The sequence below is a fragment of the Rothia sp. HMSC069C04 genome (assembly GCF_001812895.1).
Lineage (GTDB): Bacteria > Actinomycetota > Actinomycetes > Actinomycetales > Micrococcaceae > Rothia.
Window position 1 is genome coordinate 1 of the sequence record NZ_KV810714.1, and the last position, 57,671, is coordinate 57,671.

Sequence of the window (57,671 nt, forward strand, 5' to 3'; positions counted from 1 at the left end):
TATTTTCGATGTCCAAGAAACGGGAGGCAGTTCATCCAGCGCTGGCGGGGCCTTCATTATGACCGGGCACAACTCATGGCAAGTAGCTTTACCCTATGCTGGAAGGTGAACGTTCCTATCAGAGAGGACAGGAGAACCTAGTGCCCCGCAATAACGCATCATCCGCTCCAGATAACCAAGTAACCCCGAAAGCTCAGGAGAATCCTTGGTATATCCGGCACTTTATTAAGCTCCTCATTGGCTTTGGTCTGGGCGGCGGCGCGATTGCGATTCTGCTGCCTTGGATGCTGTGGTTGCGCTGCGGCATGAGCTCTGGCAGTTCGGATCAGCTGCGTCTGCATCTTCTGTACGTCACTGGCGGTATTATTGCGGTTCTGACTCTTCTGCAAACAAACTGGAAGAACCAGGGTGACCGCCTCAAAATTGATGCCGACATCAAGAAGAATGAGCAGGATGCGGAGAAGAACGAGCGCGACCATATCCGCCAGGTTCATGCAGAGCGCCGTAGCCGCTATACCAAGGCTGTCGAGCAGCTAGCTAACGAGAAAGCGGCTGTCCGTCTGGGCAGTATCTATACCCTCGTGGGTTTGGTCGATGAGTGGCTTGCTGATGAGAGTCTTCAGGATGAAAGCGACCGGCTCAAGGAAGGGCAAGTTATTGTCAATAGCCTCTGTTCCTATATTCGTTCACCCTTCACCCTGGCACTAAAAGCAGAGATGTTTGAGAGCGATTCAGAGCCTGATAACTATGAAGGAGACTTCTCCAAAGACCAGGCAGCATTTCGCGAAGAGCAGGATGTGCGCCGCACTGTCTTTGTTGAGATGAGCAAGCGCAGCAGTGCCTTTACTAGGGATGGGATTGGCACGGTAATCGACACTTTCCCAGGAAAGTGGAGTGATTTTGAGTTTGATTTCAGCCGGGCGCCCATTTTCTATCCCTTAAAAAATCTCACCATTGAACAAGGTAATTTTGCCTCCACCCGCTTCTACGGAAAGGCAGATTTCTGGGGTGCAAAGTTCATCAGAAACGCAGACTTCAGGAACGCGAAGTTCACCAAAGACGCAGACTTCTGGGGTGCGGAGTTCACCGGAAACGCTGACTTCCAGTACGCGGAGTTCCTCGAAGACGCTGGCTTCAGGAAGGCGAAGTTCACCTGCAACATAAGTTTCGGCGGCGCGGAGCTCACCGGTAACACATACTTCGGCGGCGCGGAGTTCACCGGCAATATAAGCTTCAGGGGTGCGGAGTTCACCGGCAACGCACACTTCGGAGACGTATACCTCGGGAACGTGAAGTTCGTCGGAGACGCAGACTTCGGGAAGGCGAAGTTCGCCAGAAATGCAGCCTTCCAGTACGCGAAGTTCACCAGAAATGCAGACTTCTGGGAAGCGGAGTTCACCGGAGACACAGACTTCTGGGAAGCGGAGTTCACCGGAAACGCGAATTTCCTGGGGGCGAAGTTCACCGGAAACGCGCATTTCCTGGGTGCAAAGTTCACCGGAAACGCAGACTACGGGAACACGAAGTTCACCGGAAACGCAGGATTCGGGAACGCGAAGTTCACCGGAAACGCGAATTTCCTGGGGGCGAAATTCACCGGAAACGCAGACTACGGGAACACGAAGTTCACCGGAAACACATACTTCATGGGTGCAAAGTTCACCGGAAACGCAGACTTCGAGAACGCAAAGTTCACCGGATACGTAGACTTCAATGGCTCATATTTCGGACAGTATGCACCCACATTTGCAGGCATCTCCGGCACTGCCAGGTTCTCTGCACAGGTAGATCCGCAGGACTACATTTTCACAGTCCATGAAGGTAGCAAAGCTATCAAATGTGGAACGGCTACACTTCTCGGCAAGTCATTCATAATCCCCCTTGGAACGGTACTCTTCAACCCCAATCCGAGAGATAAGAACAGCAGAACCAGCGAGCCAGCAAAACCATTAGATGAATCCAACAACGGCGAAGATGACAACCCCGAATAGGAATCATCTCCAGAAGGCTCTGCCAGCCTTATGTTGGCGGGGTCTTCGGTTTTGACCAGACACAACCCATGGCAAGCAGATTTACTTTATGCTGAAAACTGAGTAGCCCTATCAGCGAAGGCTGGAGATAGAAACATGAATAAATCGAACGAGGCTCCCGGTGGGCCTTCCCTGCGTCACAGCTGGTGGAGCAGAAACTGGTTTTACACAGCTCTTATCTCGATAGCTGTTATCGGGTCTTTCTGCGCTTTCTGCCTTCCCCTGCTCATCTCAGAACCATTCAGCGCTGGCGATAGCGTAGCGGCGCTCCGCCATGCCATCCTGGCAGCTACCGGCGGCGTCCTAGCGATGCTTACCCTCTGGGAAAACCGACGCAAAAATTTGCAAGAAAAAGACAAAAACGACATTGACCACACCCGACAAGTTAAAGCTGAACGTCGTAGCCGCTACGCCAAAGCAATTGAACAGCTAGCTGATGATAAATCTACTGTCCGACTTGGAGGCATCTATACTCTAGCAAAGCTCGCAGATGAGTGGTTGTCCGATGATAAAACTGTCCCTAGCGAAGATAGCAGAACAGAAGAAGCACAGATTATCATCAACACCCTATGCTCATACATTCGTTTACCCTTCCCTCTTGCAGGAAAACAAGATCTATTGGAGAAACTGACAGATACAAACAAATACAAAGGCGACTTAATAGCAGATCAATTCAAGCTTCGTGAGGAGAAGGAAGTCCGCCGAACCATATTCTCAGAGATGAGCAAGCGCCTCAGTAAAATCGATGAAAATCTCAAAGTAACTCCCGGATTTTGGAGTCACCTAAAGTATGATTTCAATAAATCACAGATTTTCTATTCCTTAGATAATTTATCCTTTGACGCACCTGACTTCAGGGATTCAGTATTTTATGAAGGGTCAAGTTTTACTTCTTCTACGTTTTCAGGGATTGCAAAATTCAACAAAACATACTTTGGAGAAAATATAAATTTTTCAGAAACAAGATTTAGTCAGGAAGCAGAATTTTCTGACTCACGTTTCCATGAAAAAGCAGAATTCTATAAAGCACGCTTCAAAAGAGCGTCTTTTTGGGACACGATATTTGAAAATGAAGCACTGTTTCAAGAAACAAAGTTCTATGAAAGCCCATCCTTCTTCAGGACAAAATTTTGCAATACAGCAGACTTTTTAAAAGCCTATTTTGAGAGCGGAGCCTACTTCGAGCTATCTGAATTTGGATTTATTCTGAGCAACAAAGAAAATGAACGTAAGTTAAAGATTATAAATAACGAAAAGTCCCTAAAGTTCAAATTTGATGATTCATATTTTATGGGAGACTCAACATTTTCAGGTGTCAATTTCCGTGGTAGCACATACTTCAACGGAACAACATTCGCAGACAATATTTCTTTCGAAAAATCACATTTCTTCAATGAAGCTGAATTTGAAAATGCAAAATCTATACAAAAAAGTAACCCAGAAACCGAAGAAAAAACCGAAGGAAAGCTAATATTTTCAGAAGCTTCTTTCCGGCACCCTGCCATGCATGACTTCAGGGTATCTAAGGACAGTCAAACTCTAATTAACATGGGAGTTGTAGACTTCACTCTCTTTGATGGCACAATTATTCGTCGTTCTATTCCAGTGGATTCTTACCTTTTCGAACTCAGCCCACCGGATAAAGAGAACAAGAGAGACATCAATATGAGTGGCGCTTCAGAATCAATTGAAGATTCTGAATAAGATATGCCGAATGCCCCGCCGGCCCTTCGTCGGCGGGGCCTTTTCGCGCCCGGTTCTGGTAGCGACAGCCCCGGCGGCGAGCGCATCCGCCCGTCACCGCGCCGCACAAAGCACCACCCCGAGCCCCCACTGCGTCCGCCCACCCGCCACCCCACCGATACACTAGAACCATGTACCGAATCATGACTGTCTGCACCGGCAACATCTGCCGCTCCCCCGTCGGCGAATACCTCATCCGCCAGCACGCCCAAGAAGCCGGCGTGCCCGTCACCGTCACCTCCAGCGGCATCAGCAACGAAGAAGAAGGCAACCGCATCGACCCGCGCGCCGCCGCGCAGCTCACCACCCGCGGTATCGACCCGTCCGCGCACCGCGCCAGCGTCTTCACCGTCGAGGACTTCGACCGCAACGACCTCATCCTCGCCATGGACGCACCCCACTACCTGCGCCTCAAAGCCCTCGCCCGCAACGACGACGACAAAGCCAAGATCCGCATGATGCGTAGCTTCGACCCGAAGGTCACCACCACCCACCTGGACCAGCTCGGCATCTACGACCCCTGGTACGGTAGCGAACGCGACTTCGTGTACACCACCGACCTCATTGACGCCGCCGCACGCGGCCTCATCAACCACCTCAAGCAGGAAGGCGACGCGCAGTGAGCCAGCGTATTCCCCTGAACCAGAACCGCCGCGTCACCGGCACCACCGAAATCCTGGAACTCTGCAAAGACATGCTGCGCCTGGAGCACGGCATCGGCAACGACTTCGACATGGACACCGCCGAATTCACCGAATTCCGTGCCCAGTTCCTCGCCGACTTCGCGCAGATTCCGCTGATCATCGGCATTGACGGTCGCAGCGGCACCGGCAAAACCAGCCTCGCCGCGCAGCTTGAGCAGGAGCTCACCGCCGCCGGCCACAGCGTGCACGTGCTGCACCTGGACGACTTCTACCCCGGCTGGGACGGCCTCTTCGACGGCGTGGAGGCGTGGGACGCGCTATCCGTGCAGCTGACCGAAGGTATTGCCGGGACCTACACCCCGTGGGATTGGGAGGCGGGCGCCCCCGGTGAGGTGCGCACCGTCGACCCGGCGGCTACGCAGGTCATTATCTGTGAGGGTGTCGGCGCGATTGCGGGCGCTTGCGAGGTGCGTATTCTCGCCACCGCCCCGGACGAGGTGCGCCGCGAACGCGCCATGACTCGTGACGGTGACACGTTCCGCCCGCACTGGGAACGCTGGGCGGAGCAGGAGGAGGCGCTGCTCGCCGAAATCCCGGAGGACTACGCGACCGTAGACTTCATCTACGACAGCGCGGCGCAGTAACAGCCGCCTACAAGGCAGTAGGGCCCAATGCTTCGTGCATCTCGAAGCATTGGGCCCTACGGCTATTCAGAGGCAGTTTTATTCAGGCGCTGTTTTATTCGGGCATGGGAGCCGGGCTAGCGGATTCCATGCGGTCTTTATCCCAGTAGGTTGAGGTATTGCTCGGCGCGTGCGTGGAGGCTGTACCGTCTTTTTCGTTACCCGGGTTGTTGTTAGAAAGCACAGCAAGGATTACGAGCAAGACACAAACTATAAGCAGCAGGATGCATAGCAAATATTTGTAATAGTGATTGCGCATCTGAGGTTGCCCCTCCGGTCGTATCGCGTGGTATGACCAACGTAAGTTATGCGGTTGGGCCTAGCAATGCTTCTCAAGAATATTTCTCAAATATTTCTTCAGCGCCGGGGCTGAGCGGCAGGCTAAAACAAACCGCGAAAGGGGCGGTGTTATCTCTCCAACGGAGCGTGGATAACACCGCCCTTTTGCTCCAGTATGCGTAAGGGTATAGCCACGTTTTCCGGAAGCGCCCTCAGGGTGTCGTACAGACGCTCTCCGCAGCGAAGCAAGGAGAGGCGGAGCGTCTGTGCGACGGGTGCCCCTGCGTAGGCGCGGAGGAAATATGTGGCGTACCCTCCCCTAACCCCTGTAGGAGCGTGGATAACACCGTCCCTTCTGCGTACCCTCTGCAATCCTGTCTCTCCCAGCTCAAAAAATATCAAACATTTAACTTACGAAGCCACGCCCAATTCTGCTACCGTGAAAAAGTTGTGCTTCCAGCCTGCGCAAGCTCATCCCCGGATCCGGTACCGCCGCATCCACGTCTTGTAGAGCCGCAGGCGCCGTTGCACGCGCATCACACAGAAAGAAAAACTAAGACACATGTCTTCGAAGTCGGCTAAGACCTCATTCGGGCTCTCGCCCCTTTTCATTGTTGTTTTGGCGCTGCTGACCGCTATCGCGCCGCTTGCTACGGACATGTACCTGGCGGCGCTGCCTGCAGTCGCTGAGAATCTGAACACCACCAGCACGAACGCATCGCTGACGTTGAGCGGGTTCATGGTGGGTATGGCGCTCGGTCAGCTGGTCGTGGGTCCCCTGTCGGATAAGACGGGTCGCCGCAAGCCGCTGCTGATTGGTGCGGTGGTTTGTTTTATTGCGACGGTGGCGTGTGGTTTCGCGCCGAATATTGAGCTGCTGATTTTTGCGCGTTTCATGATGGGCTTCACCGGTTCGATTGGTGCGGTGTTGGCGCGTTCTATCGTGGCTGATACGACTGAGGGTCTGGCGACCGCTAAGCTCATGGGCGTCATGATGATGATTAACGGCTTCGCGCCGGTGCTTGCGCCGCTGTTTGGTGGCTGGGTGCTGTCGTGGGGTAGCTGGCGCGATATTTTCCATGTGCTCGGCGTGGTGACCGCGATGATGATGCTCGGCGTGATCTTCGTGATTAAGGAGACCCTGCCGGTGGAGGAACGCTACCAGGGCACCGCCCTGAGCGTGTACTCGGAGCTGCCGAAGGTCTTCAAGATTCGCCGCTACATGGGTTTCATGCTGACGATGTGCTTCGCGTTTGGTGCGCTGTTCTCGTATATTTCCGGTTCGACGTTTGTGTTGCAGAAGATTCTGGGTCTATCCGAAACCCAGTTCACGATCGTGTTCGGTGTGAACTCGATTGGCATTGTGCTGTTCAGCGCGATTGCGACGAAGCTGGTTGGTCGTGTGGCGCAGCGCCGCATTGTGAATGTCGGCGTGATTAGCATGCTGGTGGTGTCTTCGCTGCTGTTGGTTAGCTTCCTTGTCGGTATTTCGCTGGTGCCGACGCTGGTTCTGCTGTTCCTGCTAACCAGCTCGTGCGGCCTGATTTTTGGTAATGCTTCGGCGTTGGCGTTGAACGAGGCGCGCCACATGGCGGGTAGTGCTTCGGCGGTGATGGGTACGGTTCAGGCGATGCTGGGTGCGTTGGCGGCGCCGTTGGTGTCGTTTGCGGGTGAGCATGAGTACCTGCCGATGGGCTTCTCCATTTTTGGTTTCGCGGTCCTGACGGCGCTGGTGCTGTGGACTACGCCGCGTAAGGATTCGGACTACTCGGCTGACGGTTTGAGCCACGGCGCTGGTGAAGGTCAGGGCGCGCCGGCGGGCCACTAGCCTGTTGTTTTTGTGTAGCTAAAGCCCCGGATGGGCGACCTGCTAAGGGTTGCGCGTCCGGGGCTTTGCTGTGTTTGTACATGAGCGTAGGGGCTGCCGCGTTTTCCGCCAAGCGCCCTCAGGGTGTCAGCCCGGACGCTCTCCGTAGCGAAGCGAGGAGGGGCGGAGCGTCCGGGTGACGGGTGCCCCTGCGTAGGCGCGGAGGAAATATGCGGCAGTCCCTTTTGTATGCGTTTAGCTCTGCTTGGGAGACAGTATTCGCCCTCGTTCCTACAGGGGCACCCGCCCTCGTTCCTACAGGGGCACCCGCCCTCGCTTCGCTTCGGGCACCCTGATGTCACTACGGGCGATACCGTCTTCCCTCGCCGGTTAGCGACGCGAACGTACAATAAGACTATGTCTAGTACCGTAATTCTTCTGAACGAGCAGAACCCGCAGGGCATCTTCGTTGACCCGTCCGTGCCCCTCATCAGCGTTGATGATCAGGGCTTCACCCGCGGCGACGGCGTCTTTGAGACCATGCTGTCCGTCAACCGTCGCGTGCGTAAGCTCGGCATGCACCTATCCCGCCTCGAGTCGTCGGCGCGCATGCTGGATTTGCCCGACCCGGAACCCGAGATCCTGCGTTCGGCGGTGGAACGCCTCATGCGCGAGGCGACCGCCGGTGCCGAAACGGCGCTGGGTGAAGAGCACATCGTGAAGATTATTATTTCGCGCGGCCCCACCCAGGCGGTCACTTCCATGCAGCCGGGCCCGTACACGCTGCTGATTGCCTCGCCGGTGCCCGCATCCATCGTGAAGCGCCGCACCGAGGGCGTGAAGGCGATGCTGCTGCCGCGCGGTCACGAGCCGATGGACAACAGCGCCTACCCGTGGCTTCTGGCGGGCGCGAAGACCCTCTCCTATGCCGTGAACATGGCGGTTCTGCGGTACGTGCAGGAGCGCGGCGCGGATGACGCAATCTTCATCACCGACGAGCGTCGCGTGCTCGAGGGCGCCACCTCCTCGGTGCTGGTCGCCAAGATTGAGGACGGCAAGAAGGTGCTGTACACGCCCGAGCCGAGCCACGGCATCCTTCCCGGCACCACGCAGGGCGCGGTGTTCGAGGCGGCACGCCAGGCCGGTTGGGAGCTGGGCTTCGGCCCGCTCTACCCGCAGGATTTGTTTGAGTCGGACGGCGTGTGGTTGGCGTCGTCGGTGCGTCTGATTGCGCCGGTGACCCACCTGAACGGCACGGCGCTGGCGCATGACCCGGAGCTGACCGCCACGCTGTTGAGCTACCTAGCGCAGCAGAGCTAACCGCGTACACAAAGGGACGGCGTCATCCGTAGCGAGGATGGTGCCGTCCCTTTGTGCTGTCTATGGTCAAGGGCAGGAGGCGCCGTACCTTCCTGTTCGGTAGTAGCGGGTGTAGCCGCATTTTCCGCCAAGCGCCCTCAGGGTGTCAGCCCGGACGCTCTCCGTAGCGAAGCAAGGAGGGGCGGAGCGTCCGGGTGACGGGTGCCCCTGCGTAGGCGCGGAGGAAATATGCGGCACCCGCGACGTATCCCAGCGCGGGAGGACGGTATCGCCCGTAGTGACATCAGGGTGTCCGAAGCGAAGCGAGGACGGGTTCCCTGTAGGAGCGAAGGAAGAGTACAAGCGCCTCCGTACCCATATCCCAAACAGAGCTAGGCGCGGAGGAAATATGCGGCACCCGCGACGTATCCCAGCGCGGGAGGACGGTATCGCCCGTAGTGACATCAGGGTGTCCGAAGCGAAGCGAGGACGGGTTCCCTGTAGGAACGAGGGCGAATACCGTCTCCCGAGCGGAGCCACGAAAGCGGAACCAGAAGCGGAACGGTCTAGCCCCAGAGGAACTGAATCGTACCCGCCGCAATAGATGCACCGTAAGCAACCGCAATGATGACGGCGGCGGCAATACTCACGTGCACGTCACGGCGCGAATAGGACGGCACACGAGCCCAGGTGCGTTCGCCCGCGCCGAAGCCGCGCGCCTCCATGGTGATGGCCAGGCGGGAGCCACGGCGGATGGCCTGCACGAGCAGGGCGAAGCTTTGTCCGCCGAAGGTTTGGGCTCGTCCGGCGAGGGATTGGCCTGCGCCGAGTCCGCGGGCGCGTCGTGCCTGGCCGAGGGCGTTCCACTCGGCGAAGAGGATGCCGACCAGGCGTAGCGCGGCGATGGTGGCGAGCACGAATCGTGCCGGCAGTTTGAAGGTCTGTGCGAGGGAGTCGCCGAGGTCGGTCGGGTCGGTGGTGAGCACGAACGCGAGGGTGGGCAGGACCATGGCGAGGGAACGGATCATCATGGCTGCGCCGACGGCTGCGGAGTCGGTGGTGATGGTGTTGAAGCCGAGGTTGAGGATCACGTCGCCGGTTTTGGCGCTGAGCATGGCGACGGACCAGCCGGTGGTGATTACGGCGATGAGGATGGGCCAGAATCGGGTGAGGACGTTGACGGGCCGGAACCCGACGAGGATGAACCCGAGTAGTTCGAGGGCGAAGAGGATTCCGGAGGTCAGCGGGTCGCGCACGATGAGCGCGGCGATGATGAGGGCGAAGGAGACGATGAGCTTGACGCCGGCGTTGAGGCTGCTGAAGTAGCTGGTTCGGTCGATGGTGCCGAAGAAGTCGGTGTTCATGCGTTCTCCTTTCCGGAGGCTGCCTGGGGTCCGGAGGCTTCGAGCGCTTCGAGGGTGATGGATTTGCCGCCGAGCGCCGCAGTGTAGTCTTCGTCGTGGGTGATGGAGATGACGGCGGTACCGTCGGCGAGGAGTTCGCGGATGAGGTCGACGAGTTCGGCCCAGGTGCGGGCGTCCTGCCCGAAGGTGGGCTCATCGAGAATGAGTATTCTCGGTGCGGTGGCGAGCGCGGAGGCGACCGAGAGTCGTCGTTTTTCGCCGCCGGAGAGGGTAAAGGGGTTGGCGTCGAGCAGGTGGTTGAGGCGCAGGCGGGCCGCCAGGTCGTCGGTGCGAGCGGCGAGCTCGTCTTCGTCGAGGGGAACGCGGTTGAGCGCGGCGAGTCGGCGGGGGCCCAGCTCGAGCTCTTCGCGTACGGTTCCGCGGATGAACTGGTATTCGGGTTCTTGGAAGACGTAGCCGATGCGGCTGAGCATTTGGGCGGGGGTCCAGGTGGGCACGTCCCAGTGGGCGCGCTGGCCGTTCTGACCGTTCTGACCGGCGCCGTGGTCGCGGAGCGTGTCGGTGGCGGCGAGGGTGCCGTCGGGCGCGGGGAGTAGCCCGGCGAGGGTGAGCGCGAGGGTTGATTTGCCGGCGCCGTTGGGGCCGAGCACGCTGAGGTGTTCGCCGGCGCGCAGGGTGAGGTTGATGCCGGCGCGCAGCACGGGCAGGTCGACGGGTACGGGTGCGGGGGTGTCGCCGAGGCGTTTGATGGTGCGTCGGCGGGCGCGTCGCTGCTTGGGGGGGGGTTGCGCGCGGGTAATGCTGAGGTTTTCGGCGCGGAGAAGCACCTCACCGGTTGCAGTATCGCCGCCCGCCGTCTCGCCGATAGCGTTCTGCGGTGCACGCGGCACGTAGTCGGGCACCCACACACCGGCGTCGATAAGGTCCTGACGGGCTTCGGCGAGCACGGTTCCGGGCGCGCCGTCGTGGGTGATGGTTCCGCCCGCGCCGAGCACGATAATGCGGTCCATGTACGGCGCCCAGATGCTCACGCGGTGTTCCACGACGAGCAGGGTCGCACCGGTCGCCTCCGCGGCAGCGAGGATGCTGTCGCGCACCTCCCGCACGCCGGCGGGGTCGAGGTTGGCGGTGGGTTCGTCGAGAATCATGGCGCCGGGGTGCATCGAGAGGATGCCTGCCAGGCCGAGGCGCTGCTTCTGTCCGCCGGACAGGGCGCTGCTGGGGTGGTCGAGGGGCAGGTGGCTGAGCCCGACCGCGGTGAGCGCCTCGGTGACGCGTCCCCAGATTTCCTCGCGGGGTACGCGCAGGTTTTCGGGGCCGAAGGCGGTGTCGTTCCCGATGGTGGCCATGACGATGGAGGATTCGGGGTCCTGCTGCATCATGCCCGCGGTGCCGCGCGCTTCTACGGGGTCTTGGCCGTTGAGGGTGATGGTCCCGCCTGCGGAGAGGCCGTCGTCATCGTGGAGCACACCGGCGATGGCGTGCAGGAGCGTCGATTTGCCGGCGCCGGAGGTGCCCAGTAGCAGGACTTTTTCACCGGGGTTGATGGTGAGGTTGAGTCCGTTGATGACCGGTTCTGGGCGGCCGGGGTGGTGCCAGCTGAAGTTGTTGAGCTCGATGCGCGCCCCGCGCGGTGTTGCTTCCATAATGCTTTCTTAGCCTAGTGTGCGGCTGCTGTAGTGTGCCGAGTGGTGACTCGTGGTGAGTGATTAGCTGGTGGCTAGTGGCTGACGATTAGCGGCGGGTGTTGCCGGAAGCCAGCGAGGAGAGCACGCCGGTCTTGGCGAGGTTCTGCACGAGAATCCAGGCCAGGAAGCCCGCGATGACTGCGCCGGAGACGACCGAGCAGACCACGTAGGTGACGGCCTTGACGGGCTCCATGTCGGGGTAGTAAATCAGGATTTCGCTGCCACCCATGAACAGGCCGCTGAGAGCACCGGCCAGAACGGCGATGGCGGCGTTCCAGCGACGGTAGCCGAAGGCGGCGAAGACGATTTCAGCGCCGATGCCCTGGATAATACCGGAGATCAGAATCTCGCCGCTCCACGCACCGCCGGTGAACAGCACCGAGATGAGCGCCGCAACGAGCTCGCAGAAGAGGGCAGCGCCGGGCTTGCGGATGAGCAGGCCGCCGAGGGTACCACCGAGCAGCCAGGCCCCGGCGATGAGCGGGCGCAGTTCGGGGGCCGCGACGAGCGCGGTCTTGGCGGCGGGGCTCACGGCGATATCCCAGATCCAGAAGATGATAGCGCAGGCCACGGCGATGACTGCGGCGATAACGATTTCGTTGACTCGCCAGCTCAGGCTGCTGCGGGGGGCCGGACGCTTGGGCGCGGTGGTGTGTGACATGCGGTTTTTCCTTCCGTCGTTGGAAGGGGAATGTCCTCGCCCTCTGCATGGGCGAGGGCACCGAGAAGATTCGACTCCCTACACCGGTACTAACCGGATCAGGTTCGAGGGTCTGCTGTGCACTCTCAGCGCCGCGGTGGCGCTCCCCTGTCGTTTGGGGTTCCTTGTCCGTACCGTTGTGGTGCGGGTGGGAACCCAGGTTCGATTGTAGACTTGTCTGGATGTTCGTGCCAATTTGCCGCTTTTTGTTTCGTTCTTCTGCCCACATTACAGAATTGCACGGTGTACAATTTTGGGACGGAGAGGCTCCAAGGCGGCACGAACGCCTTAAACCCTATACGCTAGGGAGTGGCGCTCTTTTCTCACCCAACCCCGAGGGGGTTCGGGGGTGAGGCGCCGCATCATTAACACCAAAGGAGATACATATGAATCCCGTCGCAAAGCTTGCTCTCGCGGGCCTGAACATGGGCGCTGCTGCCCTGGTTGGTAAGGGCCTGGGCGCAGCCTGGACCAAGGCTACCGGTAACCAGCCTCCCGCCATTTCCCACGACTCTGAAGATACTCTGCGTCAGGTCATCCTCTGGACCGTCCTGACCTCCGTCGTGGGCGCCGTTGTCAGCTTCGGTATCGCCCGCGCGCAGCGCCGTTTCTTCAAGTAAAGACCATCCCTGAATGCTTCGTTCAGTGATGCGGGGCGGTGCGTACCCTCGCGGTGCGTACCGCCCGCGCTTTTCTAACGCGTACCAGCTTCCCGCAGTACCGGCCGATGCGACACCGCTCGGCCATTTGAAAGCCCCCTCATGATGATTCGTTCCTCCCGCCAGCAGAAGCCTGCCCGTCCCGCCGTGGACCACGCTACGAGTCGCCGTTCGGTGACCGCGTGGGTCCTGTGGGATGTCGGTTCGTCGAGTTTCGACTCGATTATGATGACCTTCATCTTCACGGTCTACCTGACCAGCGGTTACTTCGGCACGCCCGAGCAGACCTCTTCGGCACTGTCGCTGGGTCTGACGGTTGCGGGTTTCCTCATCGCGTTTCTCGCCCCGGTCACGGGCCAGCGTAACGACAAGTCCGGCCGCGGCATCTTCTGGCTGGGTGTGAACACGGTCCTGCTCGTGGCGTTTATGGCGGCGTGCTTCTTCGTCGCCCCCGACCCGGGCTACCTGTGGTTGGGTGTGTTCCTGGTGTCTGCCGCGAGCGTGTTCAGCGAGTTCGCGTACGTGAACTACAACGCGGTGCTGCCGCGCGTTTCGAACCCGAATAATATCGGTAAGATTTCGGGCACCGGCTGGGCCGCCGGTTACATTGGCGGCATCCTCGCCCTGGCCGTGGTGCTGTGGGGCTTCGTGCTGTCCCCCTCGTCCCTGGGCTTGAGCGAGGAGGGGGCCCTCAACATCCGCGCGGTGACCCTGTTCGCCGCGGCCTGGTGCCTCATCTTCTGCGTGCCGCTGCTGATTCGGATGCGCACCCGCGAGCGCTTCCTGCCGGAGGTGTTGCCCACCCGCGAGCTGCGTTTCCTGGAGCTGGGCATGGAGCGTCTCTCCCCCGCCCGCCAGGGTAGCCTGCTCGCCTCCTACAAGGCGCTGTGGCGCACCATTAAGCGGCTGAAGATGACGTCCCCGCAGACCCTGTGGTTCCTGATTGCTTCGGCGGTGTTCCGTGATGGTCTGTCCGGTATTTTTACGTTCGGCGGTATTCTTGCGGCGGGCACGTTCGGTTTCAGCACTTCCGAGGTGATTCTGTTCGGTATTGCCGGTAGCGCTGTCGCGGCGGCTGGCGCGATCCTGGGCGGCTACCTGGATGACTACCTGGGCCCGAAGGCAATTATTGTTATCTCGCTGGTCGGCATTATCTTGGCGGCTACCCCGCTGATGTTCTTCCCCGAACCGGGCGTGTTCTGGGTATGCGCCCTGCTGCTGTGCCTGTTTGTGGGTCCGGCGCAGTCGGCCTCCCGCACGTTCCTGGCTCGCCTGGCCGAGCCCGGCACCGAGGGTGAGCTGTTCGGACTGTACTCGACGACCGGCCGCGCCACGAGCTTCCTGGCGCCGATGCTTTTCGGCCTGTTCGTGAGTATTCTGGGCGCCCAGATTTGGGGTGTTGTCGGCATCCTCGTGGTTGTGGTTGCGGGTCTGCTGATGCTGCTTCCGGTAGAGGCTCCCGGGCCCCCGCGGGTGCGGGCCAACCGCCGCGAGAAGGTGAAGTCTTAGCCGCGGGCGGGACCTACCCGGGGATCCCCGCGGTCCCTCAGCGGGTATAGCGAAGGGGCGGGCAGAGTTTATCTGCCCGCCCCTTCGCTATGCGCCATCGGCGCTAGGGTACGCTCATCGAGCTACTCGGTCACCACGTCGTCGTCTGCCTCGTCAGCCGTTTCGGTGGAGCCTTCCGAGGTCACCTCGCGGTTTTCCTCCGCCTCGTCCAGGACCTCTTCGCTACCGGTTATCTGAGCCCAGGTCGCGTCGTCAATCAGCGGATCGTCAATCACGCGGACCCACAGCATCGAACCAGCCGCCAGAGCGCTCAAATTCTCGTCGTACGCCTCCGCAGGCAGACCCTCAAAGATCTCAGCCAGACGCGCAAACAGGTCATCGTACGAAATGTCGCCCTCAGCCTGCAGCCAGCACTCAGCCGCAAATTCAGACAGCTCGTTCAACGCGGTGTCCTGCAGCAGCAGGAACGGGCCGTCCTCGCCCACACGCACACCCGAAGTGCCCGGCATACGAGACACCGCAATCGTACCGTTCAAGAACACACCCGGCAGGTGATCCTCAACCGTGTACTTCTCCAGGCTCTCAACCTCATCAGCGCCCGGCAGCTCACCACCATTCAGCAGATCCTGAACCAGCGGCAGGGTGTCCTCAACCTCCGAGTACACCAGGCGCCACACGCCGCCGCAACGCTCTACCAGCTTGGCCAGCGACACGACGCCCTCGGGGTGCTTCGCCAGGCCCGAGCTCTGCTCGCTCAGGAACACCAGCGCCTCGTGCAGCGGCACGCGTTCCAGGCGCGGCTCCTTGGCCTGCTCGTCACGCGAAATCAGCACGATACGGGTCAGCTTGTAGCCGCGGTCCTCGGGGTCGACCACGTTCAGACCGGCCTCAACCGGGTTCTGCTGTTCCTTCGGTGCATTCGGGTCGACAATCACCGACAACGGCTTCGGGTAGGGGGTCACGAAACCCTCATCCGAGATGACGGCGGTCTCGTCCGTCAGGTACGCCAGCTTCGAGCCCAAGAAACGCGAGGCCGTGGTCTTGCCGCTACCCGAAACACCCACCAGGGCCAGGGCGCGCTTCGACTCGGGGTCACCGATAACCGCCGAATGAAGCATCACGCCGCTACCCACCAGCTGCTCAATCATCGCAACGGTGATGCGGCTCGTCAGGTCCTGCAGGCCCTGCTCCACGCTATCCACGCGCAGCGTGCCAACCTTCATGAACGGGCCCATCAGGGGCTGGGCTATGTCCAGAATCGGGGTGTCAGATACGGGGTGCACCAGCAGCACCTGGTCGTGGTTCGAAACCGCCTCATACGCCTCGTCCGGGGTCTCAAAAAATTCGGGGTTCAGCGGCTCCCAGGCACGCTTAAAACCCTCGATAAAAGCCTCAGACTGGTCAATCAGGTAGACGGAAACCTCCGCGCCCGCCAGGCGCAGAACAACAGGAAGCAGATTCATAACAATCCTTCAAATGAGTGAGAGAATAGCCCCGCACGCGAGTGAACGCACGAGACGCCGGGCGTACGCCCATATGAGGAGGCGCGGGCGACCCAGCCAAGCAGGCCACCCGCGCCCCAACCCCGAACGGGAATAGACTACGACTCCGTCGGAATCATCGTCTGATGAAAATTCAAATAACTACGCGATGCCGTCGGACCACGCTGACCCTGGTAACGGTTACCATACGCACCAGAACCGTACGGGTGCTCGGTCGGGCTGCTCAGACGGAAGAAGCACAGCTGACCCACCTTCGAACCCGGCCACAGCATAATCGGCAAAGTCGCCATATTCGACAGTTCCAGCGTCACGTGGCCCGAAAAACCGGGGTCGATAAAACCGGCCGTCGAATGGGTCAGCAGGCCCAGACGACCCAGCGAGGACTTGCCCTCCAGGCGGGCGGCCACGTCATCGGGCAGGGTCACCTTCTCATACGTCGAGCCCAGCACGAACTCACCCGGATGCAGGATGAACGGCTCGTCGGGAGCCACCTCCACCAGGCGCGTCAAATCCTCCTGCGGCTGCGCGGGGTCGATATGCGGGTACTTGTGGTTATCGAACAGACGGAAGAAACGATCAATCCTCACGTCCACACTTGCAGGCTGAATCATCGACTCATCGTACGGATCAAGAACGATGCGTCCATCAGCAATCTCTTGACGAATATCGCGATCTGAAATAAGCACGTTTAAAGGATACCTGGCAGAGCCCGCAGACCGCAGGCTCGAGCCCGGCACGACCCGGGTGGTGCGTCACATTGGGCGGGGTGAAACATTTCACGAACCGGCACGGTACACGCTAGACTGGAGGGGATGCGGCTGTAGCTCAATGGTAGAGCGCACGCTTCCCAAGCCTGATACGCGGGTTCGATTCCCGTCAGCCGCTCTTCCAGAACCTCTCACTGAACGGTGAGGGGTTCTTCTTAAACCACGACGGGAATCGCTTCCAGGCGGAAATACATTCCCTCGCGCGCTCGGGATTTCCGCCTTCCAGCCCGTCAGCCGCTCCAATAGAACGTCACTCTGGATACAAAGGTTTCCGGCCCTGCCGGGAAGTGTCCGGAGTGGCGTTATCAACTTACCTGTCGTAGTTCCGCCGTGAGTCTATTGCTTCCTGTGCTGCGAAAGTAGCGTTCAGTGCTCGTGGAAAGCCGCAGTACACTGAGGCGTGCAGGATAGCTTCCTGAATTTCCTCTTCGGAAATCCCGACATTGAGTGCCGCTCCAACATGAACTTTAAGTTGAGGTTCGCATCCGCCTAATGCAGTCAATACGCCAATGGTTACTAGCTGGCGACTGCGTGCATCCAGACCGGGCCTATCGTAAATATCACCGAAAGCAAATGCGGCGATGTGGTGTCCTAAAGCAGGGTTTGACGTGGAAAGTGATTCGATAACACTCTGACCAGCGTCTCCGTCGATACGGGAGAGAACCTGCAATCCAAGATCACGACGTCGCTGGTTATCGACGGAATCAATATCGTACTGATCACTCATTATGGATGGGAACCTTTCTGATACATTGCTATCTTGAATTCGGTAGCTGCCAGCGATAACTGAAGATCCTCTATTCGTTGTCGAAGGATGTCGCGATGCTCCAGCATCAAATCAAGACGCTCCTGTACTGTTTCTGCACCTTGTTCAACCAAGGAGATGTAATGCTGGAGTTGGGCAATCGACATTCCAGAGACCCGCATTCGGGTAATAAAAACCAAACGCCGTACAGCCGCAGCATCGTAAAGCCGATAGCCGGATGCGTCGCGTCCTACTTTCACCAGCTCTGCGCGTTCGTAATAGCGCAGCGTATGTGCGCTGATTCCCAAATACTCGGCAGTGGTAGCGATATCCCACTGAGTGTTCTCGTCATCTCTGATCAGGTCGCGCAACGCCGCAGTATTTAGCCCTCCGGGTGGATCGATAGCGAGCCTAAGGGCTTGCTCTAACCGTTCTTCCAACATGTCAATTACACTAAACCTTTGAGTGCGCTCGAAGGCAAACTGCTATGGTGCTTCACGTTCTGTGACCAGGGATAGGTGTGGCTGATGTTGGCAAGGTAGCCGTTCAGGAACGGTACGGTAGCGGTTGGTCAAGTCCTGTGGAGTGGTGTAATCGTTTTGTGTCCTTCGGAGTGGGTTATGCGCTGAGTTGGAGTGGGGGTTCCTCCTGTTGGGTGGGTTGGGGTGTGAGTCGTGATTTGGTGAGGATGTCGAGGCTGAGGTAGCGTCGGCCTTCGGCCCATTCGTCGTTTTGTTCGGCTAGGACGGCTCCGACTAGGCGGATGATTGCGTGGCGGTTGGGGAAGATTCCCACGGTGTCGGTGCGGCGGCGGATTTCGCGGTTGAGGCGTTCGTTGGGGTTGTTGGACCAGATCTGGGTCCACACCCCGGTGGGGAAGGACGCGAACGCGAGGACGTCTGCCCTGGCTTGATCGAGGTGATCACACACGGCGGGGAGCTTGTCGTGGACGTAGTCCAAGAGCCGGTCGTATTGAGCGTTGACCGATGCTGCGTCGGGTTGGTCGTACACCGAGTGCAGCATCGCTTTGACGGCGGGCCATAGTGCTTTGGGGGTGACCGACATGAGATTAGCGGCGTAGTGGGTGCGGCATCGTTGCCAAGTGGCTCCGGGCAGGTTGGCGGCGATGGCTTCAACCAGGCCCAGATGGGCGTCACTGGTGACCAGGCGCACGCCGGTCAGGCCTCGGGCGACCAGGTCGGCGAAGAACTCCTTCCAGGCTGGAGCGGTCTCACTGGTAGATACGCGCACCCCAGCACTTCGCGGTGTCCGTCATTGTTGACTCCGGTGGCAACCAGAACCGCGCACGAGACGACGCGTCCTCCTTCGCGCACTTTCATGGTGAGCGCATCAGCGGCGACGAACGTGAAAGGCCCGGCATCGTGGAGGGGCCGGTTGCGGAACTGGTCCACGTGTTCGTCGAGGTCTGTTGCCATCCGTGAGACCTGGGACTTGGACAGTCCTGTGATCCCCAGGGTTTTGACGAGCTTGTCCATACGGCGCGTGGATACTCCTGCCAGGTAGCAGTCAGCGACCACTGTGATCAACGCGGTTTCACAGCGTTTGCGCCGTTGCAGTAACCATTCTGGGAAGTAGGTGCCTGAGCGCAGCTTGGGGATCGCCACGTCAATGGTGCCGACCCTGGTGTCCAAGGGCCGGTGGCGATACCCGTTGCGCTGGGTGTGACGCTGCGGATCTTGTTGACCCCACTGGGCCCCGCACACCGCATCAGCGTCCGCTGATAGCAACGCGTTGATCACGTGCTGGAGCAAGGAACGCATCAAATCTGGGGATGCCTGGGACAACGCCTCGCCAAGCATGCCAGCAGGGTCGATAATATGAGGAGCGGTCATCGTTGTGCCTCCAAATCGTTTCGAGTCAGAAGTAGAGAGCTTTCTCGAAGGATCACACGGTGACCGCACCCATATCAAACGGGCCGACCACCCACGGTTACACCACTATGCGGGACGCTACTTACTATGATATACTGCTATTATCCTGATTTGAGGAGTCTACCAAATATGCGGCAAGGTATTCTTAAATAAAATTTGATAATGGGCGCAAAAATGATTGCCCCTTGCAGGGGCTTAGTTTTTGTACCCAATTTAAGAATACTTTTGCCTTTTTAGTAAATATCGTGACGGACAGCGGCTCATGTAAGCCGTCATACTTCTGTTTGTCCGAAGTCATGATCCCCAGCGGTAAAAGTATTAGCCGCTGGGGATTTTTGCGCCCATTTGGGCCTTGTATGGAGGATAGACATGAACATTATCAATATCGGGATTCTTGCCCATGTAGACGCTGGAAAGACAACCTTGACGGAGAGCCTGCTATATGCCAGCGGAGCCATTTCAGAACCGGGGAGCGTCGAAAAAGGGACAACGAGGACGGACACCATGCTTTTGGAGCGGCAGCGTGGGATTACCATTCAAGCGGCAGTCACTTCCTTCCAGTGGCACAGATGTAAAGTCAACATTGTGGATACGCCCGGCCACATGGATTTTTTGGCGGAGGTGTACCGCTCTTTGGCTGTTTTAGATGGGGCCATCTTGGTGATCTCCGCTAAAGATGGTGTGCAGGCCCAGACCCGTATTCTGTTCCATGCCCTGCGGAAAATGGACATTCCCACCGTTATCTTTATCAATAAGATCGACCAGGCTGGCGTTGATTTGCAGGGCGTGTATCAGTCTGTTCGGGATAAGCTCTCCGCCGATATTATCATCAAGCAGACGGTGTCGCTGTCCCCGGAAATAGTCCTGGAGGAAAATACCGACATAGAAGCATGGGATGCGGTCATCGAAAATAACGATGAATTATTGGAAAAGTATATCGCAGGAGAACCAATCAGCCGGGAAGAACTTGCGCAGGAGGAACAGCGGCGGGTTCAAGACGCCTCCCTGTTCCCGGTCTATCATGGCAGCGCCAAAAAGGGCCTTGGCATTCAACCGTTGATGGATGCGGTGACAGGGCTGTTCCAACCGATTGGGGAACAGGGGAGCGACGCCCTATGCGGCAGCGTTTTCAAGGTGGAGTATACAGATTGTGGCCAGCGGCTCATCTATTTGCGGCTATACAGCGGAACGCTGCGCCTGCGGGATACGGTGGCTCTGGCTGGGAGAGAAAAGCTGAAAATCACAGAGATGCGTATTCCATCCAAAGGGGAAATTGTTCGGACAGACACCGCTTATCCGGGTGAAATTGTTATCCTTCCCAGCGACAGCGTGAGGTTAAACGATGTATTAGGGGACCCAACCCGGCTCCCTCGTAAAAGGTGGCGTGAGGACCCCCTCCCCATGCTGCGGACGTCGATTGCGCCGAAAACGGCAGCGCAAAGAGAACGGCTGCTGGACGCTCTTACGCAACTTGCGGATACTGACCCGCTTTTGCGCTGCGAGGTGGATTCCATCACCCATGAGATCATTCTTTCTTTTTTGGGCCGGGTGCAGTTGGAGGTTGTTTCCGCTTTGCTGTCGGAAAAATACAAGCTTGAAACAGTGGTAAAGGAACCCACCGTCATTTATATGGAGCGGCCGCTCAAAGCAGCCAGCCACACCATCCATATCGAGGTGCCGCCCAACCCGTTTTGGGCATCCATCGGACTGTCTGTTACACCACTCCCGCTTGGCTCCGGTGTACAATACGAGAGCCGGGTTTCGCTGGGATACTTGAACCAGAGTTTTCAAAACGCTGTCAGGGATGGTATCCGTTACGGGCTGGAGCAGGGCTTGTTCGGCTGGAACGTAACGGACTGTAAGATTTGCTTTGAATACGGGCTTTATTACAGTCCGGTCAGCACGCCGGCGGACTTCCGCTCATTGGCCCCGATTGTATTGGAACAGGCATTGAAGGAATCAGGGACGCAACTGCTGGAACCTTATCTCTCCTTCACCCTCTATGCGCCCCGGGAATATCTTTCCAGGGCTTATCATGATGCACCGAAATACTGTGCCACCATCGAAACGGTCCAGGTAAAAAAGGATGAAGTTGTCTTTACTGGCGAGATTCCCGCCCGCTGTATACAGGCATACCGTACTGATCTGGCCTTTTACACCAACGGGCAGAGCGTATGCCTTACAGAACTGAAAGGGTATCAGGCCGCTGTCGGCAAGCCAGTCATCCAGCCCCGCCGTCCAAACAGCCGCCTGGACAAGGTGCGCCATATGTTCAGTAAGATCACTGGTTGATTTCCGATCCCAACCGAACACATTGAGCTGACGGCACGCTCCCGCAGTTAACCGAACGCCCCCGAGGTCCTATCCGGGCCCCGGGGGCGGCATTTTCCCAGTTGAAGGAATGGTGGAGATGTGTTTCGATGGGTCCGGTGGCCATGCTCCGCCCGCCGCCCGGCACCTCTTCCCAGACTCAGCCGGACGGTCGGTCCGTCTATTCCGTTTTTCTCCTAGGCTAGGCCAGCGGGGCATCGCCCCTCTCTGCGCGCGCCCTCTCGATGAGCCCCGGCGTCAGGTCGAGATCGCCGAGCGGCACGTCCTCCACGCCGTAGGCGTCCAGCAGCGCCGCCGCGTCCTCCCCGAGCATCGCCCTGAAGGCGCGCGCGGGCGTCGCGAAGCCGAGCGCGCCGCGGGGCTCGGAGTTCACGTGCGACATGGCCAGCGCCAGGTCGGCCGGGGCGAGCCGGTCGAACCTGATTCCGGCGCCCTTGGGCAGCAGCTTCCTGATCTCGACGTGGTTGCGCTCGCAGGCGCCCTTCTGGTCGCTGCGCCTGGGGTCGCAGTAGAACAGCCTCGTCTCGCCCGGCCCCTCGCCGAGCAGCGCCGCGATCGCCGCCTCGTCGGAGAACTCGGCGCCGTTGTCGGTGAGGACGGCGCGGAACACGCGGCGCGTCCCGTCGGCGCCGAGGATGGCCCGGACGCCCTCCAGGGCGTCCGCGACGCACCCGGCGGTCTTCTCCTCCAGCGGCAGCGCGAGCTGGAGCCTGCTGGGGCGGTGCAGCAGCGTGAGCAGGCAGGCGGAGTCCTCCCGGGCCCCCTCGACGGTGTCCATCTCCCAGGCCGCGGCGCACGCGTCCTCCCCGAGGGCGAGGAACGCGGCATGCGACCTGCGGGCGGAGTGGCGGGTCGCCGCCCGGCCCGCGGCGCGCTTCCTCGGCCTGTAGCCGACCTTGCGCCTGAGCTCCATGTTGGTCATGCCGTCGTAGCCCGCCGAGACCCAGCGGTAGATGGTCGACGGCGACAGGTCCACCGGGCCGCCGTTGCGCGCCGCCATCTGCTCGGGCGACAGCCCCCGGCGCAGGCAGTCCCTTATCGCCTCCAGCCTGGCCGCCGCGGCGGGCTCGTCGGCGTCTATCCCGCGCCTGGACGAGACGAGGACCGAGTCGGCGCACAGCTGCGCGGCCCGGGCCTCGTAGAAGACGTGGGGGCGGCGCTTGCAGCCGATCGCGCGGTACCGGCCGCACCCGTTGCAGCAGCGCGGCCACGCCGCCAGGCGCGGGCAGGCCGCCGACAGGTCGGCGGAGGCGTCCACGCGCTCGCCGCGCCTGGCCTTCGGCGCCGTCACGAACCTGTGCGACGCCACCTCGGCGCTCACCGTCGAGGGCGACCTGCCCAGCTCCCTCGCGATCTCCCTGCACGACGCCCTGCGCTCCAGCATCCTCTGGACCGTGTCCCGCTCGTGCCTCGTGAGCCTTCCGTAGGCCCTCGGGACCGCCCTTGCGGAGCCGCTCTTCTTCTTTCCGGACATGCCGTCCTCCGATCTCCCGGGGCCGGCCGATCCGGCCCTCAGGGTATCGGGTTCCCACATTCATCCGCACATGTGCGGATGAATGTGGGAGGTGTTCGGATAAAGTTGATAATCAAGGTGAAGTCTCCAGCTCCAGCTACATGGATGTGTTCTATCCGAAGTACCAGGTGACCTGGGATATGATGAACGTTGCCGGTCCGAACAGCATGTTCATGCACTGCCTGCCCGCCAACCGTGGCGAGGAAGTCGTCGACGAGGTCATGGACGATCCCGAGCGCTCCCTGTGCTGGGTCGAGGCCGAGAACCGCAAGCACTCCATTCGCGCCATCCTGGCCACTCTGTGCCCCCAGAGCGAGCCCGACGAGCAGAAGGCTGCGGCATACCGCGCCACCATCAATGAGCGCATGGCCGCTCTCGGTAAGCACGGTCTGTAAGACGTACCAGGTCGGGCGAGCTACGGCTCGCCCGCCTTCGCAGGAGATGGGCGACCTCATGGCCATCGGCGAGGAGAACTGCAAGGTCTCCGACGACAACCGAGTGCATCAAGGGCGCCGACTTCATCTACACCGACGTGTGGTATGGCCTGTACGATGCTTTCTGATGGGCGGCAGCAGATGCTTGTCTCTTGCTGCCCATCATCTGCGCCACTGCGCGTAGGCACTGGCGCCCTGTCTGAAGTTAAACAGACCTTTCGAGTGTGCACGAAGTGATTGCGCCAACAACGAAGCCCCAACCTGCTCGCTAACTCATGGGCAAGCCACCTGAGACTACTCATTTCCCCTACTAGCAATGAAGGCCTGCAACCTGCAGTTTTGCAAACTGCTTGAAAGGCGCCTGCGTTGATTCACTTCCTATTGCAGCTGGCGGCTCGCACACGAAAAGGCACTTGAGTTTCAAAGCGGGCGTTTTCGTCGATATCGAGCCTCCAAAGGCGGCTCTCCGTGCCCCTTGGGACAAAAATAAAAACTCAATACTCTGAGTTTGAAAATGGTTTTTGAAGTTGTCCCAGCTTTTGTCCCCGAAGCCGATGAAACACGACATAGTGTTACTTGGCGGCACTCGGTTTGAGACGGCATCGAAAACTGAGGACAACTGGAATGTCGGGACAGTAAAACTGAAGCCATCGAGTGGGAGTAGGCCGATAGGGTTCTGACCTGCGATTTTGAGTGCCGCACTGTGCCGCTGAGTTTCGTTTCGTACGAGAGTCATGACAAAGCCACCAGCGACGGAGATGAGTAAAAGCGATTAAAGAGCCTCCGTTCCCTGCGTTGGGACGGAGGCTCTTTCTTTGCCGTTTTACTCCCTTGTCTCCGTTCGGGGATTATTTCTTGCTCATTTAGGGCTATTCGCGCTGAAAGATTTTGACTAGCTTGGTGTCCTTTATTTCGTAGACAATGTCTGCGACGTTCTCGACCAGCCTCTTATCGTGGGAGACGAACACTATCGTTCCGGCATAGGCGCTCATCATCTGCTCGAGGGCTTCGGCGCTCTTGATGTCCAGGTAATTTCCAGGCTCGTCCATGAGCAAGATGTTGTATCTGCCCAGCAGCATCTTCGCGAGTAGCAGCTTGATGACTTCGCCTCCCGAGAGAACGCCAACGTCCTTTGTCAGGTCGCGCGGTCCGATTCCCATAGAGGCGAGGATGCCTCGAATTTCGGTCATGCTGTACTCGCAACCATCCTGCATGAACGAGATCGCAGACTGACGGGCGTCGAACTTGTAGCCTGTTTGCTCGAAGTAACCGATCTCTGCCTTGGGAGAGATGTTGATACCGTCGGCGCGTCGAGCGATTGCCTTCAGCAGGCTGGTCTTTCCTGTACCGTTGCCACCGGTGATGGCCACTTTGGCACCGAGCGGTATCTCGAATTTCGCGTGGTCATAGAGCATGCAGTTGCCGAAGCTCAAGCTGAAATCGTCTGCCGAGATGGGAAATTTACTATGCAGTTCCAGGGCCTTGCTCTGGCGGAACCGCACGGCGCGAATGCTATCTGGGGCCTCAATCCCTTCGAGCGCTTCGAGGCGCTTCTCCATGTCCTTAGCCGCCTGGTACATCCTCTTCTGTTTGGTGCCGGTTGCTTTCTGATGCCCCAATCGACCTGCATACTCGTTGCTTTTTTTCGCAGCCTTCCGCTTGGCGTCGACCTGCCGTGCTTTTTTCCGTTGTTTTTCGATGGCGGCTTCGAGGCGATCGCGCTCGCGCATCGCCTCTTCGTATCGAGTCGCCTGAGCTTTGCGCTCTTCTTCTTTCTGTCGCAGATAGTCGGAGTAGTCACCCCAGAATTCGGAAATACCGCCGTCTTTGAGCTCCCAGATCTTGTCTACCACCTGGTCGAGAAAATGACGGTCATGGCTCACGATGAGCAGAGCCCCATCAAATGCCTTGAGTTGTCCGACGAGAAGGCGGATGCCGTCTTGGTCGAGGTGGCTCGTAGGCTCGTCGGCGAAGATCGCGCTTGCATGCTGGGAGAGTGCAGAGGCAATCTTGGCGCGTGTTTCCTCCCCGCCGCTCATCGTCTCCTGCGCCACTCCGGCGACGTTGAGACGGGAGAGCATCTCACCACTGTCCTGAGCCGCATCAAGGTCGAGTTCATCGAGTTGGCCGATGAGGGCAATGCTGCCGAAGCGCCTGACGTCGGCGTCCGCAATGGTAAGATTGCCGCTCAGAATTTTAAGCAGGCTGGTTTTGCCTGCGCCATTGTCTCCCACCAAGCCGATGCGATCGTAGGAGTAGATTTCCAACTCTTCGATATCTAGGATATCGCGGCCGGCATATTCCAAAAAGATGTCTTTAGCTTTGACTATGAGTTCCATAGGTTGAACCGCCTTTTGTGTATTAGCGTTTTACTGGAAGCGCAGCCATGCCAAAAAAGATTGCTCACGTCGATTTTTCGCCTTTGCCCAATTGCCGGCGCGAGCGTTTTGACCTTGCGCAAGCCGGCAAATCCGAAAATGATAGTTGGCGACGAATAAGGAGCGCGATGCGGAATGTCGGTGCAATACCTCGTCGTCGCAAGGGCTTGAAGGCTGACGCTTGAACCGATGGCTGCTGCCTCTTTTTTTCGAATACTTGGGCTATTGAATCTGCCCGGTATCTCTTTTCCCCGCGTTTCGGACGCTCGGAGCAAGCAGCATAGCCATCGCAAGCAGTACCATGGTCGCTCCAGAGCCGACGAACCATAACGGAGCTCCAAGCAGATCCGCAAAAACGGAGGGGGCTGCGAGGCCCATGGGCATGGCCCACGCCATGATGGTTCCGTAGAGGCCGAAAACGCGGCCTAGGTACTCAGGAGGTATCTGCTCCTGCATAAGGGCAGTCTGGGTTCCCGCGTACAACGGGGAGCATGCGCCCATAAGAAAGCTCACCGGCAGGAAAGCAGCGAACAATGACGGGCCGAGCGATCCGGATACGATTGCGGCAATGCCGAAGCCGGCAATCGCGGCGACCATGGTGAACGACCTATTGCGGAACCCTCCCGTGGCCGCCAAAATGCCGGACCCAGCCAGCATGCCTGCAGAAAAAAGGATTTCCACCAAAGCGGCATCCCCCGTGCTACCGCCAAAATGCCCCAAGGTCATTATTGGGAACAATGCCGCGAGCGGAGAGAACGCGAAAGCGAAGACGAACCCGCACCAAAGAAGGGCGAACAGCCCCCTGTACTCCCTAATCAGCTTGTAGCCGTCCGAAATCTCAGAGAAGAGCTCTCGAACCTTATTGGAAAAGGACAAGCTGCGGTCGGCTTCATCGAGGCCCCCTGCGTCTATCTGTGCGGCGAGGACGGCTAAAGAAGCGAAAAGCGCTCCCAGCACGTCGAGGACAATCATAGCGGTAATGCCCGCCACGGGATAAATCACTGCTGCAAGCGCGGCGCCAAGAATGTATCCGCCGGACTGAATCGCCTGAGTCACCCCCGATAGGCGAACGAGATGCTCTGGCGGGGCGAGATGGGGCGTGAGAGATTGGGAGGCTGGCGTGTAGAACGAAGTACCAACTGCACGGAGAAACAGGGCGATGAGAATTAGCCATGCAGGTAAGCTGCCGGCCAACGAGGCAATCGCCAAGGCGGCACCCACCGCGGCAATGAAGAGGTCGGCGCCGATGAGGACACGTTTCAAAGGCAGTCTGTCGACAACGGCGCCCGCAAGGATTCCGAACAAAGCAATCGGCAGAAAGCCTGCCAGCGATGCTAAGGAGAGGAGAGAAGACGACCCTGTCGTGAGGGCGAGATGCCAAATAAGACCCATTTGGAGAATCGAACTCGTCAATGTCGAAACGAGCTCCCCGCCCCATACGAAACAAAGCTTGAATTGCCATGAATGGCACAGCAGAACAGACCTGCCCCGAGAGGTTTCAAATATCATGGTTATGTCCAATCGTGAAATGGCGTGCAGAAAAACAGCGCGACGCCACAACAGCGCCGCTTTCTAGGCGCTCATCCACGTGCGGAAAAGACCAACCACGACACCCCTCCTTTGTTAATTCGGTCTGGCAAACCATGTAATATGTAATATTAACGAGGCTTGAGTTTGCCTGTCAAGAATCGAGCATCGGTAAGGGCAATCCTCTCTGGCCATTCGATTCCTTTTGTATCTTTGGTTGCATAGGTGACCCGCCAGGGCTATTACGCGTGGAAGAGGCGCCTGCCGAGCTGGCCGATGAGGCGCTGAAGATGGCCCTGGTCAGGCGAAACGATCCCAAGGGATGCGTACATCATTCGGATAGTAAGAATGTTGCCAGCAGGTTTTGCGGCAACCGCAAAGGAGCCGTATCCTGCAGCTGGAATCACGTTGCAGCATCCTGACCCGCATTCCGATTGGCGGACGGCCCGCTTCGGCATCCTGACCAGCACAGCGATCGAGCCTTGTCATTCCTTGGATATGCCGGTTGCTCGGGGCGGTCCCGACGGAGGCCCTCGCCTCCCCGGTCCGTGACCCAAGAAGGGCAAGCATGCTGATCTGCATGGCTGGTTCCTCCTTTATGTAGACGACCATGCAAAGAAGGGACAACCGAGGAGGCAGGTTACTGATGCGGGCTCCCGCACGCCCATGACTACCCGACGGGCTGTTTTTCATCTCCGATGCCCGCATTGCAGCATGAACGAATGTGCCTCGACATCTCTGCTGGCATGGTACGACTGGGATCGCACCTCGACGCATCCTTGCGCATACTGCCTTCCAAGTTTCGAAACCGGGAAGGAAAGTGTATGTGAGCGACGATATCGGCGCCGATTCGACGCTCGAGAGGGAGATTGCGCCGATTCTATCCATCGGGGATGCATTCCCGAAGATTCTCATCACTCGCACGAGGCATGAGCCCCATACCCGGGAGGGCGTGCTCGTGCTGAATTTCGCGAGGTGGCTGCTTGGCGGGTCAAGTCCTGTGGAGTGGTGTAATCGTTTTGTGTCCTTCGGAGTGGGTTATGCGCTGAGTTGGAGTGGGGGTTCCTCCTGTTGGGTGGGTTGGGGTGTGAGTCGTGATTTGGTGAGGATGTCGAGGCTGAGGTAGCGTCGGCCTTCGGCCCATTCGTCGTTTTGTTCGGCGAGGACGGCTCCGACCAGGCGGATGATGGCCTGGCGGTTGGGGAAGAAGACCTGGTCCGTGTCCACCATCAACTCGATTCTGTGCAACGAAAAATACAAGGGCGACGCCCTGCTACAGAAAACCTTCACCGTGGACTTCCTATCCAAAACCACCAAAAGCAACGAAGGAGAAATACCCCAGTACTACGTGACCGGCAACCACGAGCCCATCATCGCCCCAGCCGTATGGGACCAAGTCCAGCACGAACTAGCCAGGCGCTCTGGCAGGTCACGCTCCTTTAGCCACCCGTTCGCCTCGAAAATCGAGTGCGGGTGCTGTGGGGGATGGTACGGGCCGAAAACCTGGCACGCTGGCAGCCGCTACGAGCGGCGCATCTGGCGGTGCAACCGCAAATACGATCCCGCCCGGCGACCAGCCATGCGCAACCAAGCACGTAACCGAAGACGAGCTGATTGCCGCGTTCGAGCAGGCCCCCAGTCAGCTCGCACCACCGCCCAGCCCCGAGGTACTCGAAGCTGCCCTCGACCAGCTCGGTAATCCTCACGCACTCGAGGCCAAGCTCGCCCAGGCGATCACCGCACGCGACGCAGTGGTGGACGAAATCAACGCCCTCATCCGCTCTGCAGCCAACACCGACTTCAACCCTGACGCCTTCGAGGCTGACCATGCCAGGCTTGAAGCCGACTACCAGCACCACCTCGACACAGTCGAGTCCCTCGAAAAACAACTACACGAACTCGAGGCCAAACGCGCGGCCATCACCGCGTTCCACCAATACCGCAGTGAGAACCCCGCAATTAGCTACACGCCCGAAGCCTGGCGAGCCCTCGTTGACCATGCCACCATCCACCCTGACGGAACAATCGCTATCGCGTTCAACGACGGATGAGTCTGTAGTTCGGCTGCACCCCCTTGGCCCCAGGTGTATATGACCTCGGGCTTCCCTATCTTCGCAGTCAATCTGCCTTAACGCCCATCATCATGTATGCCATCCAGGTCTACCGTCGATATCCTCCTCACAATTGGAACCAGTGACATTTCTGCAGGGTTGACAAACAGAGAAAGTATGAGTATGTTTATAAACATGCCCACAAAGAATATTTACGTCTCAGAAGCAGATATGGAACTATTTGAACGAGCTGCGCAGCATGCGGAAAGTGTTTCAGCGGCTGTCGTCCAAGCGCTTCAGGACTATTTGACCAACCGACATAACACTGAAAAAGGTTACGGAAGAATAGAACTAGCACTCTACGAAAACGGCTCGCGGAGGAAGGTGATGTTTTACGGCCGAGAGATAGTCCGTGTTGAACGCCCGGCGGATGGCGGCGTCCAAATTAATACAATTTACGAAACAGCAAAAGGGCAGCTCGCTGTTGCAACAAAAATCCGCAGGCTTTTACCTGATGAGGCTAAAGGGAACTACCGAATCTGGGATCATCCTGAGACCTGGTCGCGAGAGTTCTGGTTAATAGGTGACAAAACGCTAGAGGTATATCCAGATATTGCACAGCTGGAGTTGGCGGATGCGTACTTGGCTGAGCAATGTAAATCCGCGCTTTCAGCAAAACCCTACGAGGTATTGGATATTTAACATGCAAGGAATTGAAAATGGCGGCCCCCTCCTTTTGAAACTGGACACGCGGTCACCTGACAGGGCATCGCTTAGTCAGTCGGCTGCGCGGCTCGGCCAGCGACAGGACTTGCTCGGCCGCTGACGGCGAACCGAGTGAGGCACTTGAGGGAGGGCGCCGTGAGGTTGCTCGTCACCTCGGTACATCGGACAAAGTGCGTCATTACTTCCGGGTTATCGGGGAAAATCACCAAAGCATCCCCCATTCAGACGTACTTTGTCCGCGAAAGCCGCGGACACACGGAGGCCAATATAGAACCCGGGTAGACCAGACACAGAAATGCCCGCGAGCGCGGGGCTCGCGGGCATAAAGCGTCCGAAGCCTGGCGAGCCCTCGTTGACCATGCCACCATCCACCCTGACGGAACAATCGCTATCGCGTTCAACGACGGCACGAGCCTGTAGAACGAACGTATCTACAGCCTCAGGTACATGTGACCTGAGGCTTCGTCGTTCTCGCTAATGTCTTGCACCCACCCGCCCTCAGCCTGCACCCACCCCGGGTTTTGTATCCATCGTGACCACCTTTGGTCCACAAGCCTTCTACCCTACGGTAGGAGGCTTTTTATTTTGAGTTAGGTTGAGCGGGTAGAGGCGGTATGTTCCTTGCTCCTGCAGGGAACCCGTCCTCGCTCCGCTTCGGACACCCTGATGTCGCGACGGAACATACCGGCCTCTCCCCATGCCCTTTCTCTTCTCCCTTCCCTGTGGTGCGAGGTAGGGTGCGGATTGTGCGGCCGGGAATGAACCGCGGGCTGCTCGGCTTGGGAAGAGTGTACGCGGAAGCGGGGGGGGGGAATACTGGAGTGAGGTACCGCAGACAGCTCGCCGGAATATGCGGGTTAATAGCCGGGTGCGGTGGAGGTTCCGTAGGGGCGTCTGGGTGCCTACCCGTGGGCTTGCAATGAAAGGATTCTTTGTAGCGCATGCGAGCGCGGTGCCGCTACACCTTCCTGAAGCGACATCAGGGTGCCCGAGCCCTGCGAGGACGGGTCCCCTGCAGGAGCGAAGGAAGTGTATAGCGTGCCAAGCGCACACACCTCACAACGCTTGAAGGATGTTCAACTCACCACACAGTTGTGCTAACCTAACCACAGAAATTCAATGAGAGAATTGCTCAAAAACATCTACTCGACGACGAATCGTAGACCCGCATGACCCGCGAAACGCACCCCTACACCACCCCCGCACGCCCCCTCGACCTGAACCTCTACCTCGTCACAGGCGACAACCCCCTCGAAACCGTCCGGGCAGCCAAACACGCCACCTGCATCCAAGTCAGGTCCAAACCCATCAGTGCGCGCGAGCTCTACCAGCTCACCGAAGCTATCGCCGGCATCATCCAGCCGCACCAGACGCTCCTCGTCGACGACCGTGTAGACGTCGCCCTCGCGTTGCGTGCCCGCGGCGTGCGCGTTGACGGCGTGCACATCGGTCAAGATGATTTGCCCGTAGCCGACGCCCGCGCCCTCCTCGGCGCCGACGCGGTCATCGGTCTGACCACCGGCACCCGGCAGCTCGTTGAAGAGTCCAACAAAATCGCGCACCTGATCGACTACATTGGCACCGGACCGTTCCGCCCCAGCCCCACCAAGCAGTCCAACCGCCCGCCCCTCGGCATTGATGGGCTCCGCGAACTTGCCGAGCTGTCCGCCGTGCCCACCGTAGCTATCGGCGACATCACCCCCGAAGACTGCCCCGCCATCCGCACCACCGGAGTTGCCGGAATCGCCATGGTCCGCGCCTTCGTCGACAACCCCGCGTTGCAGGCATAGCCATGACCATCACGATTATTGGCGGCGGAATCATTGGCCTCACTACCGCGTTTGAGCTCACCGAACGCGGCGAGAACGTGCACCTCATCGATGCAGAAACCAGCGACTACGGCACCGCCGCCGACGGCACCGCGATCTACCCCGCCGCCAGCCACTACGCCGGCGGTATGCTCGCACCCATCGCAGAAGTGCAATTCCAGCAGGACGCGCTCTTCCCGCTCATGACCGCCAGCGCCGACGCCTACCCCTCCCTCATGGGCAGGCTCAGCCGCGCCACCGACCTGCCCACCGGCTACGACACCACCGGCACGCTCATCATCGCAGCCGACCGTGCCGACGCCGAGCACCTGCAACGCACCCGCACCTACTACCGGGACATGAACCGCCCCGCAGACCCCGTCACCCCCACGCAGGCACGCACCCTCGAACCGCTCCTGGCGCCGCGTATCGCCGGCGCCGTGAGCATCCCCAGTGACCACCAGTTGCACCCGCGGCTCATGAGGCGCGCCCTCAAAGACGCCCTCACCCGCCGCGGCGTCACCTTCAGCGCCGAACGGGTCACCGACCCGGACGCGGGCGACATTATCTGCACCGGACTAGGGGCAACACTGCACGGGGACTACCCGCTACGCCCCGTCTACGGGGACATTCTGCGTCTGCGCGCCCCGCGGCCCATCCTCAAGCACGTGGTGCGCGGCTACGTGAACTCCCGCCCCGTCTACCTCATCCCCCGCCCCGACGGGGAGCTGTGCATCGGCGCAACCAGCCGCGAAGACCACCGCACGCTACCCGCCATTGACGGCGTACACCAGCTGCTACGTGACGCAATCCGGCTCGTGCCCGCCGTTGAAGAGTGCGAGCTTCTGGAGGCGAACGTCGGCGCCCGCCCCGGCACCCCGGACGACCTGCCCATCTTCGGGCACCGCACTCGCGCTGACGGCACCCGCCAGCTCGTGTCCACGGGCTATTTCCGCCACGGTATTCTGCTTGCCGCACTCGCCGGCAAGGTTGGTGCAGAGGTCGCCTGCGGGGCTGAGATTCCGCCCATCATGCAGGCATGCGACCCGGCACGATTCACCCACTAAACACAGTCCCCGCCGGATGCACCCGGCACCTTCACGAAAGGATTTCGCATGATCATCACCTACAACGGCGAGCCGCTAACCACCAACGCCCCCACCGTATTTGACCTTGTCATGGACCAGTTTGGTACCGAGGCGGGCGTGGCAGTAGCCCTTAACCGCAGTATTGTGCCGCGTTCCACGTGGCTGGATGTCCCGCTGAACGAGGGCGATAGGGTGGATGCCCTCACCGCCGTTCAGGGCGGCTAATCTTTCAGCCTGTACCGGAGAGATACCCACCGGCAAAAAAGAACAGATATTCTCGGTTTTTGTTCCCTAAACCGGGCGCACCGTAGCGCCCCGCACCAACCAGCAGACCCCGTTATTTAGACGTTCCCACAGAGGAGAACACCATGAGCCTCACACCGCTCACCATCGGCGACCGCACCTTCACATCCCGCCTCATCATGGGTTCCGGAGGCGCAACCAGCATGGACCTGCTCGAGCAGGCGCTCATCGCCTCCGGCACCGAAATGACGACCGTTGCCATGCGCCGTCACGCCGCAGGCACCCCCATTTTTCCGCTTCTGCAGAAGCTCAATATTGCACCCCTGCCCAATACCGCAGGGTGCCGCACCGCAGCTGATGCGGTGATGACCGCGATGCTTGCCCGCGAGGCGCTGGGCACTTCCTGGGTGAAGGTCGAGATCATCCACGACGAAGACACCCTGCTACCGGACACCGTGGAGCTGTTGAACGCTTGCGAGCAGCTGGTCGCCGAGGATTTCACGGTGCTCGCGTACACCTCTGACGATCCGGTGGCTGCCGCTCGCTTGGAGGATGCGGGCGTTGCGGCGGTTATGCCGTTGGGCGCGCCGATTGGTACCGGCCTGGGCATTTTGAACCCGCACAATATTGAGCTGATTGCTTCTCGCGCGCAGGTTCCGGTGGTTCTGGATGCTGGCGTGGGTACCGCCTCCGACGCGACCCTGGCGATGGAGCTCGGTTGTGATGCGGTGTTGTTGGCGTCGGCGGTGAACCGTGCTGAGGATCCGGTTGCGATGGCTCAGGCGATGAAGTTTGCGGTGCAGGCGGGCGCGTTGGCGCGTGAGGCTGGCCGTATTCCGGTGCGTGAGCACGCGAAGGCGTCGTCGCCGTCGGAGGGTTTTGTCTCGTGGATGTAAACCTTTCCCCTACCCCGGTGAATCCGGAGCATGCGCGCCTGGATCGCGAGCGCACGGACCGTCAGCGTCGCCTGCCGGGCTTTGATCAGGATGCGGTGGCGGCTGCCCGCGTGTTGGTGATTGGTGCTGGTGGTTTGGGTTGTCCGGTGGTGCAGGCGTTGGCGGCGGCTGGTGTGGGGTATCTGCATATTGTGGATTCTGATTCGGTGGAGCTGTCGAATATTCAGCGTCAGCCGCTTTTTGGGGTGTCTGATGTGGGTGAGCCGAAGGCGGAGGTAGCGGCGCGCCGTGCTCTGGAGTTGTGCCCGTCGTTGACGGTTGAGACGACAATCCGGCATGTGGATGCGTCCTGGATTTTGGATCTTTTCGCCGCGTCGGCACCGGATTGTGTGGTGGATTGTACAGATACGTTTGCGTCGAAGTATCTGATTGCGGATGCTGCGCAGGTTGCGGGTTTGCCGCTGGTGTGGGGCACGGTTTTGCGTTTTGGCGGGTCGGTGAGTCTTTTTGAGCCGGATGGCGCGCATTTGCGTGATATTTTTCCGACGATTCCGCAGACGGTGGAGTCGTGTGCGCTTGCCGGGGTGTTGGGTGCGACGACGGCGGTGGTGGGTTCGCTGATGGCGACGGAGGTGCTCAAGCATGTGAGCGGCCTACCGACGGCGGCGGGTACTCTGCTGACGTATGATGCCTTGTCGGGTACGTGTACGTCGTTTGGGGCGGTGCCGGATCCGGCGCGTGTGGTTCCGGTGGATTTGTCGGCGCATGAGGTCCCGCAGGTTCTGCTGGATGTGCGTGAGGCGCCCGAGCGTGAGGCGTCTATTAAGCATGAGGGTTCGTTGCATGTGCCGTTGTCACAGCTGAGCGACGCGGCAGGTTCGCTGCTACCGGCAGCCGACGTGCCCGCGGAGTTGCTGAGCCTGTTTGAGTCGGTGCGTGATCAGCGCGTGGGCGTTTTCTGCGCCTCGGGTGCGCGAGCGCAGCGCTTTGTGCAGGCGTACGCGGAGCTGGCGGGCGATTACGGGGTGCGCCTCACGGCTATCTAAACGCATACAAGGCGTAGCTATCCCTTCCGGAGGCGACATCAGGGTCCCCTGTAGGCGCGGAGGAAGGGCATAGCGCGCCTAATCGTAAGGAAAGCGGTATCGTCCGTAGTGACATCAGGGTGCCCGAAGCGAAGCGAGGGCGGGTTCCCTGCAGGAACGAGGGCGCATACCGCTTTCCGCTTAACTCGTAGAGCTTAACCCGTAGAGACATTTCCCCCTGTGCAGGGCGTAAAATCGTGTATAACACGGCGGCACGTCGCGCGGTTTGTTCTGCCTAAAAACTGCCGCTGCCGCATCCTCTTTTCACACACTCACTCTAGGAGTTTTATGCTCACCGTCTCTACTGTGCCGCTTGTTTTGTGTACGGCACTTGTTGCGTTGACTTTGTTGATTAGCGGTATTGCTAAGGCGAAGGACCCGCAGAGTACCGTGACCGGTATTCAGAATCTTGGTTTGGAGAAGATCGCGCCGACCCGTGCGGTGTCGCTGATTTTGCCGTGGTTCGAGATTACCCTGGCCGCCGTTCTGCTGCTGTCGCCGGTGCGTTTGCCTGTTGTGATTGCTTCGGGTTTGGCGTTGATTCTGATGCTGTTCTATACGGTGGTGATTGCGCGCGCACTGGCGACGGGTCGTACTGCGGGTTGTAATTGTTTTGGTTCTGAGTCGAATGCGCCGGTGAGCCGTTACACGCTGGTCCGTAATATTGCGTTGTTGTTGGCGGCGGCTGGCGCGCATGCGAGCGCGTTGAAGGGTGGCACGGGTGTTGTGTCGACTCTGCTGGGTCTGGATAATAGCGGCTGGACTTGGGTTTTTGGTGCGGCGCTGATTGCTGTGACGTTGGAGGCTGTTCGCCGCGGTGATGCTCTTGCGCAGCCGGAGCCGCAGGCTGAGGTGATTTTGCCGGAGCCGGTGTATGACGAGAACGGCGAGGAGCTGTATGTTCGTATGCCGATTCCTCATGCGGCGCTGTACCTGGAGAATGGTCGTCACACGAATATGCGTGCGTTGGCTAAGAATCAGGCGCGTATGCTGGTGTTTGTGTCGGCAACGTGTGCTGGTTGCGTGAAGTTTTTGAAGACGATGTCTTCGTGGCAGGAGCGTCTGCCGCAGGTGGCGTTGCATCCGGTGTATTCGAGCCTGGAGTCATTGCAGACCTCGCGTAATGCGGGTACGTTGCCTGAAGGGTTAACTCCGCTGATTGACCGTGATGCTGGTGCGCGCGCGAATTTCGGTAATGGTGTGCCGTTGGCTGTGGTTTTGGGTGCTGATGGTCTGATTGCTGGCGGCCCGGTGGCTGGTAAGGAGGAGGTTGAGGCGCTGCTGACCGATATTGAGGCGCAGTTTGCTGAGGCGGCTCGTCTGGCTGAGGAGGAGCGCCAGGAGCAGATGCGTAAGGCGCTCGCTGAGGGTACGTCGAATACTGAGGGCGACCACCTCTAAACGCGCCCCTATCGTCCAGCCCCTGTAGCGCCTCTGTAGCGCTTCCGATGGCCCCGTCCGGCTCTTACTGCCCTTACCGGCAGGTGCCGGGTGGGGCTATGCTAGTACGTAGCGCACACACCGCTTATACGCCGCGGTCACCTCGCCGGGTGGCGGCTGGCGCGTCCTCAACCCTATCAAAGGAGTTTTTATGGCAATGATGAGTTTCAACGCTCCGGGTGAGCGTGAGAAGTCCCTGTGGCTGATCCGTAAGGAAAGCAACCCGAATCACTCACAGTGGTACATTGACCGTTTCAAGGCGATGGAGGCTGAGGGTAATGACATGGCGGGTGAGTCTCGTCTGTTGGATGCTATGGCTTCTCGTGGTGCGAAGATTCTTGATGCTGGTTCTGGTCCCGGTCGTGTGGGTAAGCAGCTGCACGCGTTGGGTCACCGTGTGACGGGTGTGGATATTGATCCTGAGCTGATTGAGGAGGCGCGCCGCGTCTGTCCGGATGCTACGTGGATTACTGCCGATTTGGTGGATTTGCCGGAGGTACTGGGTATTGAGGGTGAGGCTACGGCGGAGAATGGTTTTGAGCTGCTGGTGTGTGCGGGTAATGTGATGGGTTTCTTGGCTCGTTCGACTCGTAAGCCGGTGGTTGAGAATTTCCGTCGCGTGTTGGCGCCGGGTGGCCGCGCTGTCGTGGGTTACGGTTCGGGTCCGGGCCGTGATTATGCGTTTGAGCAGTTCCTCGCTGATGCCCGCGAGGTTGGTCTGAACGTGGATAACACCTACTCGTCATGGCAGTTGCACCCGTTTGTGGAGGGTTCTTCGGAGTTTTTGGTGGCGGTACTGTCGCGCCCGGCGAGCTAGGCTCGCATCGAAAGCTGGGGTGCAGTGTGTCTTGAGCTAGGCATACAAATGGCCCGGCGCCTACCCCGTGTGGGGTGGGTGCCGGGCCTTTGCGCGTCCTGAAGATGCGCATCCGAAAAGAAGCACCGTTGAAGAATGGGTGTTCTAGTGGATGAGGTAGATGGTGCGGGCGAGTTCTTCGGGCATGAAGGATGCGGCGAAGAGGATTGCCACGATAATGACGGCGAGTGCGGTCATGAGGCTGGAACGCCAGCCGGGGTGCAGTTCGTTGAAGGTGATGAGTCCCTTGTGTTCTTTGTCCATGTTGACCACGTTGATCTGTTTGTAGATGGTGGTTTGGGCGGAGAGTTTGGAGGAGACTTCTCGCATGGTTTTGCCGTCCCAGACGCGGCCGTCGATGCGCATGAGCTGTTTGCCGTCTTTGTCGACGGCCCACATGGCGGGGAAGCTGCGGTAGCGTAGGCGGCCGGCGACGGTTTTGAGTTTCTGGCCGTAGGCTTTTTTGGGGTAGAGCTTTTCGGCGTAGATAGTGTGGTCGATATTTTCGAGGGGTACGGCGAACCAGCCGAAGGTGCGTGCGCGGAGCACGTGGGTTTTTGTGATGACGATGATGGTGGGTTTGAGGACTGAGTAGAGGTTTACGCCTGCGATGGTGCCGATGAGCAGTACGAGGATGGTGTACGGCAGGGCGGGTCGCTTGTAGAAGATGAAGGCGAGCGCGGCGAGTAGCACGATGGTGCCGGGGAGTGCCGCTTCGATGCGCCTGCCGTAGGAGCGCATGCGGGGGTGGAATAGTTCTGTGACTTCGCCGTATTTGGCGGGGACTTCGTGAGCGCGTTCTGCCATATACACAACTTTAGTGTGTGCGGTGCGTGAAACCTAGCGGACTACCTGCGTTACTCTGGTTCTATGCGTAATTTTTCTCCCGTGGAGCGGGTCCTGGCAATGTGGATGGTCGGTGTTGTGGTGGCCGTTTCTGTGGCTGCTGCGGCGCTGGTTATGACGAATAAGCTGGTGTATGGTCCGACGGGTCAGGTGCGGGAGTATTTTCATGCGTTGCGTACGGGTAATGGTTCGTATGCGCGTGGTTTGTTGGGTGCGCAGATTCCTGATGGTGACGCGTCACTGCTGGATGGGGATGCTTTGAGGCGTTCGGTGTCTTCGTTGGGTGAGGTGTCGTATGAGGTGGTGGAGACCAGCGAGGATGGGGAGCATGCGACGGTGCGTGCGTCCTATACGTTGGAGGGTTCGCAGCAGCATACGGATTTTCGTTTGCACCGTTCGGGCACGCATTGGGGCTTTTTTGATAAGTGGGCTATTGATGAGGCGTCTTTGCCGTCGGTGAAGGTGAATATTCAGGGTGTGGAGGCTGCGACGATTAATAACCGTAAGGTTGCGGTGGATGATGGTGCGGCGTCGTTCCCGGTGTTTTATCCGGGTGTGTATGCGGTGTCGTATGATTCGACGGTTTATACGGCGCAGAAGGTGAATGAGGTGGTGACTGCGCAGGATGCGAATCATGCGGTGCGTATGGAGTTGAAGCCGAGTGATAATGCGTTGTCATCGGTGAAGGAGCAGGTGCAGGATCATTTGAAGAAGTGTACGCAGCAGAGCACTCTTTATCCGGGTGGGTGCCCTTTTGAGTATGCGTTTACGGGTCGTGTGGATTCTGAGGTGAAGTGGTCTGTGGTGAAGGTTGCGGATCCGCAGGTGAGTGTGAGTTCGGCGGGTGTGTGGTCGTTGAAGCCGATGTCGGGTACGGCGAAGGTGTCGTTTACTCAGTTGGATTTGTATACGGGTGCGCGTTCGCAGGTGCAGAAGGAGATTCCGTTTACGTTGAAGGCGTCGGTGGAGGCGGATGCGAAGGCGGTCCGAGTCTCTTTCTAGACGTAGTTACTACGTAGAAAAGGGTCAGTATTATCCTCGCTCCTAACAGAGGAGAGGATAATACTGACCCTTATTTTTTAACATTAATACAAAAATTTATTTTCGATACTTTAGAGAAGTATTCTCATGATTCATCAGTAGGGTTCCTTTTCCTGTCACGAACCCAGAAAAATACGAAGATGACCACAGCAAAGCATAAAAGGGCTATCTTCATCTGCCCCAAAACAACAGAGTACTCAGGAGATGAAGTTCCTAACCACAACAGAGGATTATCCGAAAAATTTTTCCTAATAACTGACATATCAGAGGGAGTAGCATCGACCAGTTTCTGCACCCTTGCAAGAAGCGGGTCGATATAGCTTCCAGTCACCGCTTTAGCTATATAATCCAACATATTCCCACCCAAGATAACATCAAAGAAAATCCATGAACTTGCCACACATCCGACAGGAAATAAAATACCCATGGCGGAATATTTAAAGAATTTTCTCATCGCAGCAAATGCTCTAACGAGAAACCCAAAAGAGAAGATAACACTAACCAAAAGTGTAATAAACGACATATAATCAACCAAGGAGAAAGATGCCTTGTGCTTTACATCAGATACGGACAGCGCAAATGTAACCAACCCAAAAATAATGGCCACCACTGTAACATCTCCAAGTATTTTTACATACATTTTTGAAAGCCATCCAATAGAGTAACCACCATAATCAAACACTCTTTTAAAAACCAGCGCAATACAATGAGCAGAAAACAAAATGATTATCGCATATATAAATGATGGCAAAACAATTACCTGAAATACATATTCAAAAATAATATAGATAGCTTCAAAATGCGAGAATGTATAAAAACTTTCAACTCTAGATATATTCCAGGAAAGCACAGGGTATGCAAATATGCCAACCACAATGATAGCAAAAACTACCCCTTTCCCCAATATGGTACAAAGTTTACGGAAATTTCTATACAGCCAACTTTCTTCATGCCCGGGTTGAGGCTCATCAAAGATTCTCCTAGACCTTTTATAGTAATGAACCCAGGCACTCTTCAGCTCTTCAAAATGCTTCTTTCGCAATACAATGCACTCTCTCATTATCGGTTTAGGTGTGCGTTTATACTATATATCCTAGGTCTCTTGCTTCATATCTCGTCTCACAGGGTAATTTACTTGCTAGCGAAAATATACATGTGAATTCCCGTCACACCATCTATGAATGGAATCCCTCCTTCACGCAGCCACCATGGAAGAAGTCAGCGGCGGTGAGGCTACAACTTCCGGAAGCGACATTAGGGTGTCCGAGCGAAGCGAGGGCGGGTTCCCTGTAGGAGCGAGGATGACCCGGCTCTTTCGCGTACCAGCCGTTCTGAAACCACAAACATTCTGAAGACAACAAGAAACCGGTACTATCCGTAGCGACATCAGGGTGCCCGAGCGAAGCGAGGGCGGGTTCCCTGTAGGAGCGAGGATATGTACCGGTTCCTGTTTTTTGTTGTATGTATTCAGATGATTAGTTGATACCGCGAAGGTCCAGGACGAGTTCACTTTCGTCTGCCTCGTCACCGGTCACGACGACGGGAATACCCCAGTCCTGCTGGTAGAGGTGACATGCTGCATGCTCGGGGATGTCACCGCCGGGGGTGCCGTCGCAGGCGGCGGCGCGTGCGGTGATGTGCAGGACTGCCTCGGTGATTTCGGGGTTGAGCACGAGGGTGCGGGTCAGTCCGGTGGAGGTGCCGGCGCCTTCCAGGATGAAGTTCTCGGGGGTGGATGAGATCTTCAGCTGGGTGGGGTCGCCCCAGCGGGTGTCGAGCTTCTGGCCGGTGGGCACGGTGAATCGTGAGGTGAATTCGAGGGTGCCGCCGGTGAGCTTGGTGGAGGGGCGTGCGGTGGTGATGGCGCCTTCGTCGACGTGCTGTGCCTTGGCGGGGATGGAGGCGCGTACGAGCTGGTGGGCGTTGGTTTCGACGATGATGAGGCGCGGTTCTTCGCCGGGTACTTCTTCGACGAGCAGGTCGGAGGGTTCGTCGAGGCCGCGTTCGAGGGTGCCGAGGGTGCCGGTTGCGGGGTCCCAGCGGCGGATGGCGCCGTTGTAGGTGTCAGCTACGGCGATGGATCCGTCGGGCAGTTCGGTCAGGCCGAGGGGGTGCTGCATGCGGGCGGTGTCGGAGTCGCCGTCGACGAAGCCGAAGTCGAACAGGCCCTTGCCGACGGCAGAGGTGACCTGTACGCCGTCTTCGGTGAAGGTGACGTGGCGCAGGCCGCTGGTTTCGGAGCATGCGACCCAGAGGCTGCCGTCGCGTGCTTCGATAATGCCGGAGGGCTGGGCGAACCATGCGTCGGCGGCGGGGCCATCGGCGAGGCCTTCGACACCGGAGCCGGCGAAGATGCTGACGGTGCCGTTGATGGGTTCGTAGCCGAAGAGCTGGTGGGTGCCTGCCATGGCGATGATGAACTGGCCGGCTTCGCGGGAGTAGACGGCGTCCCAGGGTGAGGAGAGCGCGATTTCGGTGGCGGGTACGCCGGCGGGGATGTGGTTGGGGTCGCCGGTGATGGCGTTGTCGCCGTCGATGACGCGCTGCACGCCGTTGCCTGCGAGGGTGCGCACTTCGCCGGTGGTCAGGTTGAGGGAGCGCAGGCGGTGGTTGACGGTGTCGGCGACGAGCACGTCGTAGCCGAGCTGTTCGCGCAGGTTCTCGGGTACGAGGGCGAGGCCGGCGGGTTCGTTGAAGCGTGCTTCGGTGCCGGTGCCGTCGACGTGGCCCTTGACGGGGTGGTTGATGGGGTCGTTGCCGCCGCCGTAAGTGTTGATGACGGTGTTGAGGTCGGCTGCTACCTGCAGGATGCGGTGGCGTGCGCTGTCTGCGACGAGGTAGGTGCGTTCGCGGTTGCCGAAGAGGTTTGCGGGGCCGAATTCGGCGGGCAGTTCGATGGCTTTGCCGGGGAAGGCGTAGGTGCCGGCTGCCTTGGGGCGGGGTACGTAGGGGCCGTCACCGCGGTGTAGGGTGCCCTTCGCCTCGTGCTCGGCGACAAGTTCGCGTACGAGGGAGGTGAGGCCCTGTACGTGGCCTTCACCGGAGAGGTGGGCGACGATGTAACCTTCGGGGTCGACGACGACGAGGGTGGGCCATGCGCGGGCGGTGTATGCCTGCCAGGTGGTCAGTTCGGGGTCGTCGAGTACGGGGTGGGTGATGTGGTAGCGGTCGACGGCTGCGGCGAGCGCTACGGGGTCTGCTTCGTGTTCGAATTTGGGGCTGTGGACGCCGACGGTGACGAGTACGTCGGAGAATTCTTCTTCGAGGGGGCGTAGTTCGTCGAGGACGTGCAGGCAGTTGATGCAGCAGAGGGTCCAGAAGTCGAGAATAACGATTTTGCCGCGAAGGTCGGCCAGGGTGAGGTTTTTGTCGCCGGTGTTGAGCCAGGCTCGGCCCTCGAGTTCGCTGGCGCGCACGCGTACGCTGCGGGTGGTGTTCTCGCTCATGGTTTTCTCTCCTGTTGGGTGCGCCGTGTGTGGGCGCGTTGGTTTGCTGTCTCCATTATGCCAGCGTGGTGGGGGTGGTTCGCTGGGAGTTGAGCTTTGTGACTTGGGGGCTTAACGACCTGTCATATTAAGTCATATTCAGGGTGGCGTGTGGGTGCATAAAAGCGCCCCGCACGCATCACGTTCGGATGCGCACGGGGCGCTGAGGTATTCAGGCGGTCTAAGATAATCAGCTCAGTTCAAATGTGCGCGGAATACAGCCGAATACGCTGGAATTCATCGATTCCTAACCCGCATTAGAAGCCCGTTCGGGGTCCCAGATACGGGCCCGCTTCGTCGGCTTTACAGGTTCCTTCGGCGTTACGTTGAGAGCCTCAACAGGAGCGGGGGTTTGCGGGACTTCCAGGGACGTGTAGGATTCCTCGTTAACCTCATTCTTAAAGTCGATAATCTGGGTCATACCGTCTGACTCGACATTGATAAGACGCCCGCCAGCCATAATTGCATGCCACGAGCCATCAGCTTCTACGGTGATGATTGATCCATCAGGAGTGACGCGGCCCCAACTACCGTCCTTCTTGATAATGATGTCATCGCCGTTGTTCGCCTCAACAATGGCGATTTCATCGCCGAGGGATGAGGTATACACGGTGCCGTCAGCATTCGTAGATTTCTTTGAGGCGGGGCTCTTCTTGGCCTCTTCAATGGTTTCTTTAAAGGATTTCTGGTTGCCAGCACCTGAGTTGGAATCTGTGGGCTTAGATTCTTCGTCCTCAGCGACCTGCTTTTCATCCGAAGCATCCTGCGTTGAGTCTGCGCCGGCTGTCTCTTCCTCAGCCTTAGCCTGGGCATCACTCGAGGTCACCTGCGACTCAGGGGATGCGGCGTTTGCAGTCAGCGAGGTGGAGGAAGCGTTAGGAGTAGCGCTTGCAGATGCACTCTCATGGGAGATAGTGGTGGTCTGCGTAGCCTCATCACAGGCAGCCAGGCTGAGCGTTACGGCAAGACTCAAAGACAAGACAGCAATGAATTTCTTCACTAATTTTCCTTTTTCAGACACGCTCTGTGTGCATACCTGCACCGCATGAGGCGTGTATTAAGTAAGCGCTAGATTCTGAGCGCTTCCCTATCCTAGCAATAGATACCTGACGCTTCCTATTTTCTATATATCGGGCGTGTAGTTTCCCGCATGCGAAAGCGCCCCGCACGCATCACTATCGGATACGTGCGGGGCGCTAGTAAGCCCTATTCTGGCGGGCTGTTCTGACTGTTCGGCCCGGGGCAGGGGCTAGTTTTTACTTGGCGCCTGCAACCTCGGAGAGGTCACCAATCTTGGTGGGCTTGACCGGGGTCTTAGCGGTGCCGCTGAAGCCGTCGATACGGCCGGGGGCCTTCGGAGTTTCGATGGTGGAGACGTCGGTCGCCTGCTCAAAGGTCTTGGTGTTCAGCACGGATGCGGTGCCATCTGCATTGACAACGGTGTAGAGGTTGTCCTTGGGATTGGTCTTGATCCAGGAGCCGTCCTCTTTCACGACGATGGTTGTACCGTTGGAGTCCATGCTGGTCCACACACCGTTATTCTGGATGCTGATGATAGCGCCGTCCTTGGATTCGAATGCAGCGAGTTCATCGGTGTAGTAGACGGTGCCATCGCTGGTCTGCACCTTCTTCACGCCGGACTGCTCCTTGAGCTGCTCCAGGGCTTTCTTGCTGGCGGTGTAGCCTGCGGAGGCTGCCTGATCGGCGGATTCCTGGCCCTTCTTGAGTGCTTCGGTTGCTTCGCTGGGCAGACCGCTGGGGGCGCTGATGGTGCCCTGGGTGGTCTTGGTTTCTGCCTTGGTGGTTTCAGCTGCTGCGGAGGCGGTGCTCTTGCTGGTTGCTGCTGCGGAGGTGCTTGCGGGTGCCGAGGCAGTTGCGGAAGCGGTTGCAGAAGCGGACGCGCTTGCCGATGCGGAGGAGTTGGAGTTGGTGCCGGAGTTGCCGCCGCAGGCTGCAAGGCCGAGGACACCGGCAATGGTCAGGGACAGAACAGCAATAGACTTCTTCACTGTATTTTCTCTTTCTGTATGCGCCGCTCTGCAACGGCGCAGTGCGTAGTGTGGTTGACCTGTACTCCGGTATGCCCGGTGTACGCCACCATGCTAGCACCGCGACCTGAAAGCTCCCTGAGATGTTGCGGCGCTTCCCCTCCCCCGCTACTTTCACGGCTCTTCTCAGCGTAGCTTGAAGACGCAAAACGCCCCGCACGCATCGCTATCGGATGCGCACGGGGCGTTCAAGCTTTGAAAGGCGCTACGAACGGCTACCCCTGTACGGGTCTGCCTACTCGTGGGTCTTGGCGCTGGTCGGCTTCACGCCTTCCTTCGGGGCGGTGCTGTAGCCGTCCACGGGGGCCGGGGGCTTGGGCAGTTCCAGCGACTTGTAGTCCTGGGAGTATTCACCGGTGACAACGTTCGTGATGGTAGCTTCACCGTTCTCATCAACAGCGATGGTGTCGCCGTTGGTCTTGATGACGCTCCAGTCGCCGGATTCGCTGACGCTGCTGAGCGATCCGTCGGGGCTAACGCGGATCCAGCCGCCGTCATCCTTGATCAGGATGTAGTCACCGTTCTTAGCTTCGACGATGGAGGCGCCTTCCTTCGTGTCGGTGTACACGGCGCCGTCAGCGTTGGTGCTCTTCTTAGTGTTGGGGTCCTTCTTGGCCTGTTCAGCGCCCTTCTTGAAGACGTTGTATCGTTGCTTACCGATTCCGACTGCGGCGTTGTCGCTGGAGCTGCTATCGGTGCCCTTGGTATCTGAAGAGCTCTTCTCAGATGCGCTTGCTGAGCCGGATGCCGATGCGCTTGCCTTGGACTCGGAGGATGCGCTCGCGGAAGCGGTAGCCGACGCACTTGCGGAGGCAGTCGCCGATGCAGACGCGCTCGCGGATGCACTCTGGCTTTCGGCGGGTGCCTTGATGTTGGTGGGGCTGCACGCGGCAAGGCCGAGGGTTGCGGCGAGGCTTAGGGACAGAACAGCGATAGACTTCTTCACTGTGTTCTCTTTTCTGGTAGGTTCCGAACTGCGCTGGGCGTCCGGGGTGTCCGTACGGGTGGGACTTGTTGAGCGGGCGTTATTTCCCGCGTCCAGCCTAGCACCTCATTCTGGCGGTACTCTGCAAGCGCGCAGAAACGCCCCGTGCACATCACGTTCGGATGCGCACGGGGCGTCTTCTAGGTCAGGGGCTGCTACGCTCCTTGAGCGTCACAAGCCGCTGTTAGCTCTTTGCAGCTTACTTGGGCTGTGCGGGCTTGACGGGGTTGACCTTAGCCTGTGCGGGCTTTGCGGGAACCTTCGGAGCCTTCAGGTCTGCCTTCTCGCCGCCAACGATGGAGATTACTTCACCGGATGCGTCAACGGTTGCCTGCAGGCCGCTGTTAGACTGGATGGTCCAGGAGCCGTCAGCCTTAACTGCGACCTGGCCGTTTGCGTCCTGGCGGCTCCAGGAACCGTCAGCCTGTACAGCGATCTGACCTCCGTCACCCTGAACGGCCCAGCCGCCGTCCTCGGAAACAATAACGTCGCCCTCAACGGTGGAGGAGGAGTTACCCTCGGAGTCCTTGGTCTCTGCCTTAGCGTTGCCCTTGTCGTCAGACTCGGTCTTGGAGGTGTTACCCTCGGAGTCCTTAGCGTTGACGGATGCCTTGCCATCTGCGCCGACCTTCACGTCTGCGGAGTTGCCTTCGCCGTCGTTAGCCTTGACGGTGACGTTGCCGTCCTTGTCAACCTTCACGCCTGCAGTAGCGGAAGCAGATGCAGCCGAGGTGGTTGCAGCTGCAGAGGATGCCTTAGCCGATGCGCTTGCGGAAGCAGTCGCAGAAGCAGATGCGGATGCAGTCGCGGTGGTGGTGGAAGAGGACTGGGAGCCACATGCGCTCAGGCCCAGTGCGCCTGCGAAAGCGATGGACAGAACCGCGGTGGTCTTCTTCATTGCGGGGGCGAATGCCATTGTTTCTCCTTGTGGTTGTTAGTATGGTGCGGCTAGTTGGCGACGTATTCGCGTCGTGCGCAGGATCCTTGTGGGGTCCCATAACGATTATCGGTTTAACCAACCGCGTTAATTCTATCGAGTTTGGGTCTGTTTATCCGGGCACGTGGGTGTTTATCCGCATTCTAGCGGGTGGCATAGCCCACGTTTTCACCCGGTTCGTCAGTCAGCTTCTTAGCGGCGGGGAGTGACGGGCTTGACCGGGTCAGCGCCAGCACCGGCGGGCTTGAGGGGGACGCTGGGTACCTTAACCGCGCCTTTGCCGCCGGCCTGTTCCCAGGTGCCGTTAGCTTCTACCTCGATTACGCCGTTCTCGCCGGTCTGTTCCCAGGAGCCGTCAGCATCAACCTCAACGACGCCTCCATCGCCAACGCGCTCCCAGGAGCCGTCAGCTCGTACCTCGATGATGTCGCCGTTGGGGGCGTGGTAGGACCAGCCGCCGTCGGTCTTGATTTCGATGAGGGTGTAGCCGTTGGCTGCGCTGACGGTTCCGCTGTCGACGGTCACGGTGCCGTTACCGGTACCGTTCGCGCCACTCTTGGCGGAGGTCTCGCCAGCCTTCTCGTCGACCTTTGCGGAGGATCCCGAGTTGCTGGAGCCGGAGTTGTTCGATGCCGAGCCGCCGTTGACGGTTGCATTGCCGCTAGCGTCGGCGGTCACGCCGGTTCCGTTCGCGCCGTTGACGGTCACATTACCGTTGGCGTCTGCGGTGACCCCGGTACCATCAGCACCGCTGACGGTCACACCGTTTTCGGTGACGGTGACGGTGCCCTGGGAGCTGCTTGCGGTGGCGCTCGGGGAGGCTGCGTCGCTTGCCTTGACGGTGACCTTGCCGTTGCCCGCGTTGACTGCTGCGTCGGCGGTGGAGGATGCCTTAGCGGTCGCGGTGGCGGTGGGTGCCGGGTTGGAGGTGTTCTGTGCACCGCAGGCGCTCAGGCCGAGTGCTGCGATTGCTGCCAGGGACAGTGCTGCCGCGCCGGTGCGGAAGCGACGGTTGGCGGTCTGTTCGGAAGTGTGCTGAGCGGGGCGTGCCATGAGGTGGTTCTCCTTGTGCATCCCGGAGGGTCAATCGTCCGGGGTTTGTATGGTTGATTTTCCGGTTGGGTGGGGCCGTTGTGTATGGTGTGTGGCTTTTCCTTATCCGGTGATTCCAGCTTAGGGTGTGAGTCTAAGATTGAGCTTTAGTTTGCTGTGTTTAAGCTGTGTCCGGACGGCAATGTATAAGTATTTTTCCCAGTGGGGTTTCATAGTCGCGGATTTTCGCTCAGCTTATGCATAGCTTTCTGCTTAAATGTATAAATTTTCTTTATTTTTCTGTAGCCCATCATAGCTTCCCCTGTGAAACCGAGCTACTTTCTGTATCTTATGCTCGAGTTAAGGGTTAGGGTCTTGAAGACCCACCTTGTGCACGCTCCCCGCCGCGCGCACCCTCCCAGCCCTCCAGCCGCTCTGCCTCCCCCAGCAACCCATGCCCTATCAGCAAGAGAACATCTGGGCATACTAAAAGACCCCCACCGTGAGGGTGGGGGTCTTTTATCAGATTCAAAGTCTCAAGAATTACTTCTTCTTAGCGACTGCTGCCTTCAGCTTGGAGCCTGCGGTCAGCTTCACGCCGTGACCGGCGGGAATCTGGATAGTTTCGCCGGTCTGCGGGTTACGGCCGGTACGAGCTGCACGGTCGGTGCGCTCGATTGCCATCCAACCGGGGATGGTGATCTTCTCGCCCTTGGAGACGGAAGACTCGAAAACCTGGAACACTGCGTCGAGGACTGCGTTTACAGTTGCCTGGCTCTTGCCAGACTTCTCTGCAACCTCTGCAACGAGTTCGGTACGGTTCTTAGCCATTAGGGTGCCCCTTCCAGAGACTTAGATTTGAGTCTAAAGCGAGTGACCGTCTTGCGACGGAAAACCGTTTAGGAACTAAAATACCAGATTTACCAGCTGGACTTGGTGATACCGGGCAGCTCGCCACGGTGTGCCATCTCGCGGAAGCGCACGCGGGAGATACCGAACTTCTGGAAGGTACCGCGGGGGCGGCCGTCGATCTGGTCGCGGTTACGCACGCGAACGGGGGAAGCGTTGCGGGGCAGCTTCTGCAGTGCCACGCGTGCTGCTTCGCGCTCCTCGGGGGTAGCGTTCTCGTCGATCAGGGTCTTCTTCAGCGCGATACGCTTCTCGTTGTAGCGAGCGACGATGACCTTGCGCTGCTCGTTGCGAGCGATCTTGGACTTCTTAGCCATTCTTAGCGCTCCTCTCGGAAGTCAACGTGCTTGCGAACGACGGGGTCGTACTTCTTCAGCACCATACGGTCGGGGTTGTTGCGGCGGTTCTTACGGGTCACGTAGGTGTAACCGGTGCCAGCAGTGGACTTGAGCTTGATGATAGGACGGAGGTCCTTAGCCTTGGATGCCATTTACTAGATCTTCTCCCCGCGTGCGATGATTTCTGCAACAACGGCATCGATGCCACGAGCATCGATAACCTTGATGCCCTTAGCGGACACGTTCAGGGTTACCTTACGACGCAGCGAAGGAACCCAGTAGGTCTTCTTCTGAACGTTCGGGTCGAATCGACGCTTGTTGCGGCGATGCGAGTGCGAAATGCTGTGTCCAAAGCCGGGAACAGCTCCGGTCACCTGGCAGACTGCTGCCATGTTTCACTCCTTTATTGATTGACTTTTATGACGGTACGCAGTCGATGTTACTCGTGAGCGTCCCGCCACCAATGTAGAAGCACCGGGTTATTCGCCGGGCTAGAGTGTTTGAGATCGTCACGTGGGTGAGAGGCCACGCATCGATCCCCGCCGCGGGAAAAACGGTGAAGCTTATTAGTGTCGAGAGGCGTTTCCACCACTACGAACAGCGTTAAATTCTAGGTAAATACGGGGGTTCGTGCAAGCCTGCACGCCGGATTTTGCCTTAAAAATCCGCGGAATCTCGGTGTTCTGAGCCAATTGCATCTCGTTTAAGCGAAGTGCTCGATTCGCGGATGCACGCCTGCCTTCGAGCGGCAAACATACCTATCCATTCTATCAAAAATGGGTGTTTTTGCAAGTCCAGATGTTTTTAAGGAATTCTTTAACGCCCCTAGTCAGGCGTTAATGCGCCTTTTTAAGAACGGATGTTCTCTATGTGACCGGGGATAAATTACACCGGTGAAATTCATGTTGTGAGATTAACAGCTTAAGCCGGATTTAAGCCTTAAACAGCCCCGCGCCACCGCTTCTTGCGGTGTGCGCAGGGCTATTAAACGGGCTTAAATACGCGTTTAAAGAGCTTTTAACTCTCGTTTTAACGCTTCCGCCCCGGTTTTAAAGGGCGGTTTAAGGGGTCGCAACGGTACGGGTAACGGCGGATTTACCGTTCCAGTTACGGCGTAGATGCAGGCACAAATACGGTACAGATACCGCGCAGGACACTCCCCCGGCGTACAGTTTTACGCCGTACCGTGAGCCACCGCGCCCCTAGTTCTTCAGCCTAGTTCTTAAGACTTGCCGCGGGCACCCACTGCGGGTACTTGGGGCTCACACCGTCCCCGGAGCTTGTTCCCTTTAGACGGCGGCCAATCCACGGCAGGGCAAACTCACGGACCCAGCGTGCCTCCTGCTCGATCTTCTCGCGGGCGGTCAGCTGCACCTCCGGGGGCAGTACCGATTCAGTCACCACGCCGGGCAGGCCGAGCTGCGCCAGTACGCGAGATGCGAAGCGTTCGTGGCCGAGGTCGTTCATGTGCAGGCGGTCGTCAGCCCACAGACGCCAATCAAGGAAGTCGTTCCAGCGCCAGTAGTCGATAATGTGCACGCCGTGGTCCTCAGCGATACCACGCAGTAGCTCGTTGTAGGTGGCGGTACGGCCGCGGGTACGGGCGAAGGGGCCCTGGCCCTGTACATCCAGGCCGGTTACGGTAAGCACTTCGATTCCTTCGCCGCGCAGGGTGGCGAAGGCTTCGTCTACGCGGGTCATGAGCTGGTCAATATCCACGTTGGGTCGCATGATGTCGTTGCCGCCGCCGTAGAAGGTGACGAGGTTGGGCTTCAGCGCCAGGGCTGCCGGTAGCTGCTCTTCGAGAATGGGAATGAGCAGGCGGCCGCGGATGGCGAGGTTTGCGTACTGCGCCTGCGGGTCTACTGCACCGAGGCCTTCGGCAACGCGGTCTGCCCAGCCGCGCAGGCTGTTGGGGCGGCGGCGGTCAACGTCGCCCACGCCTTCGGTGAAGGAGTCGCCGATTGCCACGTAGCGTACTGATTCACCGTTGAGCTTGCCGTTGGGGTCTAGGAGCGGGGTCGTCATTGTGTTCTTCTTTCCGGGCCTCTATAGAGAATGACCCTTCTGTGGAAGAAGCCGGCACACCCGCGCGGTGTACCGGCTTCTTCGCTTAGCTTTCGGTGCGTCCTGCTTTCCAGTATCCCACTGTTATAGGCGCTTCATCAGATATGAGCGGGGGTTTCTTAGGATGCGACAGCTGAACCGGCAACGGTGGACACACTCCGGGGATGCGGAACAACCACCACACTGCCGTCGTTAAACGGGTCCGCGACCTCGGCCTTCAGGCTAAAGATGGTGTGCAGGTTCTCGCGGGTGAGCACTTCGTGTGCTTCGCCTTGGGCGACGATGGAGCCGTCCTTCATAGCGACGAGATAGTCGGCGACTCGGGCGGCGAGGTTCAGTTCGTGTAGCACCATGATCATGGTGGTGCCGCGCTGTTCGTTGAGGTCCGAGAGCAGGTCGAGTAGCTCCACCTGGTGTGCCAGGTCGAGGTACGTGGTCGGCTCGTCCAGCAGTAGGATGTCGGTTTCTTGGGCGAGCGCCATGGCAATCCAGACGCGCTGACGTTGGCCGCCAGAGAGTTCGGTGACCTGTCGTTCGGCGAGGGACATGGTGTCGGTGGCTTCTAGTGCCCAGGCGACCGCCTCATCATCTTCGGCGCTATTGCGTTTGAAGAGTCCCTGGTAGGGGTAGCGTCCTCGGGAGACGAGGTCGGCTACGGTAATTCCTTCGGGGGCGATGGGATGCTGGGGCATGAGCCCAACCATGCGGGCGAAGCCCTTCATGGAGTATTCGTGGGTGGGTTTGCCGTCGAGGGTGAAGTCGCCGTTGAGCGGCTTGAGTAGTCGGGAGACACCGCGTAGCAGGGTGGATTTACCGCAGCCGTTGGGGCCGATGATGGCGGTAACTTTGCCCTTCGGGAATTCGAGGGAGAGGTCTTTGACGATGGTGGTTTCGCCGTAGCCGAGGCTGACGTTCTCTACTTTGAGGGTGCGTTCGGTGATTTCTTTCATGGCGTCCTTTCTTCTCTAAGGCTTTTCCCGGGAGCCTCCTAACTTAGCCTATCCTAATTTCGGGTCAGAATATAGCGAATCCCCCGAACCGTTCACACTTCTGTAGAACAGCACGGGGGATCCGCTATATCGGCGAACTTTAGAAGTTCACTTTTCCGTTGACGAGCCAGCCGCCTTCCGCTGCACGCTGGAAGACTTCCTGAGCCATGGTGCGGCTGTAGGTCTTGGAGACATGGTTGTCATCGATGTAGACGTAGATGTTTCCAACCACGGGGCTGCACATGCCGTCCGGGCAGTACACGTCCTTCAGGTCCACCATGACGGCACCCTGGTTGCGGTACTTGTCGAAGATTTCCTTTGCAGGGTTTTCTGCGGCGTACTTGTCGCTTGCGGGTCGTGCGCAGGAGCTCTTGTCGGCGCCGGCCTTCTGAGCGCATTCGTAGATGTTGTACTCGAAGCGCGGGTTATCGCGCAGGCCAATGACCTGGACTCCTGCTTCGGTGAGGCGGCGGACCGTCTCATCGAGGCTCGGGTCGACTCGTTCGTCGTTCGAGCGTGCCTGGGCAACGGTGGCGATGAGCACCACGGTCTGCGGCTTACGCTTGAGAATTTCCTCGGTCATCTTGGTGTTGAATTCCGAGCATTCGTTGCTGGCGTTGACGGCGCGGACCGGGTACTGGCAGCCACCGAGCAGGTAGGTCTGCAGGTTGGTTTTGGTCTGTTCTGCGATGGGCTTGAAGATGCTCAGCGCCTGTTCGGCGTGGGAGTTACCGATGACCATGGTCAGCGGTGCGTCCTCGGGTCCGTACTTCTGCAGGCTGCAGTACTTGGCGAGTGCCGGGTCGGAGGGCGCGAAGCTGCCAACGCAGGGGTCGCTCAGTCCGTCGAACTGGGTTTTGACGTCACCGCCGGAGGGGATGGGGTTGTCAATGAGTCCCTGCTGGGCGCCGCCGATAGCGCGGGCGCCGGGGTAGTTTTCGCTGGCGGTCTGTACCTGCAGTTCGGCGTTCTGCTCGGACTGGGTGTTGCGGTAGCCTACCCATGCCTGTGCGGCTACCAGGGGTACGCCTGCGACCAGGAAGATCGCGAGGATGAAGGCGAGCTGGTCTGCCCAGGTCTTGACCGAGAAGATGGTCTTGAAGCGCATCTTCATCATGAGCCAGGGTACGAAGGGGTCCTTGCGGTAGCGCAGCGGCTTCTCGACGAAGCGGATGAGCAACCATGCCAGGCCGATGGAGGCAAGGATGATGACAGCGCCTTCGATGAAGTTCACGCGGGAGGTACCGACGGCGCTGCTGTAGAGAATGAGGATGGGCCAGTGCACCAGGTACAGGGCGTAGGAGATGTTGCCAAGGCTCTGCAGGGGTGCGGAGACCAGCAGTCGATCGATGCCCCAGCGGCTGTTGGTACGGCCTGCCATGATGACGAGCGCACCGGAGATCACGGGCCAAAGCGCCAGGTAGCCGGGGAACGCTCGTTCAACGGGCAGGATTGCGCCGCAGGTGACCAGACCAATAATGCCGACCCAGCCCATAACTACTCGAGCCTTCTCGGGTGCCTTCCACTTGAGGGTGAGCATTGCCAGCAGGGTGCCAATGGCAAATTCCCACAGGCGGGTGCGGGTGTCGAAGTAGGCGAATCCCTGGTTGGTGTCGGTTTCGACGATGGAGAAGGTCAGGGATGCGACGAACACCGTGTTGAAGATGAATACCGCGGTGGTGAAGAGGTTCCCGCGGAATCGGTGCACGACGTAGGCTACTGCGGCGAAGAGCAGGGGCCAGATGATGAAGATCTGTCCCTGGATGGAGAGCGACCAGAAGTGCTGGAAAGGTGACTTCACGGAAGCGTTTTGGGCGTAGTAGTCTACGGAGCTGAACGCAAGGTTCCAGTTCTGGAAGTAGAACAGGGAGCTCCTTGCGTCGGTTACGGTTTGCGACCAGCGACTGGGCGCGAGCACGAAGAAGGACGCAATGGTGGTACCCGCGATAACCACGGTGGCTACGGGTAGCAGTCGCTGGAAGACGTGCATCCAGTAGCTGAAGAGATTGAGGGGTTTGCCTTCGTTGATCTTGCGCATGAAGGAGAGCGAGAGCAGGAAGGCGGAGATGAAGAGGAAGACGTCCACGCCGCCGGAGACTTTGCCGACCCAGACATGGTAAAGCACCACGAGGAGCACGGCGAAGGCGCGCAGGCCCTGGATTTCGGGGCGGAATCCTCGCGATTCGATGAATTCTTCGAGGGGGTAGTCGTTGGTTTCGCGTGCTTTGACGGTGCGCAGCGCCGCGGTACGGGTGCCCTGCGAGGCGGTGGCCTGCGGGGTTCCGGAGGTTTCAGACATACTTGGTTCCTCAGGGCGGGTGGACGATGTGCTAGTGCGAGTCCCTTAGACACTACAGGACACTCGTACAATAAAATCCTGATCCGCACCTCTGCTATGAGGCTGGTGCGAACCAGGATTTTTCTGAGCCCCCTACCGGATTCGAACCGGTGACCCTCTGTTTACAAGACAGATGCTCTGGCCAACTGAGCTAAGGAGGCAACTTGTCCAGTGTACCTTATTCTCTTGGTTGAGTCTGCTTAGTTGTTCTTTGGCGGTTTGCTTGAGAATGCTTCTGGATTATGGGGTGCTGATACCTTCATTTCCTTCGTTTTACCCCTTAAGAACACCACTTCTAATTGATGCTCATCCGCTCCTCAAACTCATCACCCTGTACAGAAAAACCCGGTAGCCTCGCGTGGAGGTTACCGGGTTTTCGTATCGAAGCGGTTACTTCTTCTTAGCTTCGATCTTGCTCTTCAGGAAGGTGCTGAAGTCGTTGCTGGTGTACTGGTCGCCATCAACGAAGACGGTGGGGGTACCCTGAATGCCGTTCTTTGCGGATTCAGCGTTGACCACGTCCACGAAGGGGCGCCACTTGCCGTCGTTCATATCGGAGCCGATGGAGGCGTGGTACTTCGAAGCAATGTCGGCAATCTGCTGGTTGTTCATGTCGCCGCTGCCCTGGTGGGTGAAGATCTCACGCTGGTAGTTCAGGAAGTCGTGGGTGCTGACCTGGTTTGCCACGGAGTATGCCGCTGCCGCGTTACGTGCGGAGTATGCGGTGGGCGAGGTACGGTCCAGGAAGGTCAAGTTGCGGATTTCCAGGGTGATGGTGCCGTCTTCGACGAGCTTCTGGATTTCTTCGCCGTACTTCTTCTCGAACTCTGCACAGTGCACGCAGTTGTAGTCCTGGAAGATGGTCACGCGAACGGGCTGGCCGTTCTTGGATGCCTCTTCAGCGGTCTGCACGCCCGGGGGCAGGGTGTTGACTGCTGCTGCGGTTCCGTTGACCATGGGGGTCACGGAGGAGGTCGAGGTTGCGAGCTGCTTGAAGTCGCGGGTCTCCTGGGTGGAGGAGTTTTTGACGATTCCGTCCTTGGTCAGCACAATGCCACCGTATTCGTTGGCGCTGGCGGGCACGGGGCCGCTTTCTGCTACCTTGGTGTTCTTGTTGCCGTTGATTACGACGAAACCGATGATACCTACGATGACGAGGACCACGGCGAGTACGCCGAGCTGGAGCCAGCGGCGGCTTGCCTGGCTGGGACTCTTCTTGGCCTGCTGGGCCGCAATCTGGCGGGCTTTTTCGCGGGCGTCGGTCGACATGCCTGCTCCTTTGGTTGGGAATATGGGTGGCGGTTCGTCCACTTCTTCTAGCCTACTCCTTATGGAGTACGCACCCATCAGGGCAGAGGTTCAGAGTGCCAGTGCTCGTCTGAGCTCGGCGCCTTCTGATCTCTGCCGGGCGTTCTAAAGCTCAGCTTCCTGCTACGTATAGCAGCTGAAAGGTATGTCGAGCAGTTCCTATCATGTGGATAGGTTCTGTCTTTTCTCTAGTGTGGATGTACCGCGCTACCCGTCTAGCCTACCGAATGGGTGCCTTATCGGCTAGTTAATACTCTGACTGAGATACTGTGATGTCTATTCTCACGCTCTCAGCTTATTTTCCTCGTAAACTTTCGTAGCTCTGGGAGGTTCCTCCCCTGCCACAAGTAGCGCACAAGTATAGCGCCGAGGCACCCATCCGGTTCAGCTCATTACCGCTAGGGGATGTTGTAGACTTCCACTCCCCCAATGAAGGGGCGGGTGTTGTAGTTACCATTCCACTTCACGCTCAGACCGTGCTTCTCCAGCATGGGAATAACCGTCTCTCGCAGCAACTGTGCGGAGAGCTTCTCGTGAAGGGCCCTAATCTCTTCCTTCTGCGCATCGCTCAGGGTATTCCATTTTTCTTCGTCCCTGGGGTAAGCGAGGAAGGAACCGAAACCGATGTAGGTTCCGCCGCTCTCAGCGAGGCTTTCAGTGTCCTGCTCATGGAAGTAGATGTATCCCTTCCATTCACGGCTATCATCCATTTCGTCCCAGATTTCTGCGGATGCGCAGGTACCGCAGCAGGTGAAGTTCTGTCGTGCAATGACTCCTTCTTCTTCCAGCGCTGCGAAGGCACGGTTGAGGTTGGAGTTCTTCTGCATTTCGGGGGTAATGCCCAGCTCAGCAGCAAAGGCACGACGACGCTTGATGAGCTCTTCTACGTAGTCCTCTACGCGCTTTTCCCAGAGCTTGCTGTCTTCGTTTTCGCCGTCGTATTCCAGCCCGAGTACGTCCATCACATAATCGGTGATGGTTTCTACGTACTGTTCGGTATCAGATTCACCCATGAACAGCAGGGGCCAGATGGGCCAGAGCAGTTCGGCTTCGTCTTCTTCGTCCAGTCCCCATTCTTTGGGGAAGGGCGGGTCGAGGCGCTCTTCGCTCCAGCGTTCGTAGATGCTCTTCTCATCAGCCATGATGATGCTCCTTTGCTTGCTCTCTACTCGTTGAGTAGAGATGTGGACTGCTCTTGCTGTTAAGGTATCAAGAGTTTCTCAACCCCACCCTCTATTTCGTCATTCAGACGGATCTGTGAACTTCCTATCTCGTCGCCCCTGCATCAAGGCTGGCAGGCTGTCTAGGCTGCGTCCCCTGTTCCTCTGCTTCTCAGCTGAGTCTCTAAACCTCTGCATCTCTGATGAGTTAGGTGTCTTTCGTCCAGGAGTTTTCATTCTAAGAGTTTTCGGGTACACAAAAAGAGGGGAAGACCTATAAGGTCTTCCCCTCTTGAATAAAAAACCCGCGGTGACCTACTCTCCCACACCCACAAAAGTGCAGTACCATCGGCGCGAAGAGTCTTAGCTTCTGGGTTCGGAATGGAACCAGGCGTTTCCCTCTTGCTATAACCACGGAAAATCTAGCGAATAACTTCGTTATTCAAAACTTCCGAATAAAAAGCCTCAGCCTCCCGAAGGAAGCCCAGGGTTATTATCCAA

Annotated in this window: 47 protein-coding genes, 2 tRNA genes, 1 rRNA gene, 3 pseudogenes and 1 riboswitch; of the genes and pseudogenes, 22 read left to right on the plus strand and 31 right to left on the minus strand. The window is 58.6% G+C overall.

The features are described 5' to 3' along the window. Positions 1 to 140: 140 nt before the first annotated feature. From HMPREF2879_RS09145 to HMPREF2879_RS00945, 6 genes are all read left to right on the plus strand, one after another. Positions 141 to 1,991 carry a pentapeptide repeat-containing protein gene (locus HMPREF2879_RS09145; RefSeq protein ID WP_246822880.1) on the plus strand — a complete coding sequence of 617 codons (1,851 nt, stop codon included), beginning with the start codon at positions 141 to 143 and terminating at the stop codon, positions 1,989 to 1,991. A gap of 135 nt (positions 1,992 to 2,126) precedes the next feature. Next, entirely contained in the window at positions 2,127 to 3,734 is a 1,608-nt protein-coding gene (locus HMPREF2879_RS00925; RefSeq protein ID WP_049327870.1) for a pentapeptide repeat-containing protein, read from the plus strand. Between the two features lie 182 nt (positions 3,735 to 3,916). Beyond that, positions 3,917 to 4,396, plus strand: coding sequence for a low molecular weight protein-tyrosine-phosphatase (locus tag HMPREF2879_RS00930; protein ID WP_246822881.1), 480 nt, complete (start codon positions 3,917 to 3,919; stop codon positions 4,394 to 4,396). Further along, positions 4,393 to 5,061, plus strand: coding sequence for a nucleoside/nucleotide kinase family protein (locus HMPREF2879_RS00935; RefSeq protein WP_070634602.1), 669 nt, complete (start codon positions 4,393 to 4,395; stop codon positions 5,059 to 5,061). The genes HMPREF2879_RS00930 and HMPREF2879_RS00935 overlap by 4 nt, the downstream gene beginning before the upstream one ends. A gap of 880 nt (positions 5,062 to 5,941) precedes the next feature. Next, positions 5,942 to 7,207, plus strand: a complete 1,266-nt coding sequence (locus HMPREF2879_RS00940) for a multidrug effflux MFS transporter (RefSeq protein ID WP_070634603.1) — start codon at positions 5,942 to 5,944, stop codon at positions 7,205 to 7,207. A 396-nt stretch (positions 7,208 to 7,603) separates the two neighbouring features. Next, the gene (locus tag HMPREF2879_RS00945; protein ID WP_049333107.1) at positions 7,604 to 8,506 is read left to right on the plus strand and encodes an aminotransferase class IV; all 903 of its coding nucleotides are present in this window, start codon (positions 7,604 to 7,606) and stop codon (positions 8,504 to 8,506) included. Positions 8,507 to 9,051: 545 nt separating this feature from the next. Here HMPREF2879_RS00945 and HMPREF2879_RS00950 read toward each other — a convergent pair. The 3 genes from HMPREF2879_RS00950 to HMPREF2879_RS00960 form a co-directional block, all read right to left on the minus strand. After that, positions 9,052 to 9,849 carry an energy-coupling factor transporter transmembrane component T family protein gene (locus HMPREF2879_RS00950; protein ID WP_070634604.1) on the minus strand — a complete coding sequence of 266 codons (798 nt, stop codon included), beginning with the start codon at positions 9,847 to 9,849 and terminating at the stop codon, positions 9,052 to 9,054. After that, the gene (locus tag HMPREF2879_RS00955; RefSeq protein ID WP_070634605.1) at positions 9,846 to 11,495 is read right to left on the minus strand and encodes an ABC transporter ATP-binding protein; all 1,650 of its coding nucleotides are present in this window, start codon (positions 11,493 to 11,495) and stop codon (positions 9,846 to 9,848) included. Before HMPREF2879_RS00955 ends, HMPREF2879_RS00950 begins: the two co-directional genes overlap by 4 nt. An 88-nt stretch (positions 11,496 to 11,583) precedes the next feature. Continuing rightward, complete coding sequence (locus HMPREF2879_RS00960; RefSeq protein WP_049342892.1) at positions 11,584 to 12,198, minus strand: ECF transporter S component; 615 nt, start codon at positions 12,196 to 12,198, stop codon at positions 11,584 to 11,586. 58 nt (positions 12,199 to 12,256) lie between these two features. Continuing rightward, positions 12,257 to 12,357, minus strand: a riboswitch (TPP riboswitch). Positions 12,358 to 12,623: 266 nt separating this feature from the next. Here HMPREF2879_RS00960 and HMPREF2879_RS00965 point away from each other — a divergent pair. After that, the gene (locus HMPREF2879_RS00965) at positions 12,624 to 12,857 is read left to right on the plus strand and encodes a DUF4235 domain-containing protein (RefSeq protein ID WP_049334047.1); all 234 of its coding nucleotides are present in this window, start codon (positions 12,624 to 12,626) and stop codon (positions 12,855 to 12,857) included. A gap of 141 nt (positions 12,858 to 12,998) precedes the next feature. After that, entirely contained in the window at positions 12,999 to 14,405 is a 1,407-nt protein-coding gene (locus HMPREF2879_RS00970; protein WP_070634606.1) for an MFS transporter, read from the plus strand. A gap of 122 nt (positions 14,406 to 14,527) precedes the next feature. Here the strand turns inward: HMPREF2879_RS00970 and HMPREF2879_RS00975 are convergent, their stop codons facing one another. Together HMPREF2879_RS00975 and dcd are read right to left on the minus strand one after the other, a co-directional pair. Beyond that, complete coding sequence (locus tag HMPREF2879_RS00975) at positions 14,528 to 15,868, minus strand: P-loop NTPase family protein (RefSeq protein ID WP_070634607.1); 1,341 nt, start codon at positions 15,866 to 15,868, stop codon at positions 14,528 to 14,530. Between the two features lie 137 nt (positions 15,869 to 16,005). Further along, complete coding sequence (gene dcd, locus HMPREF2879_RS00980) at positions 16,006 to 16,593, minus strand: dCTP deaminase (RefSeq protein WP_049334044.1); 588 nt, start codon at positions 16,591 to 16,593, stop codon at positions 16,006 to 16,008. 128 nt (positions 16,594 to 16,721) lie between these two features. Between dcd and HMPREF2879_RS00985 the strand changes: the two genes are divergently transcribed. Continuing rightward, positions 16,722 to 16,792, plus strand: a tRNA-Gly gene (locus HMPREF2879_RS00985). A gap of 192 nt (positions 16,793 to 16,984) precedes the next feature. Here HMPREF2879_RS00985 and HMPREF2879_RS00990 read toward each other — a convergent pair. The 3 genes and pseudogenes from HMPREF2879_RS00990 to HMPREF2879_RS01000 all read right to left on the minus strand — a co-directional run bounded on the left by HMPREF2879_RS00990 (position 16,985) and on the right by HMPREF2879_RS01000 (position 19,272). Then, on the minus strand, positions 16,985 to 17,401 hold the full coding sequence (locus HMPREF2879_RS00990) for a carboxymuconolactone decarboxylase family protein (protein ID WP_049357953.1): 417 nt from the start codon (positions 17,399 to 17,401) through the stop codon (positions 16,985 to 16,987). Continuing rightward, the gene (locus tag HMPREF2879_RS00995; RefSeq protein WP_049342889.1) at positions 17,401 to 17,862 is read right to left on the minus strand and encodes a MerR family transcriptional regulator; all 462 of its coding nucleotides are present in this window, start codon (positions 17,860 to 17,862) and stop codon (positions 17,401 to 17,403) included. The genes HMPREF2879_RS00990 and HMPREF2879_RS00995 overlap by 1 nt, the downstream gene beginning before the upstream one ends. Positions 17,863 to 18,037: 175 nt before the next feature. After that, positions 18,038 to 19,272: pseudogene (locus tag HMPREF2879_RS01000) on the minus strand (IS256 family transposase). 408 nt (positions 19,273 to 19,680) lie between these two features. Between HMPREF2879_RS01000 and tet(W) the strand changes: the two are divergent. Further along, positions 19,681 to 21,603 carry a tetracycline resistance ribosomal protection protein Tet(W) gene (gene tet(W), locus HMPREF2879_RS01005; protein ID WP_063856422.1) on the plus strand — a complete coding sequence of 641 codons (1,923 nt, stop codon included), beginning with the start codon at positions 19,681 to 19,683 and terminating at the stop codon, positions 21,601 to 21,603. A 220-nt stretch (positions 21,604 to 21,823) separates the two neighbouring features. Here tet(W) and HMPREF2879_RS01010 read toward each other — a convergent pair whose 3' ends face one another. Then, complete coding sequence (locus HMPREF2879_RS01010) at positions 21,824 to 23,176, minus strand: IS30 family transposase (protein WP_306437770.1); 1,353 nt, start codon at positions 23,174 to 23,176, stop codon at positions 21,824 to 21,826. An 86-nt stretch (positions 23,177 to 23,262) separates the two neighbouring features. On the opposite strand from HMPREF2879_RS01010, the gene HMPREF2879_RS01015 reads away from it, so the two are divergent. After that, positions 23,263 to 23,550, plus strand: a complete 288-nt coding sequence (locus HMPREF2879_RS01015) for a Rossmann-fold NAD(P)-binding domain-containing protein (RefSeq protein ID WP_204371245.1) — start codon at positions 23,263 to 23,265, stop codon at positions 23,548 to 23,550. A gap of 908 nt (positions 23,551 to 24,458) precedes the next feature. On the opposite strand, the gene abc-f is transcribed toward HMPREF2879_RS01015, so the two are convergent. The 3 genes and pseudogenes from abc-f to HMPREF2879_RS09280 form a co-directional block, all read right to left on the minus strand. After that, positions 24,459 to 25,928, minus strand: coding sequence for a ribosomal protection-like ABC-F family protein (abc-f, locus tag HMPREF2879_RS01020; RefSeq protein WP_005987409.1), 1,470 nt, complete (start codon positions 25,926 to 25,928; stop codon positions 24,459 to 24,461). A gap of 261 nt (positions 25,929 to 26,189) precedes the next feature. Further along, positions 26,190 to 27,476, minus strand: a complete 1,287-nt coding sequence (locus HMPREF2879_RS01025) for an MFS transporter (RefSeq protein ID WP_005987410.1) — start codon at positions 27,474 to 27,476, stop codon at positions 26,190 to 26,192. Positions 27,477 to 28,532: 1,056 nt separating this feature from the next. Beyond that, positions 28,533 to 28,730: pseudogene (locus tag HMPREF2879_RS09280) on the minus strand (transposase); the annotation flags it as partial. Here HMPREF2879_RS09280 and HMPREF2879_RS09485 point away from each other — a divergent pair. The 10 genes and pseudogenes from HMPREF2879_RS09485 to HMPREF2879_RS01080 all read left to right on the plus strand — a co-directional run. Then, positions 28,681 to 28,854: pseudogene (locus HMPREF2879_RS09485) on the plus strand (recombinase family protein); the annotation flags it as partial. The pseudogenes HMPREF2879_RS09280 and HMPREF2879_RS09485 sit on opposite strands and share 50 nt — an antisense overlap. Positions 28,855 to 28,972: 118 nt before the next feature. Next, entirely contained in the window at positions 28,973 to 29,545 is a 573-nt protein-coding gene (locus HMPREF2879_RS09490; protein WP_049342888.1) for a hypothetical protein, read from the plus strand. 183 nt (positions 29,546 to 29,728) lie between these two features. Continuing rightward, complete coding sequence (locus HMPREF2879_RS01045; RefSeq protein ID WP_204372029.1) at positions 29,729 to 30,247, plus strand: EXLDI protein; 519 nt, start codon at positions 29,729 to 29,731, stop codon at positions 30,245 to 30,247. A gap of 1,193 nt (positions 30,248 to 31,440) precedes the next feature. After that, entirely contained in the window at positions 31,441 to 32,061 is a 621-nt protein-coding gene (locus HMPREF2879_RS01050; RefSeq protein WP_005509014.1) for a thiamine phosphate synthase, read from the plus strand. 2 nt (positions 32,062 to 32,063) lie between these two features. Then, complete coding sequence (thiO, locus tag HMPREF2879_RS01055) at positions 32,064 to 33,146, plus strand: glycine oxidase ThiO (RefSeq protein WP_070604209.1); 1,083 nt, start codon at positions 32,064 to 32,066, stop codon at positions 33,144 to 33,146. Between the two features lie 48 nt (positions 33,147 to 33,194). Beyond that, complete coding sequence (thiS, locus tag HMPREF2879_RS01060; protein ID WP_049338535.1) at positions 33,195 to 33,392, plus strand: sulfur carrier protein ThiS; 198 nt, start codon at positions 33,195 to 33,197, stop codon at positions 33,390 to 33,392. A 143-nt stretch (positions 33,393 to 33,535) separates the two neighbouring features. Continuing rightward, positions 33,536 to 34,306, plus strand: coding sequence for a thiazole synthase (locus HMPREF2879_RS01065; protein ID WP_070634608.1), 771 nt, complete (start codon positions 33,536 to 33,538; stop codon positions 34,304 to 34,306). After that, a complete protein-coding gene (locus HMPREF2879_RS01070) occupies positions 34,297 to 35,352 on the plus strand; it encodes a ThiF family adenylyltransferase (protein WP_070634609.1) in 1,056 nt (351 codons plus the stop codon). Before HMPREF2879_RS01065 ends, HMPREF2879_RS01070 begins: the two co-directional genes overlap by 10 nt. Positions 35,353 to 35,679: 327 nt before the next feature. After that, positions 35,680 to 36,792, plus strand: coding sequence for a MauE/DoxX family redox-associated membrane protein (locus tag HMPREF2879_RS01075; protein ID WP_070634610.1), 1,113 nt, complete (start codon positions 35,680 to 35,682; stop codon positions 36,790 to 36,792). Between the two features lie 190 nt (positions 36,793 to 36,982). Continuing rightward, positions 36,983 to 37,648, plus strand: a complete 666-nt coding sequence (locus tag HMPREF2879_RS01080) for a class I SAM-dependent methyltransferase (protein WP_070634611.1) — start codon at positions 36,983 to 36,985, stop codon at positions 37,646 to 37,648. Between the two features lie 144 nt (positions 37,649 to 37,792). Here the strand turns inward: HMPREF2879_RS01080 and HMPREF2879_RS01085 are convergent, their stop codons facing one another. After that, on the minus strand, positions 37,793 to 38,494 hold the full coding sequence (locus tag HMPREF2879_RS01085; protein ID WP_070634612.1) for a hypothetical protein: 702 nt from the start codon (positions 38,492 to 38,494) through the stop codon (positions 37,793 to 37,795). 63 nt (positions 38,495 to 38,557) lie between these two features. Here HMPREF2879_RS01085 and HMPREF2879_RS01090 point away from each other — a divergent pair, with 63 nt between their 5' ends. Next, positions 38,558 to 39,535 carry a hypothetical protein gene (locus HMPREF2879_RS01090; RefSeq protein ID WP_070634613.1) on the plus strand — a complete coding sequence of 326 codons (978 nt, stop codon included), beginning with the start codon at positions 38,558 to 38,560 and terminating at the stop codon, positions 39,533 to 39,535. A gap of 124 nt (positions 39,536 to 39,659) precedes the next feature. Here the strand turns inward: HMPREF2879_RS01090 and HMPREF2879_RS01095 are convergent, their stop codons facing one another. The 18 genes from HMPREF2879_RS01095 to rrf form a co-directional block, all read right to left on the minus strand. Further along, positions 39,660 to 40,616: a hypothetical protein gene (locus tag HMPREF2879_RS01095; protein ID WP_141752957.1), complete on the minus strand. Its 957-nt coding sequence runs from the start codon at positions 40,614 to 40,616 to the stop codon at positions 39,660 to 39,662. A 433-nt stretch (positions 40,617 to 41,049) separates the two neighbouring features. Continuing rightward, entirely contained in the window at positions 41,050 to 43,020 is a 1,971-nt protein-coding gene (locus HMPREF2879_RS01100; RefSeq protein ID WP_070634614.1) for an NHL domain-containing thioredoxin family protein, read from the minus strand. A gap of 286 nt (positions 43,021 to 43,306) precedes the next feature. Continuing rightward, a complete protein-coding gene (locus HMPREF2879_RS01105; protein ID WP_070507988.1) occupies positions 43,307 to 44,059 on the minus strand; it encodes a hypothetical protein in 753 nt (250 codons plus the stop codon). Positions 44,060 to 44,315: 256 nt separating this feature from the next. After that, positions 44,316 to 45,068 carry a preprotein translocase subunit SecD gene (locus HMPREF2879_RS01110; protein WP_070634615.1) on the minus strand — a complete coding sequence of 251 codons (753 nt, stop codon included), beginning with the start codon at positions 45,066 to 45,068 and terminating at the stop codon, positions 44,316 to 44,318. A gap of 274 nt (positions 45,069 to 45,342) precedes the next feature. Then, positions 45,343 to 46,053, minus strand: coding sequence for a transcriptional regulator (locus HMPREF2879_RS01115; protein ID WP_070634217.1), 711 nt, complete (start codon positions 46,051 to 46,053; stop codon positions 45,343 to 45,345). A 238-nt stretch (positions 46,054 to 46,291) separates the two neighbouring features. Then, complete coding sequence (locus HMPREF2879_RS01120; protein ID WP_070634616.1) at positions 46,292 to 47,008, minus strand: hypothetical protein; 717 nt, start codon at positions 47,006 to 47,008, stop codon at positions 46,292 to 46,294. A gap of 213 nt (positions 47,009 to 47,221) precedes the next feature. Continuing rightward, the gene (locus tag HMPREF2879_RS01125; protein WP_070634617.1) at positions 47,222 to 48,082 is read right to left on the minus strand and encodes a hypothetical protein; all 861 of its coding nucleotides are present in this window, start codon (positions 48,080 to 48,082) and stop codon (positions 47,222 to 47,224) included. 522 nt (positions 48,083 to 48,604) lie between these two features. Beyond that, the gene (locus HMPREF2879_RS01130; protein ID WP_005506733.1) at positions 48,605 to 48,892 is read right to left on the minus strand and encodes an HU family DNA-binding protein; all 288 of its coding nucleotides are present in this window, start codon (positions 48,890 to 48,892) and stop codon (positions 48,605 to 48,607) included. A gap of 89 nt (positions 48,893 to 48,981) precedes the next feature. Continuing rightward, positions 48,982 to 49,287, minus strand: a complete 306-nt coding sequence (rpsN, locus tag HMPREF2879_RS01135) for a 30S ribosomal protein S14 (protein ID WP_005506731.1) — start codon at positions 49,285 to 49,287, stop codon at positions 48,982 to 48,984. A gap of 2 nt (positions 49,288 to 49,289) precedes the next feature. Beyond that, entirely contained in the window at positions 49,290 to 49,460 is a 171-nt protein-coding gene (gene rpmG / locus HMPREF2879_RS01140) for a 50S ribosomal protein L33 (RefSeq protein WP_004005967.1), read from the minus strand. Positions 49,461 to 49,463: 3 nt separating this feature from the next. Beyond that, positions 49,464 to 49,700 (minus strand): 50S ribosomal protein L28, encoded by a 237-nt coding sequence (gene rpmB / locus HMPREF2879_RS01145; RefSeq protein WP_004005966.1) that lies wholly within the window; start codon positions 49,698 to 49,700, stop codon positions 49,464 to 49,466. 823 nt (positions 49,701 to 50,523) lie between these two features. Next, positions 50,524 to 51,336 (minus strand): SGNH/GDSL hydrolase family protein, encoded by an 813-nt coding sequence (locus HMPREF2879_RS01150; protein WP_070634618.1) that lies wholly within the window; start codon positions 51,334 to 51,336, stop codon positions 50,524 to 50,526. 158 nt (positions 51,337 to 51,494) lie between these two features. Then, positions 51,495 to 52,325: an ABC transporter ATP-binding protein gene (locus tag HMPREF2879_RS01155; RefSeq protein ID WP_070634619.1), complete on the minus strand. Its 831-nt coding sequence runs from the start codon at positions 52,323 to 52,325 to the stop codon at positions 51,495 to 51,497. A gap of 139 nt (positions 52,326 to 52,464) precedes the next feature. After that, positions 52,465 to 54,663: an acyltransferase family protein gene (locus HMPREF2879_RS01160; RefSeq protein ID WP_070634620.1), complete on the minus strand. Its 2,199-nt coding sequence runs from the start codon at positions 54,661 to 54,663 to the stop codon at positions 52,465 to 52,467. A 126-nt stretch (positions 54,664 to 54,789) separates the two neighbouring features. Continuing rightward, positions 54,790 to 54,863: transfer RNA gene (locus HMPREF2879_RS01165), tRNA-Thr, on the minus strand. A 229-nt stretch (positions 54,864 to 55,092) separates the two neighbouring features. Further along, positions 55,093 to 55,971: a DsbA family protein gene (locus HMPREF2879_RS01170; RefSeq protein ID WP_070634621.1), complete on the minus strand. Its 879-nt coding sequence runs from the start codon at positions 55,969 to 55,971 to the stop codon at positions 55,093 to 55,095. A 437-nt stretch (positions 55,972 to 56,408) separates the two neighbouring features. After that, positions 56,409 to 57,152, minus strand: coding sequence for a DUF6891 domain-containing protein (locus HMPREF2879_RS01175; protein ID WP_049352236.1), 744 nt, complete (start codon positions 57,150 to 57,152; stop codon positions 56,409 to 56,411). 320 nt (positions 57,153 to 57,472) lie between these two features. Then, positions 57,473 to 57,589 (minus strand): 5S ribosomal RNA (rrf, locus tag HMPREF2879_RS01180). Between the last annotated feature and the right edge of the window lie 82 nt (positions 57,590 to 57,671).

Bases quoted from the DNA above. Each gene is read 5' to 3' on its own strand.
- HMPREF2879_RS00955 (WP_070634605.1), bottom strand. From the start codon at position 11,495: ATGGAAGCAACACCGCGCGGGGCGCGCATCGAGCTCAACAACTTCAGC.
- HMPREF2879_RS01025 (WP_005987410.1), bottom strand. From the start codon at position 27,476: ATGATATTTGAAACCTCTCGGGGCAGGTCTGTTCTGCTGTGCCATTCA.
- HMPREF2879_RS01085 (WP_070634612.1), bottom strand. From the start codon at position 38,494: ATGGCAGAACGCGCTCACGAAGTCCCCGCCAAATACGGCGAAGTCACA.
- HMPREF2879_RS01125 (WP_070634617.1), bottom strand. From the start codon at position 48,082: ATGGCACGCCCCGCTCAGCACACTTCCGAACAGACCGCCAACCGTCGC.
- HMPREF2879_RS00940 (WP_070634603.1), top strand. From the start codon at position 5,942: ATGTCTTCGAAGTCGGCTAAGACCTCATTCGGGCTCTCGCCCCTTTTC.
- HMPREF2879_RS01150 (WP_070634618.1), bottom strand. From the start codon at position 51,336: ATGACGACCCCGCTCCTAGACCCCAACGGCAAGCTCAACGGTGAATCA.
- HMPREF2879_RS00965 (WP_049334047.1), top strand. From the start codon at position 12,624: ATGAATCCCGTCGCAAAGCTTGCTCTCGCGGGCCTGAACATGGGCGCT.
- HMPREF2879_RS01010 (WP_306437770.1), bottom strand. From the start codon at position 23,176: ATGTGGGAACCCGATACCCTGAGGGCCGGATCGGCCGGCCCCGGGAGA.
- HMPREF2879_RS01130 (WP_005506733.1), bottom strand. From the start codon at position 48,892: ATGGCTAAGAACCGTACCGAACTCGTTGCAGAGGTTGCAGAGAAGTCT.
- HMPREF2879_RS01100 (WP_070634614.1), bottom strand. From the start codon at position 43,020: ATGAGCGAGAACACCACCCGCAGCGTACGCGTGCGCGCCAGCGAACTC.
- HMPREF2879_RS01175 (WP_049352236.1), bottom strand. From the start codon at position 57,152: ATGGCTGATGAGAAGAGCATCTACGAACGCTGGAGCGAAGAGCGCCTC.
- HMPREF2879_RS00970 (WP_070634606.1), top strand. From the start codon at position 12,999: ATGATGATTCGTTCCTCCCGCCAGCAGAAGCCTGCCCGTCCCGCCGTG.
- HMPREF2879_RS00990 (WP_049357953.1), bottom strand. From the start codon at position 17,401: ATGAGTGATCAGTACGATATTGATTCCGTCGATAACCAGCGACGTCGT.
- HMPREF2879_RS00930 (WP_246822881.1), top strand. From the start codon at position 3,917: ATGACTGTCTGCACCGGCAACATCTGCCGCTCCCCCGTCGGCGAATAC.
- thiS (WP_049338535.1), top strand. From the start codon at position 33,195: ATGATCATCACCTACAACGGCGAGCCGCTAACCACCAACGCCCCCACC.
- HMPREF2879_RS01090 (WP_070634613.1), top strand. From the start codon at position 38,558: ATGCGTAATTTTTCTCCCGTGGAGCGGGTCCTGGCAATGTGGATGGTC.
- rpmG (WP_004005967.1), bottom strand. From the start codon at position 49,460: ATGGCATCCAAGGCTAAGGACCTCCGTCCTATCATCAAGCTCAAGTCC.
- HMPREF2879_RS00975 (WP_070634607.1), bottom strand. From the start codon at position 15,868: ATGAATCTGCTTCCTGTTGTTCTGCGCCTGGCGGGCGCGGAGGTTTCC.
- HMPREF2879_RS01155 (WP_070634619.1), bottom strand. From the start codon at position 52,325: ATGAAAGAAATCACCGAACGCACCCTCAAAGTAGAGAACGTCAGCCTC.
- HMPREF2879_RS01080 (WP_070634611.1), top strand. From the start codon at position 36,983: ATGGCAATGATGAGTTTCAACGCTCCGGGTGAGCGTGAGAAGTCCCTG.
- HMPREF2879_RS00950 (WP_070634604.1), bottom strand. From the start codon at position 9,849: ATGAACACCGACTTCTTCGGCACCATCGACCGAACCAGCTACTTCAGC.
- HMPREF2879_RS01050 (WP_005509014.1), top strand. From the start codon at position 31,441: ATGACCCGCGAAACGCACCCCTACACCACCCCCGCACGCCCCCTCGAC.
- rpsN (WP_005506731.1), bottom strand. From the start codon at position 49,287: ATGGCTAAGAAGTCCAAGATCGCTCGCAACGAGCAGCGCAAGGTCATC.
- HMPREF2879_RS01075 (WP_070634610.1), top strand. From the start codon at position 35,680: ATGCTCACCGTCTCTACTGTGCCGCTTGTTTTGTGTACGGCACTTGTT.
- thiO (WP_070604209.1), top strand. From the start codon at position 32,064: ATGACCATCACGATTATTGGCGGCGGAATCATTGGCCTCACTACCGCG.
- rpmB (WP_004005966.1), bottom strand. From the start codon at position 49,700: ATGGCAGCAGTCTGCCAGGTGACCGGAGCTGTTCCCGGCTTTGGACAC.
- HMPREF2879_RS01170 (WP_070634621.1), bottom strand. From the start codon at position 55,971: ATGTCGACCGACGCCCGCGAAAAAGCCCGCCAGATTGCGGCCCAGCAG.
- HMPREF2879_RS00945 (WP_049333107.1), top strand. From the start codon at position 7,604: ATGTCTAGTACCGTAATTCTTCTGAACGAGCAGAACCCGCAGGGCATC.
- HMPREF2879_RS00960 (WP_049342892.1), bottom strand. From the start codon at position 12,198: ATGTCACACACCACCGCGCCCAAGCGTCCGGCCCCCCGCAGCAGCCTG.
- HMPREF2879_RS01120 (WP_070634616.1), bottom strand. From the start codon at position 47,008: ATGGCATTCGCCCCCGCAATGAAGAAGACCACCGCGGTTCTGTCCATC.
- HMPREF2879_RS00995 (WP_049342889.1), bottom strand. From the start codon at position 17,862: ATGTTGGAAGAACGGTTAGAGCAAGCCCTTAGGCTCGCTATCGATCCA.
- HMPREF2879_RS01045 (WP_204372029.1), top strand. From the start codon at position 29,729: ATGTTTATAAACATGCCCACAAAGAATATTTACGTCTCAGAAGCAGAT.
- abc-f (WP_005987409.1), bottom strand. From the start codon at position 25,928: ATGGAACTCATAGTCAAAGCTAAAGACATCTTTTTGGAATATGCCGGC.
- HMPREF2879_RS01065 (WP_070634608.1), top strand. From the start codon at position 33,536: ATGAGCCTCACACCGCTCACCATCGGCGACCGCACCTTCACATCCCGC.
- HMPREF2879_RS00925 (WP_049327870.1), top strand. From the start codon at position 2,127: ATGAATAAATCGAACGAGGCTCCCGGTGGGCCTTCCCTGCGTCACAGC.
- HMPREF2879_RS01160 (WP_070634620.1), bottom strand. From the start codon at position 54,663: ATGTCTGAAACCTCCGGAACCCCGCAGGCCACCGCCTCGCAGGGCACC.